This window comes from Pseudomonas sp. LABIM340 (assembly GCF_040017195.2).
GTDB lineage: Bacteria > Pseudomonadota > Gammaproteobacteria > Pseudomonadales > Pseudomonadaceae > Pseudomonas.
Window position 1 is genome coordinate 1561856 of sequence record NZ_CM200227.1, and the last position, 57671, is coordinate 1619526.

Here is a 57671-nt window from a genome sequence, read left to right on the forward strand (position 1 = left end):
GAGTACGCCGCCGCAGAAACCCGAGGCGAAACGCGCGCCCAGTAAGGTGTAGTAATCGGAGATGTGGGCGGAAAGACCATTGACCAGAGCCATCATCACGATGCAGCCCAGGGCGAGGTAGCGCCAGTTGGCTCGGTGAATGAAGAAGAATGAGGCAATGGTGCCGACGGTGTAGCCAAGCATGTCGAGTGTGACGACGTAGCCCGCATCCTGCTGATTTAGCCCCAGGTTTTCGATCAGTCCACCCACGAGCATCGGCAGAAAAATGATAACGAGTGCCGGCAGGGTGCAAAGGTAGACATTGGCAAAAATAGTTAGCTTCGCGTTTATATCGAAAGCGGATGCACGACTCATATTCAGAACTCTTGTGATTGTTATGTTTTGAAACTGCTCATCCAGCACAGGACTCGACGCTGCCTGTAGCCCACCCGCTTTTTCGCGGGCAAAAGTCGCCTACACCTGCAATAGGCAGCAGGAGTTTGCGATTTGACGAAGGTCAGGCTGAGGGAAAGCTGGCTACCCGTGGGACGGTTGTCATCAGGCGTAGCGATCCCGAAAGAAGCCAGTCATCGTGGGTGCCTACAGCGGATTTCCGAGTCTGTTTGTTGCTGGCCGCAGTGGTTCTAGGCGAGAAAAATAGTGCTTCACGGTCATGAATGTGGAAACGACTAAATTTCTAATCAGCTTCGAGCAAAATGCTGCAACCTCGATGAAACCTGGGCTGCAGAGGGGATCAGAGGGCGGTGGGTGACCAATTTTCAGATCAACGAGCCAGGACCGAGGCGCTGCAGGCGCGCAGAAGTCTCAGATAGATAAGCGTGATGTCAGCCGTGATCGAGTACTGATTGTTTGTACTGAAGAGGTGTCATTGCCACATGACGTCCGAAAATGCGGTAGAAGGCGGATACGGAGCCAAAACCCGATTCGAATGCGATCGCAGTCATCGAGAGCTTTTTGTCTCGCGATTGGGCGGCAATCATTCGTTTCGCGTGCTCGATTCTGAAGCCATTGATGAACTCCCAGAAGTTCATTCCGGCCTGGCTATTGACGATTTGCGACAGGTGGTTGGGATGGACACCCAGCCGCTGGGCCACCGTTGCCACGGTGATCTCACTGTCGAGAAAGATCTTCTGCTCAGACATCAACCGGGCGAGCAATTTCGCCTTTCTCTCCGCCTCATCGGCTGACAAACCCGATTTGCGATACTGACCTGTGCGGGGCGGCTCCACGCTGTTCAGAGCGAGGTACGGCCCCAGATCGAAATAGACGTGCGACGAAACAATCTTGCCTTGCTCGATGACCATGTAGTCCAGCCCGGCAATTGATTCGGTCAAACCTTGCGGCAGGAGCGGACAGATGCGATGAAGATCGCTGCCGCTGGCCTGCCAGCGAATCGCAGCACGCGAACCGCCCATGACACCTTCATCAAGCAGGTCATAACGAACGTTCGCGCCCAGGGTCATGACGTTCGAAATGTAGGGAACGATGTTCTTACCGGAAATCTGCACGCCACGACTGCTGTCCGCGTAAAGGGATCGGTCGCTCAAGCCGAAGAAAGCACTCACCTGCTTAGGATCATGCTCATTCCATGCATCCAGATACTGCTGCGCAAATGATGATTTCGACACCCCAGATAACCTCGCAACCGTAGTACGGCCCCTCTCTCCTTCCAAAGAACTGCTCGCGCAATCCAGATCAACTCGTGCCAGCAGTGCACCGCAAACGCCGCGATCAATGCACAGGATTCCCAACTTATAGGGTGGGAAGACCGTGCCGCCACTATCCCTCAAGCTGATCATGGAGTCGACCTTCGTTCGTCGCCCACACAACAAGAATCAGAGCTGTAATCGCGCCTTTGCAAGCGTGGTGCTCTTCAAGCTATCACCTGAAGAAAGCCATCCCATGAAAGCAACCAAATCATCGGTAACCCTGCTTCCCGAACGCTCGACATCGCGCCTGCACCGCAACCGCTCCAAAGCGCTCGCGTTGTTCGCGTCGCGCGGTTTTGCTCAAGTCAGCGTCCGCGAGCTCGCCCACCATCTGGATCTGACTGCCGGGTCCTATTACCACCATTACGAAAGCAAAGAAGATTTGTTGCTTGAGTTCATCTGCGAGCACTACGCAGCTCTTCTCTCGCTTTTCGACGAGCTTCCACGCCGCGCCTCACGGGAGGCGGTGCTGGGCAAACTCACACAGCGTCTGATCTCCCTACACGAATCATCCCCCTTCCACTTTCAACTGGCCGCGCGAGACTTGGACTGCCTCAAACCGAGCCAGCGCCTGCAGGTCGAGATGCTGCGCGACCAACTGCGCGAGCAAATTGACTCGGTCATTCACGCCTTTAGTCCTCCTGGCTCACGGCCCATCGCCACACCAGCCCTGGAGCTGTTCGAACACTTACCCATTTGGATGAAGCAGTACGCAGCCAGCGAAAAGATCCGCTGCGAGACTCTGTCGCGCCTGCTCTCGGTCGCTTGAGCTCCGCCGCAAATCAATTCTCAAACCGAGGCAGTCATGGCTTCCTTCACCTTGCGACAGATCCGTTACTTCATCGCTGCCGTCGATGCTGGCAGCGTGGCCGAAGCATCCCGCCAGCTACATATCGCCCAGCCATCTATTTCGGCAGCGATTAAATCCCTGGAAGAGAGCTTCAACGTGCAGTTGGTAATTCGCCACCACGCCCTGGGCGTCACCCTTACGCCTACCGGAAGTCGCTTCTACCGCAAGGCACTGAGCCTGCAGCTGATGGCACGCGAATTCGAGCGCAATGCGTTGGCCGACACTGACGTCATCTCTGGTCAAATCGATGTCGGCTGCTACGAAACCGCCGGCCCCATGTTTCTCCCTCGGCTGCTTGCCGGGTTCCAGGATCTCTACCCGGGCCTCAAGGTCCGCGTCCAGGACGGTGACCAAGAGGAGCTGGTTAACGGCCTGACCATGGGCTCTTTCGACATTGCCCTGCTCTACGACCACAACCTGAACTCTCGCATCGAGAGCGAACCGCTCATGCCGCCTCAAAAGCCATATGCGTTGCTGCCCGAAAAACACCGCTTCGCAAATCAGGCACAAGTTTCCCTTCAGGATCTATACCAAGATCCGATGATCCTGTTGGATGTGCAACCCAGCCGCGGGTACTTCGTGAGCCTTTTCGACAAGCTCAACCTCACTCCCAAGGTTGCCTTCGCTTCGCCTTCGATAGAGATGGTTCGCGGCATGGTGGGCCAGGGTTTTGGCTTCGCATTGCTGGTAACCCGCCCCCATTCCGACCTCACCTATGACGGTAAGAAAGTGGTTGCTGTCGACATCGCCGACGCGGTGGCGCCGTCTGGGCTAGTAGCTGCTTGGAACAAGCATAACCAGCCGACTCGGCCGGCACAGCTATTCATCGACTACTGCCGTGAGGCCCTCGCCAACCAGCAGTAAAAAGCCTCTGCCCATCGGCAGAGGCTCTGACCGATCAAGGCAGGCCGCAGCGCTTCCTGGGCGGCCTGGGACGGACCACTGTCAAACGCCTGCCGGCTTCCAGCCATCCGGAATCACAGCGATCACATCGATTTCCATCAGCCATTGCGGCTGACCCAAGGCGGAAATGACCAACCCCGTGGAGATGGGGAACACACCTTTCAGCCACTTACCAACCTCTTTGTACACAGGCTCGCGATAGCGCGGGTCGATGATGTAAGTGGTGGTCTTGACGATGTGCGACAGGTCGCTTCCAGCCTCTTCGAGCAATTGCTTGACGTTCTTCATCGCCTGCTCGGCTTGCGCACGTGGATCGCCCAGACCCACCAGGTTGCCCTCGAAATCGGTACCGATCTGACCGCGAACATACACGGTGTTGCCGGCACGCACGGCCTGACAGAGGTCATTGTCCAGGGTTTGATTCGGGTAGGTGTCCTTGGTATTGAACATACGGATGCGAGTGTGAGTGGGCATCAACAGGTTTCCAGTATTCAGGTTCGTCGGTTCATATGAGCGGGGATAGTCGCTGCGGCTCCCTCGTGGATCGCGCGCAGTCAGCGCTGGGACGCATCCCGGTAGGCCAGGTACTTAAGCTGAGTTCCGATGTGATCAGCGACGTGTTTCGCGTCGTGCCAAACCCCCCAGATGAAAGTCGAGCCACGGCGCGAGAGCCAAGGGAGGCCGACGAAGTACACGCCAGGCTCGCTCGAAACGCCGCGCTGATGCTTGGGTTTACCTTTCTCATCGAAGGCGTCGACTTGCAGCCAGCCGTAGTCCACCGCATAACCGGTCGCCCAGATGATCGAGGTGACGCCTGCCTCGGCGAGATTCAGTTCCTGAACCGGTTGAAGCATGCATTGGGGATCTTCAAGCTTGCGGCGCGCCTCAGGCTCCTCCGGAAGATCAAGGCGGTTACGCTCGATATAGGCATCGGCGGCGTTCAGTAGCGACAAGTAGTTCTCATCACCGCGATTGATATTCTCGACTAGATCCGATTGGAACGAGACTTTGCCGTTCTCAAAGGACTTGGTCAGCCCTACCAGCGTAATTCCCTGCTGGGCCAACTCGCGAAAGTCGACTGTATGGCCACCGCGAGCGCCGCTGACAGCGATAGTCATGTGCTCACGGCCAGGCTCCACAGCTTCAACATCCCACAGGCCGAGAACGCCCAGCCACCAGCAGAAATCACGATTACGATAGGCGCGCGGTGGGCGATCATGCGGGCCTACGGAGAGATAGACCTTTCTGCCGGCACGGTTCAGCTCATCCGCGATCTGAACCCCAGACGACCCAGCCCCCACCACCAGCACTGCGCCTTGCGGCAGCTGTTCGGGGTTGTAATAGGCAGCAGAGTGGATCTGGTGCAGGCTCGGATCTTTGGGTGCAATAGGTGGAACGACCGGACGCTGGAAAGGACCGGTGGCCGATACAACACGATTGGCTTGGATGACGCCGGCGGACGTCTCGATGGTGAAGCAAGCGCGATCGACGTTACGGGTGACTTTCTTCACCTCTACACCGGTGCGAACGGGGGCCTCGAACTTCTTGGCGTACGCCTCGAAGTACTCAGCGACACGCTCCTTCGGAGCAAAGGCGTCCGGATCGAGATCATCGAAAGCCAGGCCAGGGAATCGGTCATGCCAGGCCGGCCCGTTCGCTACCAAGGAGTCCCAGCGACCGGTACGCCAGGCTTCTGCGATTCGATTACGCTCCAGAACCAGATGCGGCACACCTTGTTTGGTGAGGTGTTCGCTTACCGCGACACCCGCCTGGCCTGCTCCAACGACCAGAGTGTCGATTTCCAGATTGTCGAAAGTCACTTCTTCGCTCTTTGCAAAGGCGGTTTGAGTCAGATCGTTCACGGCTTGCCTTACCTCCTCTTTGTGATTCTCCGCCCGAGCCATACCCCTCCGTCTCAATAAATGAGCATGGATAGGAAACCTCGAACGTGGGTTGTCAGTGGAGGAATTCTGATAATCACCGCTGAATAGCGAAATTATTATTTTTGTTCCGGCGAAAGAGGAAAAAGCTACAAGCAGACTCAGGGAGCTTCCGCTTTAAGCCGCTACGGATAGTCATAGGGATTTTATGCATTCATCTTCAAAAAATGCTTTAACCCTAGATATAGGTTTTTCAGATCCAACCACTATAAAATTAGTTGAACTTGAATCTGTATTCGACACCATCAATCATTACAAGAAGAGAAATCGATATGTGGTTGAACAAGACCGTTCTTGGGCTTGTTGATGAGCTCTGTTCGAGTATTGAAAACATATTTGAGCCTAATAGAAGAAATACAGGGGCCTCGCTTCTCCGTCGATTTCCACGGTTCGACACAGCCCTGAAGCGAATTCAATCCGAAAAAGATGAAGCGTCCAGTCTGCGTCAGCAACTCCATCAGGCTCATTGCCCCTGCACTGAGGAGGAATATGGAGCGGTAAAGGCCAGACTCGTAGAGCTGGAAGAACAATACTCTGAGCTTCTCCAGACTTCTGAGGACAGGTCTAGTCAACTGGGCCTTCTTGAATCCCAGCGCGATCAGTGGAATGAGGAGCGCCAGGTGTGGGGACTTACCCAACGGACGCTGACCGAAGGCTGCTGGACGCTCAGAGTGATCAATGGTGACCCGGACCATAAGCACAATGTAATTCGCTGGTCCGAGCAGTTTCGTCAACTGATCGGCTATAGCGAAAGTGAGTTCCCGGATGGCTGGAGTAGCTATTACAGCGTGGTGAACGAGCAGGACGTGAAACTGGTGGAGCAGGCATTCAGAGCCGCCCTGGCCGATAGCAGCAGCGATAACGCCTATGTGGTCGAGTACCGGATGCGGCACAAGAGCCGGGGAGAGATCTGGTTCCGCGAGCGAGGCCGTTGCCTTCGAGACAGCCGCGGAAAACTACTGCATGTGACGGGGGCAGCTAGAGAAATAACCGATGAAAAGGCAGCCGCTGAGCTTCACCAGCGCGAGCAGGCCCACATCCACTCCACTTACAGCAACATCGCCCAGATCGCCGGGGTCATCCGGGGAATCGCCGACCAGACAAACCTATTGGCCCTCAACGCGGCTATTGAGGCATCCCGCGCCGGCGACCACGGCCGAGGGTTCGCAGTGGTTGCGGACGAAGTTCGTCACTTGGCCAGCCGCACCCAGGAGTCGGTCCAGCAAATCCAAGCCATGCTGCAACACCGTTAATTTGAGCGCCGGATGGTTATGCAGCTGCCCCGCTTAGCAGGCGGGGCATTGGCTATGCCGGCCGGTGATCAGCCAACAGTAATGAATGGTTTAGCTGATTTGCAGATCTTCCAGCTCCAAATTCAGCCGCTGGAGCTGATCTCGGCACCAAGATGCCTCGGCTTCGGGCACTTCCCACAGCTTGATCACCAACTTGCCATTGGTGGTGTGACGACCTTGAACACCCACACCCGTTATGCGAGGTGCTAGTAGGTCACGGAGCAGGCCTTCCGTTACCTGCTCCCGAAGCGCCGGTTTGAACACCTTCCCTACCGCTGTTACAGGAAGAGCGTCCATCACAATCACGCGTTTCGGGCATGCAGGGCGCTCGGAGATATTGGCCATGGCGAACTCATGAAGCTCCTCACTGGTCGTTTGAGCTCCCTTGCGCAGTTGTACAAACACGACCGGCAGTTCACCTGCATACTCATCTGGCATACCAATCGCCGCCGCCATGCCTACCGCCGGATGCTGTTCCAGGCAGGCTTCGATCAACGCTGGATCGATGTTGTGTCCACTGCGAATGATCAGATCTTTAGCTCGCCCGGAGATGAAGAGATTTCCCTCGTCGTCCAGGTAACCAAGATCGCCGGTACGCAACCACCCATCTCTCGACACCGGTGAGTCGCCGCCAAGATAGCCAGGGAAGACCATCGGGCCGCGAACACAAATTTCCCCGTTATCAACACATGCTTCCAGCGGAGGGCAGATGCGTCCGGCGCTACCCCAGACTGCTGGCTGGGTGACATCCGGCATGGCGATTACTCCACTGGCTTCAGTCATGCCATAGCCTTGATAGAGTTGCCGTCCGACGTTTCTTACCGCCAGTTCATGGAGCTTCATTGGCACCGGGGCGCCACCGGTAACGAGGTATCGCAAACTGCTGATGTCCTCGCCCTTCAGCGGAATATCCAGCATTGATGCCATTGAGGTTGGAATTCCGCTGCTGATGGTTATGCCCAGGCTCTCGATGAGTTGCCAATGGCGCTGGATAACCTCGGGATTTCTGAATCCCGAAGCAGTTGGAAACACCAGCTCGGCGCCGGCGCCCAGCATGGACAGGCTGCCCACAATGGCCCCGGCGACATGGAAAATTGGTAGCCCATTGAGTGCAACGTCTATCTCTCTGAGCCTCAGGCTTTCAATTACGGCAAGCGCAGCGGTTGTCTGGTTGCGATGTGTGTGGCATGCCAGCTTTGGTGTTCCAGTCGTACCACCGGTATGGTAGAACGCAGCGACATCCTCAGCCCCCGGCAAGTTCTGGACGCCAGGCGGAGCGTCCGAATAGCTCGCGACGTCCTTATCGTAGAATGCCTGGCCAGCGGCGCTATGCACTGAGACACAGGTAGGCTTATTGGGCAACCGCTGGGCAACTCTGACTGCCTTTTCCCAAACGTCCGTTCCCTCCGGACCGACAGCAAAGATAAGGTCGGTCCCTGCCTTGTGCATTAGCTGGAAGAGTGCTTCCTCGTTCAGGAAAGGATTTAGCGGGTTCGCAATGCCTGCGGTTTCAGCCGACCATAACAGCACTTGTGACTGCGATATGTTCGGCAGCAGGAGAGAGACAACGGGACGCGGCTTTCCCGTAAGACTTCTCATAAAATGGATGGTCCGGTGTATATCGGACATCATTTCTGCGTAGCTGAGCCGCGGAGAGCTGTAGAGATCAGCCAGATCGGCCAAAAAGGTCAAAGCAGATGCACTTGGCGCACGGCGGCATGCAGCAGAAAGGAGTTCGTAAACCGTAGAGGGCAGATTATTGTTCATTGGAATAGATGCCAGAGGTGGGAACGATTAGCGCATACGGCAGCGCGGTCAATGACTTCAACTCAGAAAGCCTGAGAAGTGGCGGAGCTCGCAGCCTTTCGTTGTTTCTGCGCAGCCGGCCTCAATTCCCGCAAAAGCTCATCAAGAGCCGAAGTGAGTGAGGCATTTTTTAATTCATAAAAATATTTTTGTAAACAAAAGATTTTCGATTGGAAAAATTTGCACTACTATCAGCTTCTTACTGCAAGGGAGGAGCTGATGAGCGGGCTCAGAGAACAACAGAAGCAAGAGCGTCGACAGGTCATCGCCGAGGCGGCGCTCGAGGTGTTTATCCGTGAAGGTTACGAAGCCGCCACGATCGACCAGATCGCTGCAGCGGCGAGGGTTTCTCCTCCCACGGTTACTAACTACTACGCAGGCGGTAAGCCAGACATCCTTATCGCTCTTCTCCGCGCCCCCGACGAGAAAGTCCTCTCCGAACACCTGGAGCATGCCTTCAAGCTGGAAAATCCGATCGACGCCATGTGCTTTATGGAGGACCTGATAACGGAGAATCAGCTTCGCGCTATGCCGCGCCATCTGTGGCGGGAGATCGGCCCAATGCTCGTTGGTGGAGCCGGCGCAGCAATCTTCAAAGCCTGGAACGATTCAACCTTGAATGCCGCGCGAGAGTTTTTCCATCTCTATCAAAATCGCGGAATCTTCCGTAGCGACTTTGACGTCGATTTCGCTGCCGGGCTTTTCAGCGACCTGCTCAACGTTGAATTCATGCGTTTGGCAACCAGCGAAACAGCGGATAGAGATGCTCACCGCACCCATATCAGGAAAATGTACGAGTTTCTTGGGAAAGGGTTTCTAAGCGCATCGAGCTAACGCCAATTGGTTACGCACAGCCCCGGCACCCTCGGGGCCTTGGTGCTTCATCTGCGGAATCCAATAGCTATGTCGCATAGCTGCTTCATGCGTGACTGTGGATTGAGTCACTAAGACTGAATATAAAAAAAGCCACCTCCTGCGGTGAGAGCAAGAGCACCTCCGCCTAGACATAGGAGGTACTCCACAATTTTCAGGAGGTGGCTGTAAAATCGTGCTAATCACATGAAGCTTACTAAGCTGATATGTAGGTCTATTGGGAGCGGCAATAAAAATCCATCTCAGCCTAATCGTTTCCTAGCCAATCAAAACTTCTTGCTGACGGTAGCAAGGGCAGTTGCCGAGCAAAGATCATCGTACCCCATAAAGTACATACACTCATGCTTCGACAGATCAGTGTCGATATAGCTGAGCTCCCAGTTCAATCCAACAAACTCATGGGACACCTTGACTTCCCACTCCTTGTAAGAGTCCCGAGTCGACCAGTCCGTGCTATAGAAGACCGGATCTTTATAATCCATCTTCCCATAGCGAGTACTCAGCCTGAAACCATACGGAATATCAGTTTCATAACCGATCCACGTGTACATGGTGCTCTGATCTTTCCCAAACAGCTCATAGTCCGTCGAATATTGCGCCGCCACCTTAAATCCATAGGCGGTCAAAATTCCATACGTCTCGGAGAAATTCAGGGAACTTAGCTTAGGATAAGTGTATTCGATATAGCCGATGTCAAGGTTTACGTCTTCGGAAAACGGCACGAACCATCCAGCGTAATAATCCGCCTCGTAGCGATTCTTAGTGTCATGCCCGAAGTCGGTACTGGACACCCACGACCCGAGGTAAAGCCCGGTTTTCTTGCTGGTGATGTATCCGTTGAACTGAAGTGCAGGGTCTCCCTGGGACATTCCCAGCCCTCGACTACGGTATTGACTAGCGAATCCAACAAAACCATCGAGAGAAAAATCCTCGTTGATATCTGTTGTAGCATTCGCAGATGAAATAGAAGCCCCCAGGAGAAGTACAGCGCCAACAAATTTATTCATTTCCACATCCTTTACTTATTTTTGAGGCAGATGGATCCTGGCCGCATTAATTTATGCGGCACGACGATTTATGAATTGACTAACTAAATTTCTACCCAACGCTATACGAAAAACATCCCTGAAAGCATTGGGTCGTAATCAGACTTCTGGGTATTTGACTCCTGTGATCAGTTCTATTGATCCGCCGCCCTCAAATACCAGTCCCTGACTTTCCTAACCTGCTGCAACCTTGGGCGCAGTGATCCTTGAGCCCCGAAGAACATAGAGTTCGAACAACTCCTCAATGTCCTCTTGATCCAGATCCTCGCCAATGAGAACGATCCGGCTGCGCTGATCTGTATCGGGCCACTCATCCAGATAGGTTTCCGGAAAGAGGAAGTGCTCCACTCCGTGGACCACCACCGGACGCGCTGAATCCGCGACTGAAAGCAGACCCTTGAGTCGCAGCAGGCGCCCCCCATAGGTGCGTGCGAGGAACTGGAAGAAGCTCACCAGACCGGACCAGGGCAACGGGCCATCCGCGTAGAGGCAGAAAGAGCCGACGCGACTGTGCGAAACCTCGGAGGGTGTTCGACCCAGGACGCTGACTCGCTCTTGAGGACCGCGGTACAGGTTGCGAACCACCGGATAGCGATCTTCCTGGAGCAACGCTCTCATTACGGCATCTTCATCCCCTCCCACCACGTAATTCGCACGGCTGTTCAGGCCCTGCGCCGCAGCTTGCACGCTTTGCACCTGGTCTCGACTCGCCAAATCCGTTTTGGTAAGGACAATGTGGTCAGCCAGCGATATCTGCCGCTGCCGCTCAACACGAGCAGATTTCGGGTCAAGTGGTAACAAGGTGTCCAGCGTGGTCACCACCCCCCGTACGCTGTACCAGCTGTTGATCGGTTCGTGGGTCATCAGTAGGCGCAGCAACGGCACGGGATCAGCCATACCAGTGGTTTCGACGATGACCCGGTCGAACGAGGGATACTGCCCGGTTTGCCGACGGTGATAGAGAGACAGCAGCGAGTCTGTAAAGTCGGTTTTCAACCCGCAACACAGGCAGCCGCTCTTCAGCAACATGGTGTCATCGTCGAGCTTGCCGACCAGTAGGTGGTCGATACCGACTTCACCCATCTCGTTGATGATGACCGCAGTACGCGCCATGCGCGGATCGGCCAGCACCTTCTGCAACAACGTCGTCTTACCGCTGCCAAGAAAGCCGGTGAGCAACGTCACTGGCAGGCGTTCTTGTGCAGTCATGACAGTATCTCCCGCTTTCATTGCCTAAACGCTCTGCTCGTAAACCACCTGCCCCTGAAGGACGGTCAGGTGCACTTCGGTATCTGCGATCTGAGCAGGAGTGGACTCGAAGATGTTGCGATCAAGGATGATGAAGGTCGCTTCCTTGCCTACCTCCAGGCTTCCCCAACGGGACTCCTGGCCGAGTGCGATTGCACCGTTGAGCGTCATCATCTTCACGGCTACATCCAGCGCCACACTCTGATCGCGGTGCTCCAGCATTCCTGCCATCGCGGGGAAAAGGTTCGGAGTGGGCGGCAACAGCCAGTCCGTGCCAACTGTCATCAGCGCACCGTGCTCATGCATGGTCTTGAAGTCATAGGCATCCGCCAGTGCAGCCTGGTACTCGGGCATATGCCAGATGGCAGGGGACATCTCTGCCACCACGCCCAGTTCGGCGAAGCGCTTGCGGTCTCGCGGCGACACGTAGTGAGCATGGGCAATGTCGTGCATCTGCCCAGGCTTGCACGGCACATCCAGCGCACGCTCGTAGCAGTCCAGGCCGATACGCAGCGAGCCGTAGCCAGTGCAGTGAGCCTTCAGGATCATGCCGGCTGCCGTCCACTCGCGGATTTTTTCCACCAGTTCATCGGAATCGAGCAGCAGGTTGTAGGTGATGGGTTGGTCGGTAACCGGGTCCAGCGGCACATGGCTGAACGCCGGCGCCATCGAGGTCCCATCCAGGAAAACCTTGATCCCGTTAACGTGGACACGAGGGGCTGCATACTGCTGTCGCTCAGCGATGACTTGCTCCTGCCCCGCCCGATCACAGCCGGCGGCCATTTCGGAGCCCCACGGAATGTGGCAGAACACATTCAGATTGAGCCTGTTGTAGTCACTCAGGGTCTTGGCGGCGATGAGGAAATTGCGGTTGGCGCTGGCCTCCTGAGCGGAGGTAATGCCGTAGCGGTTGCACAGCTCTGCCGCATGGCTCAACGCGTAAGCCACACCTTCTGGCGGTGGCATCGGCGCCGAAGCATAGAGTTGAGCCATACCAGCTTCGCGAATGATTCCGATCAGTTCGCCAGTAACCGGATCTTTGTCGAAGTACCCGCCGGGAGGCGGCGGAGTATCCCGAGTGATGCCCGCCGCATTCAGTGCAGCAGTGTTGGCCATCACGTTGTGGAACGAGAAGTCGTGTAGGCAGATCGGAACACCCGGCAGAACATTGTCCAGCCATTCGCGGGTCAGCACTTCACGATTGAGCACCAGCGGGTTGTAGATGCCTCCGATCAGCCAGCCATAGGCCGAGTGGCCAGCCCAGTAAGCCTTTAATTGCTCGGCGAGCTCATCGAGCGTTTGCGGATCCTGGAGATTGCATTGGAAGCCCAGCACTCGGGCAGCGGCCCAAACCAGGTGCGTATGAGAATCGTGAATCCCCGGCATCATCATGTGGCCCTGGACATCCACTTGACGTACATCTGCGGGAGCCTTTGCCACAACGTCGGCCTGCTCACCGATAGCAGTGATGACCCCATCTTCAACCAGCATGGCTGAGGCCCAGGGTCGCTGCTCATCAACGGTGTAGATCCGTGCGTTTTGATAGATCGTTGCACTCATGGAAACTTTTCCTCGGAGTTAAGCGGATTGGGTTGCAAGGCTTCGTTTGGTGATGGCGAACGGCATGACGGCCGAAAGCGCGGCGCTGATGCAGGAGATGGCGAAGACCGGCTGGAGGTCGGAGCCCGAGGCAACCAGCGAGATAGCGAAAGGTGCGAGCGTGGAGCCAGCGATCTGCACCAGGCCGATCAGACTGGTGGCGCTCCCCGTACGGTCATGAGCAGAGATCAGCGCCATGTAATAGGACAGGGTCATTACCCAGCCGACGTTCATGAGGAAGGTATATGCGGTCAGTTCAGTGGTCGAAGACGGACCCACCGCAAGTAGGAGCACCGCAATCAGCACCATGCCCGAGCCAACCAGAATCAGCGGGGCGCGACCGAAGCGCGAGCCAAGAACCGCCGCCAGCGCGGCTCCCGGCAGCCCTCCGACAAGACCAATGCCGAAAGCCAGCCCAACATCTACTTCAGAGATTCCGTGAGCAGCGCCGATGTTTCCGATGTAGCCCCAGATTGCAAAAATGGAGAGCTGCAGAAACGCCATTCCGATCAGGCCGGTGAACGCTGCGCGATTCGAGACGCTCGCATTTCGAGCTTGATGCTCTGCTGCAACCACCTCGATTAGCTTCGATAGCTGAGTGGACAACGCCAGGCTTACCACCAGGATGGCGGCGAACCAAACCCCGATTGTGTTGATCGCCACGGCATCTCCGAAGCGCTCGACAATGAGAGGGAAGGCGATGGCGTATACCGAAAACAGCCCGGTCTGCAGCGCTAGAACGACACCGAATGTAATGTCCTGATTGGCCATCCGACCGAGGTAAAAGACGGCCAGGCTGTAGACCAGACCTGAGGCGGCCCCCGAAAGGAACCGCAGCCCCATCACGGTATTCAGGTCAAGACTCATCGACGTACCAGCGTTGGCAATGACTGATGCGAGAGCGGCGAGTGCTAGCACGTAGCGAACAGGCTGACGGCGAGCGATCCATGCGCACAATGCTGTGCCGGCAACTGTGCCTAAGGACTCCACGGTCATAACCCAGCCTTGCTGGGCCACATCGAGATGCAGACGCTGCGCGACCAGTGCCATGAAGAGTGGCCAGATACCGATCATGATCAGCGAGGCGCTGCCCACGAAGATCAGGATCGCTTTATCAAGCACGCGGATGTCGGTATTCGTTTTCATTATTTTTCTCGACGCAAAGGAATGCCCGCGCCCTGAAAAAGCACGGGAGGTAAATGACGTTTTTTCAGATTGGCCGAATGCCATTACTCACTGGGCAATGGCTGACCGGCGCGTCCGGAGTTTTAGGTCCTGATGCGGTGCCGGTGGGTGTGCTGGCCGGAGCTAAGGGAAGGCGCGATAACCGTGGCGTGGACAGAACTCGAGATGAGTCGCTGCGACGCCTTTTGATTGGGATGGTGCATAGACAGCTCCTGCAGTTTTTTTCTTGTTTAACAGGGCAGTTCGAATGGCCCAGAGGCCACCGTCAGTTGTGAGCCCTCCATCTGAGGTCTCAAGGAATGTCTTGGACTGCTCTGATCAGTCTCTGCATTTCTGCCCTGGATGTGCCAAGGCCTGACGGGTATTTTTTAAACCAAGAAAATCTTTTTGTAAATAAAATATTTTTACAATGAAAAGATAAAGGCCAGCCCTGGTGGGCTCGGATGGGTTGAGGTGCAGAGCGGATCGCTACTGATCAGGCAACCAGTTGCAGCAGTGGTTGCTGGCATGGGAGATGGGGGAAGAGGCCACCTATGGGGTCAACAGAGTAAGCGCCCTGCCATCGAGCCAAAAGCTTGTCGCAAAGGCGTTTCGAACGTCCGATAAGGGTCGGCAGCGGCCTCTCTCCGACGGCAGCAAACGACCCATAGCGGACGCTCCTCTTGCCGTTTCCACTCGGTGGATACAGGAATTTGGAGAGTTAATCGAGCGAAAAGGCGGATAGGCGCAGCTGTATGGAAGGCACAGCAGCGCGCAGGACTTTCTGATGCGCCCTGTAATTTGTCGAAATTCTCAGTTTGGCGCCAGATAGCCTCCGCCGAGAGCCCTGATTAGCTGGATCTCGGTTTCCAGCCGCTGCCCATTCAGCAAGGTGAGGCCGCTCTGCTCGGCCAGCACCGGCAGATTCCCCTCCAGCGCGCTGACTCTGTCGAGCAGTCCGCGCTGGTAATGGGCCTGGGCGCTGTCCCGGTTGAAGCGCATATTGCCGATCCGCTGTTGCTGCAGATGGGTCTCCGCATCCAGCCCTTGCAGCCGGGTTCCCGCCACCGCGACATCGCGCACGGCGTTGAGCACCGCCTGGTTGTACTGCTCCACCAGCCCATTGCTCAGGCTGCGGGCATTGGCCAGTTCCGCGTTCAGCCTGCCGCCATCGAAGATGGGCAAGGTCATGCCGGGGATCAGGTTGATCTGCCGGCTGCCATGGTCCCAGAGGTCGCCCATGTGCAGCGCATCGGCGCCGAAGAAGGCTTTGATGTCGAAGCTTGGATAGAAGGCTGCTTTGGCGGCATCGACGTTCGAGTAGGAGGCTTGCACCAGCCAGCGCATGGCCTGCAGGTCGGGCCGGCGTGCCAGCAATTCGTAGCCTAGGTTCTGCGGCACGCCGTAGTCGTGCAGGGGCAGAGGGCGCGGGGCCAGTTGCAGGTCCATTTCCGCGCCTCCACCAACCAGTGCACGCAAGGCCTCGCGCAATTGCTTCACCTGGCTGTCCAGCGCCACGGTCTGGCGCTGGATCAGGGCCAGGTTGCTCTGCGCCAGTTGCTTCGGCGGTTCGGCCTCGAGGCCGCGGGCGACGCGGGCCTGGTGCGCAGCGACGGACTCCTTGGCGATATCCGACATCTGCTGCAGTTCGGTGAGCAGCTGTTGCGCGGTCTGCATCTGGAAGTACAGCTGGGTGACGGCGCTGGCCACTTCCAGCTCTACCCAGGCCGCCTCGGCCTGGCGTGCATTGCTGACGCCCAGGGCCGCGTCGACCTGGGCCCGTTGGCGTCCCCAGATGTCCAACTGGTAGGCCGCCCCGAGGCCGACGATGCCTTCGGTGTACCAGGGGCCGGTCAGCCCCAGCTCCGGCGCGTTCTGCGAAAAGGGCCCGAGGAACCCATTGGAGGATACCCGCTGGCGGTTGACTTCCGCGGTGAGCTGGACCTGGAGGCCGGTCAGGGATTTCACGCTATTCGCTTGCGCGCGGGCCTGTTCGATGTGGCTGCGGGCGATGGCGATGTCGGGCGAGCTGGTCAGCGCAGTGTCGATCAACCGGTCCAGTTGCGGGTCCTGGTAGCGCTTCCACCAGCGGGACTCCGGCCAGCGGTCACGGGCCAGTCGCAGGTCGTCCGCGAGCCGGATCTCCGCAGGGTCCATGGACTTGCTTGCCGGGCCGTCCTCGCGCATCAGCGCGCAGCCGGCCAGCAACAGGCAGCAGGCGAGCAGGGGCGCGAGGCGATGCTTCATGCCCGGCCTTCCAGCAGTGCACCGCGGTCGAACCGCTGCCAGTCCGGCAAGGCGTTCAGTTGCCGGCGCAGTTCCTCGATACGTGCCAGCAGCGTGGGATCGAAAGCTGACTCCATACCAGGCAACAGCGGCGGGGCGGTTCGGTGGTCGAATGATTCTCCCATCAGGGTTGCGGCGTAGCCGTCGAGCCAGTCACCGGCTTCCCTGCGCCACTCATCCAGGTAGGCACGCTGGACGGAGGTCAACTCGGTGCCGATGGCGGCATAGCGTCGCCGCAGTTGCACCACCAGCAGGATCAGGCTGCGCGCGCGGTCGGCCAGTGTCTGCGAGAGCAGGGCCAGTTCTTCGTGTTCACCCTGGTACCAACCGGGCTCCAGGGTAACGCGGGCAAGCATGGCGTCTGTTTCGGCCAGTTGCCCCCAGCCGCGCAGGCTGGCCGTGTGCAGGCGGTCCGCTTGTTCCTCTGCTGTGGGTTGGCGTTCGCGCAGTAGCTCGGCAATACCGTGCAGCACACCGGCCAGGCGGCGACGCAGGCTGTCGCCTTCGCGCTCCGGCCAGAGCAGTCCGTGGATCAGGGTACTGACCATCACGCCCAGCAGGATGCCTACCAGGCGGTCGCGAATCTCGGTGAGCTCGGTGGTCGGGCCGAACTGTTCCAGCAGGGCCAGGGCGAAGCAGAACATGATCTGCAGGCCGGCATAGCTGATGCGCTCGGAGCCGGCGGCCACCCAGGCGCCCAGGCTGATCACCGGCAGGCTCATGGCGAGCAGTCCGACGATGTCGTCGATGCGTGGGATCACGAAGACAATGCAGAACAGCGCCAGCGCGCTGCCTACCAGGCAACCGCCAACACGCAGCAGGCCCTTCTGGGTCGAGGCGCCCAGGCTGGGCAGGGCGATGACCACGCAGGTCAGCATGACCGTGTGAATCCCCGGCCAATCGACGGCGCTGTAGAACACGTAGCAGAGCATCGTCGCCAGCCAGGTCTTGAAGGCGAATCGCAGGTAGTTAGGATTGCTGAAGGCGTCGGCCGAGAGCAGCGGCTCCTTGGCCGGCGCCTTCACCTCGGGGGCGTCCTGCGTGTAGCCAGCCAGTGCGAGCAGTGCGTCACGCATCTCGGCCAGCGGTGCGGGTGCCAAGGTAGGCAGCGATTCGCAGCGCAGTGCCGGAATCGGCGCATCCGGTGTAGCAAGCACGGCTTCTGCCAGAGCCTCGCAGTCGGCTTGTAGCGCAGCCAGCGCCAACTGATCCTGCACCGGTTCGGTCAGCGACGCGCCGGCCGCATGCAGGCGTGAAACGCAAGTGATCAATGCAAGCTGTTGCGCCTCATGGGTGCGGTAGTACTCATCGCGCATGCTGGCGAAACGCAGCAGCTTGTGCAGCGCCAGTACGCCTTGTTGCACCTGAGATGCGACGATCTCGTCCTCCCCTGGGCGACCGTCGCGCAACGCCTGCAGCCGGCGTTGCACCTGCATGAGCTGGCGGACCATCGCATCGCGCAGTTGCTGCTGTGGCTCCTGCGGCAGCAGCAGGGTGTTCACCAGCAGCGTCACCAGGATCGGATAGACCACCGCGACCCACACCCACAGGCAGGCGCGCAGCAGCATCTCCGGCTGCAGGTTCAGGTCCACCAGGCTCTGCACATAGATGGTGACGATGGCGACGAGGAAAAACAGCGGGCCCAGCCGAGTCGCCCGCATCGCGAACATGCTGGCGATGAACACCGCGCTGGCACCGAGGATGCGCAGCAACGGATAGCCGAAGGTGTATTTCAGCAGGAGGATGCTGATGGCGACCGCGACCGTAGCGCTTACCAGGAACAGGATGCCCGCCATGCGGGTCAGGACCACGTTGTTCTGGCTGACGAAGAACACCAGGATCAGCGACAGGGCCAGCAGCGGCACCTCCATGCTCATCGAGATGACGATCACCAGGGTGCAGGCCACCAGGTTGCGCAGCAGGGCATTGCCGCGCCCGGGAAAGGCCGCCAGCTCCGTCAGGAGGAAGGTCCACATCCGGTCCTGCCAGTTCGGCAGCGTGCTCATTGCGACTCGTCCCGGTCGGTTCCGCCGTGGATCACTGCCACGGCCGATGCGCCGATCCGGAACATATTCTGGTCCGGCTGGTCGACTCGGATGCGCACGGGGAAGCGCTGCGCCACGCGTACCCAGTTGATGGTGCGCGCGACCCTGGGCAGCCCGTCGACCTGTGCGCCGCCATCGTCGGGAAACACGCCGAAGCCGATGGAGTCCACATGTCCGCTGAAGGTCCGGCGACTATCGCCCATCAGGTACACCGTGGTGCGGTTGCCGGTGCGGATGTTGTTCAGCTCGGTCTCGCGGAAGTTCGCCACGACATACCAGTGGCGCGTGTCTATCAGGCTGAAGATCGGATGGCCGGCGGCGGCGAACTGGCCGTTGGAAGTGGTCAGGCCGACGATGCGGCCGGGGAAGGGGGCGCGCACCACGCAATGCTCGACATCGAGTTCGGCGCGGGCGATTTCCGCCAGGATCACTGCACGCTTGGCGACCAGGGCGTCCACTCCGCTGACGGCGGCGGCCGCCTGTTTGGCCTGCAGCAGTGTCGCGTTCAGCTCGGCCTGGGCGCTCTTGGCAGCGGTACGGGCCTGGTCCACCTGTTCTTCGGAGACATAGCCGCGTGGCAGCAACGGTTCCATGCGACGCAGCGTGTCGGCCGTCTGCGCCGCGCTGGCCTTGGCGCGCTCGACGCTGGCATGTACGGCGTCGGAGTTGAACTGCTGGGCGTCGACCTGGCGCTGGCTGAGGACGATCTCCTTGTCCAAGGCCTGCAGCGAGGCGTTGGCCTGTTCCAGCACGTGCTGGTAGGGGCGTACGTCGATGCGCATCAGCACATCGCCTTCGTTGACCAACTGGTTCTCGCGTACCAGCAACTCGGTGATGCTGCCGCTTACTTCGGGTGTGACGTTGATAGTGTCGGCGTAGGCGTAGGCATCGTCAGTGCGCGGCGCGGTATCCAGCAGCCAGATAACCCAGATCAGTAGTATCAGCGTGACGCCCAACAGCACGAGAACCAGCACTCGCCGGGGCAATTTGCTCGAGGTTTTGTCAGTCATGGTGGGCTCTGCTCAGGACCGGAAGAACAACAGCCAGGCGATCAGAGAAAACATCGCAGTGAACATGGGGTAGGTCAGCGCGGGTGGAGCCAGTTGGCTCGATGCGCCGCGACGCGACAGAAGAGAGTGCAGCAGCAGGCTCAGTAGCAGGCCGCCCGTGATGCAGAACAGCCAGTCGGGGAAATAGGCACCCAATACCGGCACGGACGGTGCGTTGGAGCAGCCTGACAAGGCCGAAGGCAAGCCGAGAGCAAAAAGTATCTGGACGTCCTTAACGCCTTTCTCCCTCATTGCAGCATCCTTCGATGGTGAACGAACGTTCTGCACAGGTGTTGCAGTAAGTGGATTTCGCCTATTTGGTTTTCCTTGTATAGCTCACGGGCAGACGAACATCGTCCAGGCATTACCTGATGAGCTTGTTCCTGCACAATCAACCAGTCTGGAGCGCCCATTTGAGCAATTGATGGAGGAGCTCCCATCCAAGAAAGAAACTTCAGGGATAAACGTTAGGTTGGACGCGCAGCTCAGGTGGATGAGGTTTTGAATCGGGGTTGAGCCTGAAACCGATGTTCAATCGGCGTCATGCCGAACCAGCGGTGATGAGCGCGGCAGAAGGAGGTAGTACGTCGATACCCCAGCTCCTGGGATATCTGCCCGACCGTCAATTGGGTGTTACGCAGCAGGAGTGCTGCTTGCTCCTGGCGTATTTGATCGACTCGCTCTTCGAAGTCTTTGCCGCTGCTGGCCAGGCGGCGCTGTAAGGTCCGCGTGTTAAAGCCCATCAATCGCGCGACCTCCTCCAGTGAGCAGCGACATTTGGGCAAGAGAGCCTGAATATGGCGCTGAAGCTGAAGATAGAGGTTCTCCTCCGGCGCACACTGGGCATCCAAGTAAAATCTCACGATTTCATGCAGCGTCGCATCTGCATTAGCGCAGGGCTGCTTCAGGGCTTGAGGGAGCAGCACCAACGCATTGTGATGCTGACCAAAAAGCACCTTGCATTCAAAGTACTTTTGGTAGCTGGCCATACTACTGAGCGGTTGGTGCCGGAAAAGCACGGCTTCGGGTGTGAACGGCGAACCAAGCAATTCCGAAATCATCAGAAGGCCATGCAGAATCGATTTCTCGACGATCTGCGGGATTGCCTTGCTGGAAGGTAATGCGTTGTCGAAGTACAGCGCCGCCCGCCCGGACCGCTGCTCCAGCCGATAGAGGATTGAGGGGCTGTAAAGGCTCATATAGCGCAAGACCGCGGCAAGCCCGTCACCGACCGTAGGCGCCGTCCTGGCAAGGTGTTGCAGCGGACCCAGTAGCGTGGAGCCCTGGAGGGTGGCCAGTTCCAGCCCAAGTGTCGGCAACTGCAAGGCGTTCGAGCTTCCTTCGAATATCTGCGCCAGGCTCTTGTAGGAGAGTGTTTTCTGGTAGTCACCCACCACATCCGGACTGACGTGATGAGGGGCAAGATGGTCGCGTAATGATGCTCCCCGTTGCGCTAGCAGCTCGCCGAAGTGGAGAAAGGCGGTTCCTCTGACGCTATCCAAGATGACCTCCTGAGGGACCGCGGGGAGTTAGTTTAGGGCGCCCGGTTGATCACTTGTGCTTGAGCTGCTCGAATGACTTGAGCATGTCCTGCGCCCAGCCATCGAGTACGGCCTTGGCATCGTTGGCGGTCATAACTTGGGAGGAGTTATCCAGTTCAGTTCCGGCGCCTTTGCGCACTACCTGGGCGACCACGGTGCCGTCATTGCCATTGAGGAAGGCAGCCTCAGTGGCAATGCTCGTGTCCTGGTCACGGATGCCGGTGGCAGTGCTGACTCCGGCCGCGATAAGAGCAATGGGGATCACTTCATAAGGCTGCAGGCCCTTGGTCGATGCGCTGACCGCAGTGATGGCCGGGCGCACGATCAGCACACCCGGTCCGGGGGCGCTGGCAAGGGGCAAAGCCTTGGAAAACTGGGTCTGCAACGCCTGGTCATAGTACTTGGTAATGCCGTCCAGCGTGCTTTGCGGAATCTTCTCGGTCGGCTGCGGCTGTGGAAACAGCTGGCTCGGCTCGACGTACACGCTCGTGAACTGGCTCACGTCGATACCGGGCTTGATCCAGCGCATCACCGGTGCGCCGGAGGGGGACTTGTCTTCCTTGAGCACGCTGTAGTCCTTGAGGAAGCCGGAGTATTGCTCCGGTGCCACGTACTTGCTTGCGCAGCCGGACAGCATCAGGGATGTGAGGCATAGCGAAACCGCTAACGACTTCAACTTCATGGAGTTGCTCCTGGCTTTGTAGAGTGATGGTAGGTAGGTCCGAAGATCTTTCGCGAACTGGCTAGAAGCGCCAGGTCAGGCCGCCCCCCAGAGCATGCAGATAGGCGTCCTTGTAGGTTCCTGACAGCGTCTGACCCGTGCGCGCCTTGGTCTGCTGGATGTCCATATCGCCCAGCCACATGAAGGTGTAGGCGGCGTGAACGTCCAGACCGTCGCCGAGGTCATAGTTGAAGCCAGTAGACAACCGATAGACCTCGCCGGCCGGGTTGTCGGCAGTGCGTTCCTCGTCGTCCATCATCGAGGAGTCGTAGCCCACGCCGAAACTCCAGCGCAGGCGCGGGGTGTACTGGTACTGGGCGCCTGCGGAGATGTTCCAGGAATCCTTGTAGCCGCGGTCGAGGGTGGTGCTGTCGCTGATGCGGTCGCCATCCACCGAGACGCCAACCTGGCCGAACTCGCTCCAGTCCTGCCAGCCCAGGCTGCCCAGCAGCGTCCACTGCCCGTCCAGTTCGTGAGCGACGCTAAGCAGCACGGTCTGCGGGATGCTCATGTCCAGCTCCAGCGAATCCAGGTTGCCGCGGTTCAATGCCAGATTAAGCAGCGGATTGTTGATGTGCTTGAGCTCGGGCTTATCCTCGAATTCGAAGGTCACCTTGCTGGTATAAGCCAGGCCCAGCTTGGTGCGAGGCCCCAGCTGGTAGAGCATGCCTAGGTTCACGCCGCCGGCCACGTCTGTGTCCTTGTAGCGCAACTGCCCATCGGGACGGTCCACCAGTCCAAGTACGCTGTTGTTGACCGCCACTTCGGTCCGGTAGTAGCCGTAGACTAGGCGCGGACCAATACCGATGGTCAGGTCGTCGGTGAATTTGTGCGCGATGGTCGGCTGGAAGGACACCCCGATCAGTGTCGCTTCCTGAGTGAAATAACGACCGGCCCAGTCATCGTCGTAGTCGGCCAGCAGGCCGAAGTTGCCATACATGCCGAAGCCGATGGCCGAGCGGTTGTCGATCTGGTGGCTGATGAACAGGCTTGAGCCAGGCAGGTACTTGAGCGCATTGCCGCCTTCGTTACCATCGAATTGATTGTTGCTGTCTCGGGCGAACTGGTAATGCCCCAGGATCAGCTGCGCGTTGACATTCAACTGCGTGCCTTTGAGTTCGGCTATTCCGGCCGGGTTGCTCATCAACACACTGGGATCGCGCGCGAGTGCGGCAGCGCCTGCGTTGGAAAGCCCTGCACCTTCTTGGCCAGCCTCGTAGATCAACAGATCGGCTGCCTGAGCCTGGGCTCCGGCCAACAGCAGAAGGGACAAAGTGACAGCAACCGCCAAAGAGTGGCGACGAGATGCAGACAAGCTGTGCATGGGCTTCCTCTGCCAAAGCGTATTGGCGTACGCACCAAGTGGAGTTACGCAATGGAGCTTTTCCCGGGCACCACAAAACTCCCCCGAGGCTTGCGCGCTGACGTAAGTCAGCCTAGATGCTGCCTTGCGTTGTGCAACCGTCGAGGTGGAGTTCTTCTGTGGCTGCCTTCTCATTTCATGACAAGTGCTGCCAAGTCAGAGGAAACCCTAAACGCTGGGATTAGGAATAACAGGCGGCCTCGTTAAGAAACAACGGGAACAGCACTGATGGCGGAGGAGAATGAAACTATCCTGCCGGGCGCTGGCCAAGTCACATTTGAGGACATGGAGGAGTTCTTAACGTCCGTTAATGGCCGATTGCTGCCTATGAGGAAAGGCAGCTACCGACCCATAGCGGACGTTCCAACGAAACCGAATTTGGACGATTGCTGCCTTCGGCCCAAACCACTACCGACCCAAAACAACGACGGCCGACGCGAAGGTTGCTCCACGCCGGCAGTCATTTTCTCAGTTGATGTGGTCGCCCAGTACTTCAACGATACGCCGAGCAATATGTTCTACGTGAGTCTCCAGCGCAAAGTGTCCGGTATCCAGCAACTCGACCACTGCATTCGAATTGTCCCGCTTGTAGGCTTCGGCGCCTGGCGGAATGAAGAACGGGTCGCCCTTGCCCCAGATCGCCAGCGTTGGCACTTGGGTGTCTCGGAAGAACTGCTGAAACGCCGGGTAGAGCTTCAGGTTGTTCTGATAGTCGTAGAACAGATCAAGCTGAATGTCCTTATTGCCTGGACGCTCCAGCAGTAGCGCATCCAGGTAGTACGCCTCGGGCGCTATGAGATCCGGATTGCTTACACCTTCCACGTACTGCCACCGAGTGCCTTCCAGATGCAGGATGGCATCGTTGATCACTTGACGATTGGCTGGCGACGGATCGGCCCAGTACTGACGAATTGGCGCCCAAGCGTCCCCCAGGCCTTCGAGGTAGGCATTGCCGTTCTGAGAAATGATCGCGCTCACGCGCTCCGGATATGCCAGCGCCAACCGCAGCCCGGTAGGCGCGCCGTAGTCGAAGAAGTACATCGCGTAACGCTTCAGATCCAGCGCATCGACAAACTGACGGATCGTCTCTCCGATTGCGTCGAAGGTGTAGCGGTAGTTGCGCTCGGACGGCACCTCGGTGAAGCCAAAGCCGGGCAGATCCGGCGCGATCAGGCGGTACTTGTCCGCCAGTAGCGGCATCAGGTCACGGAATTGGTGGGAGGAGCTGGGAAAACCGTGCAGAAGCAACAGTACCGGTGCGTCCGGAGCACCCGCCTCACGGTAGAACACCTTGATTCCATCAGCTTCGACGGACTTATAGGCAACTTGGATGTGCTGTGAAGTGATCATGGCTGAATCCCCTTGTAACTGGTTAATGTTGGTTTTACGGGTTACTTGAGATTCATTTTGCACAGATTTTGTAACTGGTCAAATGATTTTTATGGGTTACAATCTGGCGGCTGACTCGCTGGAGAAATGTCATGACCGCCGCGCTTACAGAACTGCCAATCCCTTTGGTGCTCGCCGATCACCCGGCATTGGACTTGCTGAATACTCAGATGATGGTCGACGGACAGCGTCGCGATCTTCTCAACAGTGACGCCGACGCGACGGAGTGGCTGGATCGAATCGGTATTGAGCTACAGGGGGAAGCCGCCATAGGCGACGGGCAATTGCTTGGCCAATTGCGAGCTCTGCGTGAATGCTTTGAAGTCTTACTGGTAGCCAGGCGTGAAAAACGTGTGGCGGATCCAGCGGCGCTCAACGCGTTTCTCCTGCGCGCTGTGCCACAGCTGGTTTGGGAGGAGGCGGGCGCACCGGTATTGGATCGCTTCCGTCAGTCTGATGCCGTAAGCCAGTGCTTGGCGCGACTGGCATTTGCTGCTGCCGAGTTGCTGGCTGACGGTGATTTCAATCTCGTGCGTAAATGCGAGAGCGCTGATTGTTCGCTGATGTTCTATGACCGCACCAAGTCTCATAAACGCCGTTGGTGCAGCATGGCGCTGTGCGGAAATCGGCATAAGGTCGCCGAGTTTCGCAAGCGGCGTCAGAGCGCGGGCGACTGACACTGCATCCGGCCGACGTGCGAGACGGCGCTAATCTTGAGTCGGCGTCCGCTTCTGGCCGATTTCTGCCTGTTGTGACTGGCAGAGGTCGCCCCGGGCCGGAAATAAACAGTGAGCCAGAGGAGCTTTCTCATCCACTGATTAGCTGCTTTCCGACTGGTTACGTGTCCACCTGCCAACGGGCTCCCTCAACTCCGACCTGAGCACCAGATCAGTGTTGAATGGAGTCCTTTTTCCCAAGAGGCCGTAATGCCCATAGAGCAACTCTGTTGCCAGCTCTTCGAGGTAGCGAATGGCAGCTTCCTGGGCGTAGCAGAGATAATAGTGGCGACGCGTCATTGGTAGCCGCCCGTGATTGGCCAGGCAGATCAGCACCATATCACTGAGTATGTAGCCGCGAATGTCATAACGGCGATCAACAGCTCTCAAAATGCTTCTGTAGCAAGATGTGTAGACAGACCGCACTTCAGCTTTGGAAACAGTCTCGATCCCGCTCATCACGGATTCCTTCCATTGCCCACTAACCGTCAGCATGGTCAGTCAAATTGGGCGGTACAGAACTGCTCGCTGACTGGCAGGACCGCCGCTCAGAGGCGTAGAAAATCCTCAGTCTGCCGTACAGAGCCCAGATTTTTCTCACTTCCTAAAGAAAATGCTCATTTCCCGCGATTTCTGGAGTTTTTTTCTCAGAGTCAGCCCCCGGGCTCTTGCATCCGAGTGAGGCTAGCGGGCGGTTACCGACCCAAAGCAGCCGGTCGCGACAGACAACAACCGGCCAGGAGCTGACTGTTTGCTAGTAAATAAATCTGTCCCCTTTCCAAGCGTTTGAGCCTTCGCCAGTTCCTTGCACCGCTCGCCTGGTGGATGTACTGGGACGTATGAGCGAAGCAGGGCTAGCAATGCTGCCGAGCGTGCTCGTTGAGCAGGAGCGAGAACACCGACAGTGCATGTTGAATTCAACCTCATAAATTACGGGGCGGAGGCCGGTTCAGGATGTCAGCATTGAGGTGGCTGTGGTTCGTTTTGCTCGCGTTTTTCTCCTGCCAGCCGCTTTGAATGGAAATGCACATGTAAGCTCTTGCTGCGCTTCTGTAGCTTCAGACAGATTCGAGAAAACGCTGAACTTTGGCGTCACGTTCGTATGACGCAACCGGGTTACGACTAGTCTTCGAAGATTTCGTCATCTTCTCCTCCTTTGCTGGCCTCCCCCTTACCTGCCATCTGTCTGAGCATCTCGCCCATGTCAGTGGCAATCATTTGATGACTCATGTTCGCGTTCAAGCGGACCATTTCGTTCACGCTGAGCATGTCAATCCGACCGTTCGGCAGGTGTCGCACGTCCAGCAAGCCGTCTAAGCCATTGGGGTGCAGCTTTCCTGTTTCGATCTGCTCAACGGTGAGATAGATGCGTTCTTCGAACTCACCCCGCGTCATCGGTTGCTGCATGGTCGTCAGTCTTGGAAACATGGTTAGTGCGCCTTATTCATCGTTGCTCGGATAATTCCATTGACTCTCAGTATCCATCGCACGCGCCAGCCTGGAGGTAGCCTCAGCGCTTCACGTTGGATGGCAAGCATCGAGACCTCGTGAGGGCGGCTCGACCCAGGCGTTCGGACGGTGCTCCCATCCCTCCAGTGATATCTGACTGTTGCAGAGACGGGGGCATGCAGGAGCTCGTGGAACTGCGGGTTGGTGATAGAAGGTGTGAGACATCCGAAGTGCGCCAGTCCCGACTTCACACGACTGCAAACCGCAACTTGATCGCGTGGGACCGGTCTCGGCAGCTCAGTCGGCCTGAAGGTGCCCAGTTCTACAGGATGAGGATCCTGCTGCCCGGGCGATAGCAGGTGCGACGTAAGGTCTACCTTGACTATCTGTCGTCGGTGTTCGAGGTAGCCTTGGACGTCCAAGAACACTAAGTCGGTAGCAGAAGGGAGGAAGCGGGAAAAATCTCCTGAGGCAATGGCTTCGATTAGGCTAGCGACGAGCTGCCGTCCATCTGGCGGTTCGATGAGGGATTCTGGGTTGTGGATGCGCAGCGCAGCTTCAATCTTGACTAACTGCTCGATCGACGCAGGTCCGAAGAGCGCGATGTTGAATGCAAACCGAAGCCTTGCAGCCCAACGATCCGGAATGACATTTTCATTCGCGTTGAATCTTGCTGCTGCCAACGACTCCAGTTGCTGAACGTCGTCGAACGGGTGTTGCCCACACAACTCTCTGAGAGCCGATGCGATCCTCATCCGAGCTGCCTCGTCCAAAATCCCAAAGCTCTGCAGTATCCTCCAGGCAGTAGCCAAGCTTGAATGGACATGGTCAGCGCGGAAGGTATCTTCCGGCTGGACGATTGGGCTCTCACTTCTCAGTGTCTTGGCTCGAAGAGTCTTGACTGCGTCCGCGGCCGAAGTAACGCCTTTGGAGCTGGCGCGGTCAGCTATTCGTAGAAGCGTTGCATATCTGCTTGCGTGTGCGCATCCCTGTACTACTTCGCTAATGTCGATGAAGCGAAGGATACGCTCCCAGAGGGCTGCTGCGTTCTCATGCGAAAGAACGTCCAGGGCTGCCGCTGCAATATCAGCGCGGTTGCCGCTCTCCATAGAAAAGGCGAGGGGGACTAACTTCTCCATCCATGCGTCATCACTTCGCAGGAGCCAGAGCACCATTGCCGCGGCTGAGTCTCGTTGCTCCCAGTTCGGATGATCGAGTGCCCAAAGGAGGAGTTCCAATAGGGCGTCTGACGCCGTCGCAGACGTTGTCGCACCGAGATAGGAGAATGTGTCCGACGGCGCAGCACCCACCATCTCGCGGATATGGTCGGTCGCCACTGAAAGCAGTTGTGTCCGCTGGGTGGCGTCGAGTTTCGGGCCGATAAGCTCCATGAGCTGGTAGGCGACTGACCAACTCTGGGCGTGCTGTTCACGTAGGGCTAACGGCCCGTAGAGGCGCGCCAGTTCATCTGCCGAGCGGACGTTATCTTGGATGAGGAGGTCCGCCATCTTGGCGGGATGGCCCTTTGACCAAATAGACCAGCCGCCGTCTTGCACTGCCCTCAGGGCTGACATTGCATGCTCGACTGCCGCCGACGTGTTCCGGCGCTTCAGGCGCTTGCGTGCCTCTTCCATAGATTGCTCAGCGGCTCGCACCGAAGCACTCGTGCCAAAGGTGCCTCGCATCACCGCTAGGTCCTCCGGGCTCTCCTCTTCTGCTGGGTTTGCGGTGGCTTCCGTCTTGGACTCAGCGGCCGCTTGGGTCTTGGTTGGACTTGGGCCCATGGGTATTCCGGACCTGCGGCTCAATTTTTCGAGGTCGTCCGGTTCGAAGGCATCGCGATAGCGCTCGAACAACGCCGAGAAGCTACCACGTGTGGTGTCTGGCAACGCCTCGTTCAAGCAGCTAAGAAGCATCCACGCTCGTTGGTCGTTCATCGCTTGCACGATGCTGCTGATTCGTTTTACGGCCCATTCCAAGTCGACGGAGCTAGGTGCAATTTCCTGAATAAGCTTTGCGTAGGCCCGACCCCAGTCCCTGAGATATCGTTCGTCTCCATGCTGGTAGACCTCCAAAAGCGCCCACCGGATCCGCCAATCTGCAGCGGTGCCCATATGCTCAAGCAGACTCAGTAGGGATGCCTGCTCCTCCAGGGCTCCACCCGGGAAACGCATGCCAACGAGTGGGGCGACGCGGTCTAGGCCACCGTGCGACGCCTGTGCGCGCATCTCGTCAATGCTGCCGCAGGCCTGATGCTTGAAGTAGCGCACGGCGTCCGAGTACATGCCGCGCCGGCTCAACTCGCCTATGAAGGTTGCTTTTTCCGATCGGACATACCGCTGGAACGTCATCTCTCCGCTAGCGTGCTCTAGGTATGCAGCAATTTTCGCAAGCGCCGCAGGGGCGACCTCCGCAGTGGCGGGAAGTACCTCAAGCGTCTTAGACATGACGGCGAACTGGTCCTCTTTGTACCAACCGGGGCCCATCGAGACTGCGAGGACAGTCTGGTACGTTTGAAGGGCCTCTTCTTCCGATTTCATCCGAGCAAGTAGTGGAACTATGGACAAGAGTTCGGGAACAAGCTCATGCCTGTTCTCCACGTTGTCCCGGATGTAGTTCCTCCAACGGATCAACAAGTCGAACACCCTATCGGCGACATCTTCGGATACTTCGGTGTTGACGAGCCTCGGCACAACAGCCTGCATCACGTGTCGGAAGCCTTCGTTGTAAAGGCCGAGTTGCCCGTCGAAGGAGTCCTCAAGGATGGCAAGAAGGTCTGTAAGCGCTTCTGGCATGCAGTCGAGGTAAAGATTCGCCAAGTAGCCGTAGAGAAGCGGCACGATGTTCTCGGGGATGAAGTACGCCCCCTGCCAAGAAATTCGTGAAGCGAGGTCAAGCTGCAGACAAGGGAGCAGGTCCTCTTTCAGATATGTGCGCGCATCTGCAAGTGCCGAGTCATCGCTGGATGCACTGGCATGACGTGCCTTTGCGTCCACCCAGGCAACCGATGCGGCGAGCGTTTCAAGGTTGTCCTCCCAGTCGTAGGCCAGCAGAGCTTCTGGGGCGGGTTGGTATTCGTCTCGCCCCAGAAAGTACGCCGCTCTCAGCCGGCCGTAAGCTTCAAAAAAAACCGCGTTGTCGGCGAGGGAGCGATGTTGTGTGAACAAGGGGAGGGCGCCTGCCCCCCACTCTAACCCGCTAGCGTAGGTCTCGACCAAGCTCGGGCTTGCGCCTGTCTCGATCAACAGGTCGACAAAGTCAAACTGCTTATCCTCCGCATCTAGGGATGCGTCGAGCTTGCTGCTAATGTCCTCAAGCAGCATGCCGACCTTGTCTCTTGGAAGTCGAATCTTGTAGCTCTGCGCATGGTTGTAGGCATGGCCGAGTATTGAAAGGAGCGAAAGTACCTGGGACTTGTTGGGTACGCCAGGAGGCAGGGGAATCTGAGCGAGAGGCTTGTAGGATTGGACTACGCACAAACTCGTGCCAAGCATGTTGCCGATCAGGTTTCCGAGGATGCGCTGACCATTCTGCGGCGAAATCTTGTTCCTCGGGGCGGTCACGAGACCCACCACATACTCAAGAAAGTCTGCAGTTGGAGGTTCGGCTCCAGCCAGATCGGCTAGAACCCAGGCCTGCAGTCTTATAACAGTTGCGTTCAGAAAATCGCCTATCTTTACACCATTGCGTGTGAGGGTTGGCTGCAGGAGGCTATCGACCTTCTGAAGAACCTCAATTGCTTCTTGTGTGTGGCCAGCTTCGATGAGCAGTCTGACGATGGAGAATGCCGAGCTGTGCTCCACGATGAGGTTCCCATAGCGGAGGATGTGGCGCAGTGCTTGGTGAGTCTTCCCGAGCGCGATGAGCGCCTCTGCAGCGAGGCTTGCCGACTGCGCAAAAAGCGTGTCGTATCGAAATTTGAGTCGCTGCGAAAGAAGCAGCAAACGAATAATCTCGGTCGCAGTTGCTAGGCGAGTAGCAGCCTCAAGCGAGTCCTCAATGTCGCCAAGCAGTACGTCTGGCTCAGCTCCAAGCAAAACGGATTGGTCTACCCATTGTTGCTGACAGCCCTCTATTGCGGCCAGCTGTCTTGTCCTGTCGGCAAGAAGGCCGTGGAAAACTCTGTTGAGCTCTCCGTAATTCCCGCTATCAGGAAGCTGGCAGTAGTCGGCGAGTCGACCTTGTACCCAAACGCTCTGGGCTGACGTCTTGTGAACTACGAAGTCAGAGAACGAAGAGTGGTAGACCTCGGTGGTGTCTGGTGCCGTCAGCAGATGCCGGATGCGTGAAATGGTCGGAACGAAGGCAGCCGATTCAGGGGGTGTCAGCATGACCGGCAGGTCAGAGGTCGGGATCCCCCAACGCAGCCGTGCAATGATCCCAAGCAGATTGACAGCATCTGCATCCGTCAGAAGCTGCGCCCAAATGGTCTCGTAGTAGTCCTCGATTGCTCCGCTGAACGGCGGCAGCGATTCAAGGTCGTCCTCACTGGCACCACCATTGACGATGTCGACGAGATAGCGGAGGTACAGCGGGTGGCCCTTCGCCCTCTCACAAAGGGCGGCGACCAGCGTCGGTGATACCTTGTCCTGGTCTAGCATCGAAGTGCAGAGGCTGTACTGGATGCTGTCATCTAAGGCAGGCAGGGTCAGGCGGTGCACGGGTTGGAAAATGGGAGCGAGCTTGCCTGCGATGGCATCCAGTCCAGCTCCCACAATCACGACTCGCAGTCCTTGCGGAATGGTTGTCGGTAAGAGCCCGATGAAGCGTTGCAGAGCGTCACCACCGATGGTTGCAGCCTCATTCACGCCATCTATGAACAACACTCCAACCTTGCCGTCGTTTGCGCAGTGTTGAGCCAACGATTGGAGTGTCTGGTGCGTAGTCTGGACGAGCTGAGCATAGGTCGCTTGCGACAGCCGAGCCGGTCGGCCAGTGGCCAGTACCGACAGCAGCGATGTCAACCAATCAACGAATACCTCCGGTTGCGCCTGGAGGGCTGCTGTCGAGCCTCGACTGCGCTCGGAGAAGGCGTAGACACCCAGGACTTCGATGTCATTGGAGTCCGGCCTGAAGCTCTTGCAGTAGGTCGACTTGCCGATGCCATGGGCACCGTCCAAAAACAGGTACCCGCCACCTGTCTTAGAGAGGCTTGATTCAAATGTCTCGTCGAATGTGGGGCGCTCGGCAAATGGGGACGTGTCGTCCTCGGATGCACCTTCATTTGGGATGAGGTTGTTGTCGGAAAGGAAGCCGCGCAGAGCCGCCATGCTCACGGCTCCAAGAGAGTTGTCGACGCTCACGCGTAGCAAGCCTTGGCAGCCATCTGCAGTCATGAGCGCGGCACCGGACATGCCGCGGTAGTCCGACAGTGCTGTCTCTGCGCTTACCGACAGGTCGAGATCGATGCCATTGGCTAGCTCGCTCAATGCCTGCTGTACCGTTCCATCAAGAACTTGGCCTATCTGCAGCTTGGCAACAGGGTATCCGAAGGCGTTCCATCGTGTGCCTGGTCGAGGTGCGGAGACCGCAAGTGGCAGAGGTGCGGCGTCAGTAGATGCTGGAAGCCGTAGCACGCAAACGTCGAGGTCCGCGTCAAAGACCTCCAGTTTTGCCTTGTGCTTGACGGCAGATGGGCCGGCGCCAAAGCTGACTTCAACGTCCGTTCCTACGGTGACCGCCTCACCGAGACAATGGTAGGCCGACAAGATCTGGTCGACCGAAATGAGCCAGCCTGTGCCTGCTTCGCTAGTGCCTAAGACTTGGCAGGTTGCCTGCTTCACTTCACCTTCTGTCATTGTTCGTCTCCCTAGACATGGATCCAGCCGTCTTGAACGACTTCCACGTTGAACTTGGCGCCAGACCTTGACGCGTGTGCCCGAAGGCGAGTCGATGCAGGGGTCTCGTAGTTGACGTAAATCGTTCGCTCAAACGTCGCAGGCCTGTCGACGATTTCGGCGAGCACTTCAAAGTCTGGGTGGTTGTGCGCCGACCCATTCGACGAGACCAGGAAAACAGGAGCGTCAATGAGCGACAGGAGATCCACGCTTGTGTTGTGAATGCTGCCGTGATGGGACACCTTGATGGCGTCGAACATCTGTAGAGCATCGCCCTTGTGTATACGTTTGAGCTCTGCAGCAACGTCCTGAGCCCAAGCATCGCCGAGGAAAAGCAGTCGCTTACCTTCCGCCACGATGACGGCGGCGATGGAGCTGCCATTGGTAGGTGATACGTCAGGGACGTACAGTTCAGCGAGCCTCTTGGACCCTCCGGCCGAGATGGTCTTGACCGTCGCCGGCATTGGTTCGCGAGTGGCCGCGCATAGCATCTCGTAGGCGTCTTCCACCAGGGCATCGACCGCTGCCCCGCCTCTGTAGGAGAGCTTTCGCATCTGTGCAAGCCACCAAGAGCGCAATTCCTGCAGTCTGGTAACCGGCGGCCCGATCAACTGGATCTGAACGCCTTTTGGCAAGGCATGCGTCGGCCGCCCGCTGGTCATGCACGTGGTGCCATCACCAGAGTTCCAGAGGTAGCCTTGTTCCTTGAGAAGCTTTGCTAGCGAGCTTCCTTGCTTAGCGCTGATGGGGTTGACCACCGGCCCTGGGGGCGATGGCAGGAGAAATCCTCGCCTCTGTACCGCCTCCAAAAGCTGGCGGTCTGACAAGGTGTCGGGAGCGCCGGGCGTTGATGGTAGCGATCTGAGGCTGTTGTGCCAGACCTCTTTGACCTCAATGATGCTTCGAGCTCCTTGAGGGCCGTTCGAAGAGAAGAACTCGAGAAGTCCGCCGATGTGGTCTTTGTCAATGTGTGTGCAGATGAGCAAATCTAGCGCGTCACCGGCGCGGGCCACCTGTCGAAGGTCGTCCAGAATGTAGTCGGTGAAGGTGCTCGCGTAGCCTGCGTCTATAAGGATGTGCGTGCTTGAGGCTTGGATGAGAAAGGCATCGCCGTTTTTTGCAGCGTACATCTTCAGTTTTGGCATGGCTGTTTTGGCCTTAGTGGAAGTCGCACGCTAGACCTGACCTGCTGTGCGTTCTCAGCCGAGCTAACCATAGCGCTAGAGGATTTGCATCAACACGGCATTCGTGCGCCTGAAATTCTCGCGCAGGTCTCGAAGCTAGTGGGCCCACTTTGCGCCATCGAGGAGATTGCTGCGCATGGCGCATGGCGCATGGGGCATGGGGCATGGGGCATGGGGAAAAGGGGGCAGATTTATTTATTAGCTGATTGTCCGTATATGGACTCCCCCTCATTGCAAGCTCCCGTCACTTTGGCGCCCGTGCCGACTGCACACGTATATCCGGCCTCTGATTTCGGCATCGTCTTCTGATGCTGGGCCATGATGGGCTATTCGCGCGCGGGCTCCCAATCGCTTCTACGTGCTTCTCGCACATGGACACTTGAGGGTTTTTCTCGCGCCGGTTCGACCGGTTTGCCATCGTTCAGGTTGCTTCGCAATCGTGGGTGACGGTCACTCTGTTATGCAGTGGTTGGTTCATGGGTCAGGCCGCAGCCCGTTCCGGCTGGTAGTCAGTCCCATTGCGCAGCATCGCCCAGGCCAGGCGCGCGGTTTTGTTAGCCAGCGCGATGGCTGCCACGTTGGTGTGCGATCGTTCAGCCAAACGGACGACCCATTGGCTCAGCCGGTCATCCTTGGATGGGGCTGACATCCTGTTCACCAGGGGGACATGGGTAACGAGCAAGAGTTCGGCTTATCGATGGCTGGCACCAAACGTTGGTACGGCGTAACGATGGATCACTTCATGGAGTGGGCAGAGCGAGCGGGCATACCGAAATCTCCGATCCTCTTTAACCTGCGCCATGCAATGAGCGCAGCGCGATCCTTATGGCCTCAGGCTTTAGAAGAGAGCCCTATGCCGGGCTCTCACAAGGAAGCCCTTCATGCTCACTGGTAAGCGCTGCAGTCTGATTTCAGAATCTAAGCGTACTCGACAGCCATCTCTGGCTGCCGAGCACTGGTGACGCCTGCGGTTACTGGCTCAGGCCGCCAAGGGCGACGTACTTGATCTCTAGGTAGTCTTCTACGCCGTACTTGGAGCCTTCGCGGCCGAGGCCGGAGGTTTTCACGCCGCCAAAGGGAGCAACCTCAGTAGAGATCATGCCTTCGTTCACACCCACCATACCGAACTCGAGGCTGTCGACGACGCGGAAGATCCTGCCCACATCGCGTGCGAAGACATACGCGGCCAGGCCGAACGGGGTGTCGTTTGCCATGGAGATCGCCTCTTCCTCGGACTCGAAGCGGAACAAGGGCGCTACTGGCCCGAAGGTTTCGTCGCTGAAGATAAGCGCTTCGTTCGGGACATTAGTGAGAACGGTCGGTTCGAAGTAGCTTCCGCCTAACGTGTGTCGTTTACCGCCGGTTGCTACCTGAGCGCCTTTCTCTACCGCGTCGGCAATGTGCTCTTCGACTTTCTTGACCGCCTCATCATTGATCAGCGGTCCAAGAACTACGCCTTCGTCCATGCCGTTGCCAACCTTCAGAGCCGCGGTGGCCTCTGCGAGCTTCTGCGCGAACGTGTCGTAGATACCCGACTGAACCAGCATCCGGTTGGCAGCGACGCAGGCCTGTCCGGTGTTGCGGTACTTGGCTGCAATGGCACCCTTTACAGCCGCGTCCACATCAGCATCATCGAAGACAATGAACGGGGCGTTGCCACCCAGTTCCATGCTGGTCTTCTTGATGGTCGGTGCACATTGGGCCAGAAGCTGAGCACCTACTTCGGTCGAGCCGGTGAACGAGAGCTTGCGTACGGTCGGGTTGGAAGTCAGCTCGCCGCCGATTGCTCGAGCGGAACCGGTCACGACGTTGCAGACGCCTGCAGGCAGCCCTGCTCGCTCCGCCAGTACCGCTAGTGCCAGTGCAGATAGAGGTGTTTGGCTTGCAGGCTTGATCACGCCGGCGCAACCCACAGCCCAACCCGGGCCGGCTTTTCGGGTGATCATTGCAGAGGGGAAGTTCCAAGGAGTGATAGCTGCGAACACTCCGATCGGCGCCTTCTGCACGAGGATCTGACGGCCTTCCACGTTATGCGGAATGATGTCGCCGTAAACGCGCTTTGCCTCCTCAGCGAACCACTCGATGAAGCCTGCGGCGTAGATGATCTCGCCGCGCGACTCAACTAAGGGCTTGCCCTGTTCGGCAGTCATGATCTTCGCCAGATCATCGATGTTTTCCAGCATCAGATCGAAAAGCTTGCGCAGAACTTTGGAACGCTCCTTAGGCAGCGTTTTGCGCCAGCCTTTCATTGCGCGCTCTGCGGCAGCTACCGCACGCTGCGTTTCGCGCATACCACCATTGGGAACACGAGCCACCAGTTCTCCGGTAGCGGGGTTGCGGACCTCGATGGTCTGACCATTGTCGGCTTGAACCCATTGGCCATCAATCAGCATGGCCTCACGGAGCAGATCCGGGTCTTTCAACTGCAGGGTATTTGTACTGGACATGGCTGGCCTCAAACAGGATTACGGCCGACGAAGAAGGCTTCGTCTGCGTCGCGGGTGGGGTTGAGGCCCGCGGCCTCGAGACCTTTGCGGAGAACCGCCATGTCTTTCTGGAATACACGCTGAGTCGGGTGAGGCATCGGGCCGCCGTTGTAGCCCTGGAGCCAACCCTGGTACTTCCACATCATGCGGTTCAACAGGCCGTTCGCTGCCATCGGGAGGCTACCGAAAGCTTTACGAGCAGGGTCCATCTTGTACCAAAGCTGGGTGGCTTCATCGTAGTTGCCAGCGCGGATCAGCTTGTGGATTTGGGGCAGGAGCGGGCCGTAGTAGGCGGAGTAGTTGGTCCCGCAGAACGGAATGTCCATGACCTGGGCCAGGGGCACGTACTCATATTCCAGAGGGGAAGAAATAACGACTTCCTCATGGAACTCACGATGCACCTCAATTGCGGACATGATGTAGGGCAGTCCGCCCTCTGCCTTAATAGCTACAACGTTCGGAATCTCGTCGACCATGCGACGCAAGACCGAGACTGGGATGTCGGCTGGATGGAGGCGGCTGAAGCCCCAAGCCGGCAGCGGGAAGATGATCACGCCAAGATTGGTCGCGTCACAGACTGCCTTGGTGTACTGGAAGACCTCCTCGTAATCCTTCGGGTAGAAGTAGGGCGGATAACCCAGGAGCACGAGGTCAGCACCGGCCGCTTCGGCACGCTTTACAGCTTCGATGTTGTCTTCGAGGGTGTTGAATACCGCTTGGTGAACAATGACCATGCGGCCTGCAGCTTGATCGGCCATGATCTGGCAGAACTCGAAGTACTGGTCTTGAGTAATCGCAACCTCAGAGCAGGACAGGGTACCCACGAAGCCGTGCTGGAGCGCAAGTTCGACGTCATGGCGCACAGCCTTTTCATTGATGCGCTTGAAGTCGGAGGTCATGGTCGGAATGGTGACGTTGGCCACGCCGAGTAGGTGTTCACGTGCCCACTCACGGGCGTCCTTTTTGTTGTAATTGGCCATGTTCAGTTTCCTCTGTGGATTGTTCTATCTGGACAAAAAGCTCGTTTAGCTTTTGGTTTCGAATTCGATGGGGAGCGGGGTCGCAAGGCCAGCTTCGATTGCCTTGGTGAGGATCAGCTCAGCGACGACTATGTCTTGCAGGCCGCCGCCGACGGACTTGAACATCGGGGCGCGAGCTTTCACCAGGGCATCTGCGCAGGCGCCGCTCATGAGATCGGCCAGGCTGAATGCCTTGTTGTGGAATTCAATACCCGCTGCCTTGGCAGCCAGCATGTCGCCAGTCTCCTCGAGTACTTCTTCCAGCGTGTCGCAGATGATGATGTCGCTGCGCTCAACAACCGAGACGTCAATTTCGCGCTGCTCAGGAATGGTTGAGCCAATCGAGACAACAGTTGCACCGGGCTTCAGCCATTCGGCAAAGAGAATCGGCTCCTCACCACGAGAGCGTGCAGCGGTCAGCACGATGTCTGCGCCTTCCACTGCCTCTTTGGCAGATGCGACACCTCTGGCGGGAACGCCGGTATCCGCAGTCACCGCTTCGGCGAAGGCCGCGCGACGATCAGGTGTCGGGCTGAACACGTTGACTTCGGTGAGCTCGCGAACACTTGCGAACGCGCGGGTGTGCATCGCTGCTTCCAGGCCGCTACCAAGTACTGCCAGGCGCGCAGGGTTCTTGGGGGCCAGCCGATCCAATGCTGCGGCCGATGTGGAGGCGGTGCGGTAGCCCGTCACCAGGTTACCGTCGACGAAGGCAGCAATCCGGTTGGTGGTCCGATCAAACAGGACAATGACGTATTCGATACCAGGAGGCGCGTCGCCACCCATGTTCGAACCCATCAGTTTGGCGCCGTAGTAACGGCTGCCAGGCGGAATTGCGGGCAAGTTGCGCAGCCAGGTTTTTTCAAGCACCGCTACCGTGCGAGGCGGAGTCGCCTTTGCGGGGATGGAGTGGGCGTACGCCTTTTGGAGAGCGGCAATTGCATCTTTCCAGCGAAAGACAGCCCGTGCAGTGTCACTGGAGATGAAGACGGGGTTCTGGAGATTGGCAGTCATATGGTTGATTCCAAAAAGCAGCGGTTATGGGTTGAGCGCGAGTAGGGCGCCCTGTTTCAGCGTCAGTGCTTTACAGGACGCCTCCGACAAACCAGCTCCCTAAGTCTGCAGCCAGACAGCTTGCCTTGTGTGGCTGTAGATGGCTCCAAGTCGGGTGATCTTCTCGACGTACATGACAGCTCAGCGAGCTCCATGCTTGTGGTTCAAAACAGGTGCTAGCGATGCCATAAACGACACGGAGCGTATCTAAAATATTTCTTTCAAGCAAGGCTCATTCAGCCAATCCATTGGTACTTATCAGTGAGGTGTCTGGTGGTGGTTGCACTTGTGAAACGATACGTATAGTTTGGTATCGGCAAAACAAGACACCCATCGGGAGAAAGACATGAAGCTAGGTCGGTTTGTGGTTGAAGGGCTGGACGGTCCGGTACAGCGTATTTGCATGGTTCTGCCGGAGCAGAATCGGGTTATCGACCTGCGTGCTGCTGAAGCTCTGCGTCTTCAAGCACGAGGCGCGACTCGCGAAGCAGCGCTTCGTTATGCATCCACTGTTTTCCCTGAGAGCATGTCCGCTGCGATCGCCCTGGGGCAGCAGTTCTTGGACACTGCTGTTGAGGCTGCTGAGAAGTTCGGTGCTGACGCGTCGCTAGCTATGGATGGCGTTAAGTGGGGCGCAGCCTGCGATCCCTCGGTTGTGCGCGATGGCCTTACCTTCACCAAGCACATACGCCAGTTCCACGAGCGGATGAATGTCACTCCGCAACCTGCTCTGCTCGAGATTCCCGGCTACTTCAAGGGTTCGCCTTGGACTGTGATTGGCCATGAGGCCGAAGTGCCATGGCCTGCTCGCGGGCAACGTATCGATTACGAGCTGGAGCTCGGTTGGGTTGTCGGCAATCGCGCCAACAACATCACTCCGGACCAGGCTCTCTCGCATCTCTTCGGTGTAACCATCTTCAACGACTTCAGCGCACGCGATCTGCAGGCCAACGAGTTCGCAATCGGCATGGGCCCAACCAAGAGCAAGGACTTCGCTTACGGTATCGGCCCGTGGATCACCACAATCGATGAATTCGCCGACCTGAATGCCATTAAGATGTCCGTTCGCGTAAATGGCGAGACTTGGGGTGAAGGCGATTCGTCAGAGATGCTGTGGACTGTTGAGGAACTGATCGCTTACGTCTCGATCGGCGATCACATTCAGCCTGGCGATGTCATCGGTTCTGGGACCATGGGCAATGGGTCCGCACTCGAAATTGGTCGTAGCCTGAACCCGGGCGACGTCGTCGAACTGGATGTGGCAGGTGTCGGGGTGCTTCGCAACCGCATTGGGCAGCGTCCGGAAGAGTCGTGGTGGCCTGAGCGTCGTAAGCCGTTCATGTGAGCACTTGGCCGGCTGTGATTAAATTCTGCCTTTGTACCCTTTGAACTGAAGATTTGAAGGGCTACACGATCAGTTCTGACTGGCTTTGTCTGCGGCTGACTGATGGGGCGGAAGCCGGTACCTGGCTGTAGATCAGTCTGCGGCAAAGTACCGGCACCAGTCGGCATGAAGCGCACAAGTGACTAGCTCCGAACGGCCCAGTGCCATGTCCGGATGACTACACCTGCTTTAGCAGTTACCACCCGCCACAGAAGCGGAGAGGAGACAAGAAATGAATGCAATTAAACGCGTCCTGATCGTGGGCAGCGGAATCGGTGGCGCTACAGCAGCTTTTGCGCTTCGTAAGGTAGGTGTCGATGTTCACTGTATCGACATCAAGCCCGAGACCCCGGTTGCCGGCTCAGGGATTTGTATGCTTCACAATGCCATGCGGGCCCTGACCGGTCTCGGCCTCGCAGAGCCCTGCCTAGATAACGGATATCGATTCGACAAATTTCGCCAGTTCAACTCTGCAGGGGAGCTTCTGGTCACCAATCCTGCTCCTCCAAGCTGCGGGATTCGTCGGCCGGAGCTGGCTCGCATTCTGGAGTCTGCGGCTGAAGGGGCGGGCGCAATCCTAGACCGAGGACTTACTGTTGAGAGCCTGGTAAATCGTGAGGAGGGCGTCGACGTTCGCTTCTCTGACGGCCGAGAGGCAACCTACGATTTGGTTATCGCAGCTGATGGGGTCTACTCAAAGCTTCGCGAACAGGTGTTTGGTACCGATTGCAGCCCCCGGTTTGCTGGCCAAAGCGTATGGCGCTTTAACGCGCCTCGTCCTGCCGAGATTGATGCCTTCTGTCTTTATCGGACACCTACTGGACACACGGTGGGGTCGTTCCCGACTTCCCAGGATAGCTGCTACATTTTCTATCTTGAGAACAGCAAAGAGCCCCTTCGGATTCCGGAAGGTGAGGCTCATTTCATGATTCGTGAGCGTCTGGAAGAATATACCGCCCCCGCAATTCGCGAATCCCTTGAGTTGGTCACTGATGCCAAGCAGGTCATTTTCCGTCCTCTGGATATCACATTGGTACCGGCACCATGGCACCGCCAGCGCGTTGTTTTACTCGGTGATGCTGCACACGCGCCCACACCCCACATGACGTCCGGTGGCGGTATGGCGATCGAAGATGCTGTAGTCCTTGCTGAATGCATCGCCGCAACCTCCACAGCAAAAGCTGCTCTTGAGTTGTACTCAAATCGTCGGTACGAACGGTGCAAGACGATTTGCGATGCATCGCTTCAGCTATGCAGGTTTGAGCAGGAAGGTGCGCTTGCTAACCGAGATAAGTCTGCAGCTCTGCTTCTTCAGACTTACCACTATCTCGGTAACCCTATCTAAAACTTGGCTATTCAGGAATAGACCCTTGATTCACTTCTAATGGTGAATCAAGGGTGGCTGCAGGGTCGAGGAATTACCTAAGTCGATGATTTCCAATTTCTTTGGGGATTGTCTGCTGTTGCACGTCCTAAAATAACAAATAGAGGAACTGCTATGAATCTTGCCTTGAAAGAATCTGTTGTGGCTGGTCTTATTGGTGGAGTGATCTCCGCAGTCGTGGCCTTTTTGGTTGCTTATTATCTTGCCCCGTTTCCGCTAAATCCGATTGATAACTCTATTGGTCATGGCATGAGTGGTTTTTTTAGTGGGCTGGCCAGTGGATTTATCGGTGTATTTCTTGTGATCAAGAAACTGGCTTCTTGATTCCTAAGCTGAGAGGTCAGATGTTCTTCTGTGGGTCGAGTGCTCCTTCTCGTTGAAGATGGCCTTTAATGCTTTTTTTGTAGTCCCTTGCTTTACTTGTGCGCCTGTACGGTATTCGTCAGGCGTTTTTTTTGCCTGCTACCTTTGGCTTTCCAGGGGGAGATATGTTACGAAGCATGAAGTTGGCGCCCCGCTCGGCTTTTAGTTTTGGAGTCATAGCGGTAATAGTATTTCTCTTGGGTGTGTTCTCTATTCAGAAAATGGAAAGCATGACCAGGCAGTCTGAAATCATCAATCAGAAGTGGCTGCCAAATATAGTTAACCTAAGCAATCTTGTTAAGGCGCAGTTAAGGAATCATGTTTTCTTGGCTCAGCTGGCGTCGCTGAGTGATCCTTCTGCTCGAGAAGGTGGGCTTCGTCAGTTGAAAGCTCTTGTGGCCGAAGCTAGGTCTTTGAAGGAGCATGTTGACGTAGGTCTAACAAGCTTGGAGGAGAGAGCTGTTTTCGATCAGTTCGACAAGGCAGATAAAATATATACTGCAGAACAGGAGAGAATCGTCGGTGTAATTACGTCCGGTGACTTGGATTCCGCCTCTTCAATGCTCCGAGGTAAAATAATCGATTATGGGACTCGGCTTGGTATGGCAACCGAGGAACTCATGAAGCTCAACATGGAGGGTTATGAAAAAGCTACAGCGGGCCTCCTTGAAGCGCGTGACAGCGCCCGTCGAGGAATCATAGCGGCCGTACTGCTTGCGCTACTGATGACTGTGGGGTTAGCAATTTTCTATACGCGAAGCGTTGTGCATCCACTCGGCCGAGCTGTGCAGGTGGTCGAGATGGTTGCCCGCGGTAGGCTCGATGCGAAGATCGACACAGCCGGTCGAGACGAACCCGCCCAGGTGCTTAGTTCGCTAAAGCTTATGCAGGACGGTTTAAGAGAAGTGATCGAGGCGATCACTAAATCATCTACACGAATCGCAGCTTCCGCTCGTGAGCTAAAAACAGTGACCGCTTCTTCGTCGCGTGCAATGAAAATGCAGGATGAGGAGGTTTTGTCTGCGGTTTCTATTGTCAACGTCGCGACGCTCGCGGTGGTGGAAGTTGCAAAGAACGCCGCCAGGACTGCAGAGGCCTCACAGATATCTGATCAAAGTGTTAAGTCGGGCTGTGAGCAGGTTGCACGAATGGTCAATTCGATCTCAGGGCTTTCTGAGGAAGTTTCGCTAACAAATGCTCAAATTGGCGAACTTGCAATGAGCGTTGCAAATGTCACGAGAATCATCGAGGTGATTCGCTCAATTGCTGAGCAAACTAACCTTCTTGCGTTGAATGCTGCCATTGAGGCTGCCCGAGCTGGTGACGCGGGCCGCGGATTCGCAGTTGTCGCAGAGGAGGTTCGGGCGCTGGCCCATAGGACTAAGAACTCGACGCATGAAATTGAAGTGCTCATTGGTGGGATTCAAGATGTAACTGAGCGGGCTGTCTCGTCTATGCAGCGGAGTTCAGCGAGTGCTGAGACAACTTTAAATTTGGCTGGGTCGGCAGATCAGGCGTTGAGAGATATACGAGCCTCAATCGAGACGATCACTGAGCGGAGTAAGGTAATTGCCGGAGCAGCGGATCGGCAGGAAGGGATGATGGAAAGCGTCAATCAGAGCTTGCTGAAGATTCAGGGGTTATTCAAAGAGGCATCTGAGGGAGTTGATCAAACAGACCAAGCAAGTGGCGACCTCTCCGAGCTTGCAAGCCTGCTGCAGGAATTAGTATCGAAGTTTGAGGCGTAGTATGTAACTAGTTGGTGGGTTTTTTCTTAAAAAGCTCTTCAATCTCGCATGTACGCTTGTAGCGTATGTGACGTTTTAGTTTGGGCTCAGGGATTTACTATCTTGGAGTTTAAATGAATATTGTCAGTGCGTTGATGTTTGTTTTGCTCTCTCTGTTTTCTGCTGGTTCAATAGCGGCTGAATTTCCTGCTGAGTACTCTCAAGGGAAACGGGATCTGGTCATGAATGGGGTTGCTAAGCGCTTATCTCGTGACAACAAACTTCAATATAACGTTGCGCTCTATTTGGTTGCTAAGTCTGGGGACGCCCAAGCGATACTAACAGGTAATGCTCCTGGGGCTATTTCAATAAGATTTGAAGATAAGCTCTCCCCTCGAAAAGCAAAGTCGCTTCTCTTAGAAGATCTTTTTGTCAATCTTGATGACGCTGCATTACAAAGACTAGCGCCGGTTTTAGATAAACTAATGACTCTTGGTCCGTCTAACGGATTTGTGAGTGGGGATAACGCTGTGTTCTCGTATTCCCCAGGTGAGGGTACTGAGGTTTTCCTTAATGGGCACTCAGCAGGTGTGATCCCTAGTAATGAATTTTTCTTTTGCTTCCTTAGCCAGTGGCTCGGGCCACACCCCATAAATAGAGTTGAAAAGATGGGGCTGCTCGGAATAAAAGCGGACGGCTCGGGAACATAAATTGGACGCAATCAGCTGTGAGCGCTTTTGGCGAGGCGATAAAGGATCAGAGCCCTGCTTTACGTGCCCCAGAGTTGGGCACGAGTGTGAAGCGCTTTCGGATTTTAGGATCTTGCTACTCGCACAGCGTGTGTGAAGCCAGAAACAACCTCATGGATGTAGGTTGGATTTGCTGCGTGTGACCCATGGGCAACACATAGTCATGCAATGGAGTGCATGCCGCCACAGACTGCTATACGTGGTCGTGGTGATCATCTCAGAGCTTGGGCATGCCTCACTAGCCAAAAGCTAGTGAGGCATTGTCTTCTGCGAGAAGATTGAAGCCAAAAGCGCGCACAACAAAGTGCTCTGGTCTTGAGCCACGGAGCAGGGGAGTGGCGAAGCGGCCCTGGCTTTAGTGGGAGGTAGTATCGGACCTATGCGGGCCGAAAAAAAGCAAGCATGGAATGCGGTCATCCTAAGCCTGAGGCCTGGTAGCGCGCAGTTTCAGCTCAGCATCGAACGGCTGAAGACTTGTCTTCTCTTCACCCCTTTCTTGTGGATGATTGAGCCATCTCCCCAAACGTATCTGCTACCGCCCTGGACCTGATACGTAAACGTAAGACCCCTCGCTGTCTCATAGCGATCTAGGGTATCCAGAGGCTCCATGAGCCATCTGCCGGACTGATTCATGTGATTGGGAGTGACAAGTAAAACCATTCCTACTCGAATCTGTTCCCCTTGTTCGGCAAGCAGTGTCTCAAGGAGATCCTCGTCGGTCAGCATCAGCATTGGCCGTCTCGTAAACCCATCCTTGTCCGACTCATCCACTTCCTCTGTCGCAACGTAAAACCATGGGCGATGGATGCTGTGCTCTACAAATCGCCAGCAAGGCGCATCACCGAACAGTCCAAAGTTCTCGATTTCAGCCTTGAGGGGGGTAAGGAACATAAAAAAACTCCAAATATACTATATATAGTATAGAGCAATTCGGTCCTAAGCGGCTTCATCGTTCCTTTTGCGAGCGTCAAAAATGCAATCGGAACTGAAGCAAGCTCTAGGGGCGGCTATTCGAGCCTACAGGCTCAATCGAGACATTCCCCAAGAAAGCCTTGGTCCCAGCCAGCCGTACATCAGCAACCTGGAGAGCGGTAGGTGGAGTGCAACTCTGGACAAAGTTGATCGCATGGCCGCCGCACTCGGAGTCCATCCAGTTAGCATCATCCTCGCGGGATATCTCGCCCTTGAAGAGAGCTCTGACACCGACGCCGTTCTGGCCCGAATACGGGAGGAGCTGCGGGAGATCGGACGTTAAGGGGCTTTTTGTCCACATCTGCCATTTTCTGTGGACAGCCTGATGGACGGTTAAGTACCTGTAATATTGGATTTTTCTCGTGTCCATACTCTCTATTACTTAGGGGTACCTACCGCTACAAGATCGAGCTGCTGAGCCCGCAGCGCAAGGACTGATCCTTCGGCTGTCGTCGAAGCGTCCTTCGAGAAACCCCGCCCACCCGGCGGGGTTTTTCTTTTCCAGCTGTCATCAGAAAGTCACCGCAGCGGTCATACTCAAGGGGCATCGACGTCGGACGCGTCGATTGCGGAAGCAGTTTCCGCCATTCGCTTGTCACAGTCAGAAGGAGCGCGCTGCGGGCCGGAGAATCCCCGCCGCGACGCCCCCGGCAATGACGGCCGAATGGACGGCCGCATCGATTTATCGGAAAGCCGCGCGCTCAGGCGCCCGGCTTCCATCGTCAAGGAATACAGCATGTCCCCAAGACCGGTAAACAATGCCTCGGTCAGCCCCAAGGGCAGCCTCGAAACCCTCTCCCAACGTGAAGTCCACCAGCTCAGCGAAGCGGGCTCGGGCAGTACCTACAAGCTCTTCCGCCAGTGTGCCCTGGCCATCCTCAACACCGGCACGCAGATCGACAACGCCAAGCACATCCTCGACGCCTACCGCGACTTCGAACTGGAAATCCACCAGCAGGACCGCGGCGTGCGCCTGGAGCTGTTCAACGCGCCGGCCGACGCCTTCGTCGACGGCGAGATGATCGCCAGCACCCGCGAGATGCTCTTCAGCGCCCTGCGCGACATCGTCTACACGCAGAACGCGCTGAACAGCCGGCGCTTCGGCCTGGACAGCTCGGCCGGCATCACTGACTACGTCTTCCACCTGCTGCGCAATGCCCGTGCCCTGCACGCCGGCGTGGAGCCGAAGATCGTCGTGTGCTGGGGTGGTCACTCCATCAGCACCAACGAGTACAAGTACACCAAGAAGGTCGGCCACGAGCTGGGCCTGCGCAGCCTCGACGTCTGCACTGGCTGCGGCCCGGGCGTGATGAAGGGCCCGATGAAGGGCGCCACCATCGGTCACGCCAAGCAGCGCATCACCGATGGCCGCTACCTGGGCCTGACCGAGCCGGGAATCATCGCTGCCGAGGCGCCGAACCCGATCGTCAACGAACTGGTGATCCTGCCGGACATCGAAAAGCGCCTCGAAGCCTTCGTCCGTGTCGGCCACGGCATCATCGTGTTCCCCGGCGGCGTCGGCACGGCGGAGGAGTTCCTCTACCTGCTGGGCATCCTCATGCACCCGGAAAACCAGGACATGCCGTTCCCCCTGGTGCTCACCGGCCCGCGCAGCGCGGCGGCCTACATCGAACAGCTGCATGCCTTCGTTGGTGCAACGCTGGGCGAGGCGGCGCAGAAGCGCTACCGCATCATCATCGACGACCCGGCGGAAGTGGCGCGGGAAATGAGCACCGGCCTGAAGCGGGTCAAGCAGTTCCGCCGCGAACGCAATGACGCCTACCACTTCAACTGGCTGCTGAAGATCGACGAGGGCTTCCAGCGCCCGTTCGAGCCGAGCCACGAGAACATGGCCAGCCTGGACCTGGGCCGCGACGTGCCGCCCCACGAACTGGCGGCGAACCTGCGCCGGGCGTTTTCCGGCATCGTCGCCGGCAACGTGAAGGACCGCGGCATCCGCATGATCGAGGAGTTCGGCCCGTACGAGATCCATGGTGACGCGGCCATCATGGAGCCGCTGGATGCACTGCTGCAGGCCTTCGTCGAGCAGCACCGCATGAAGCTGCCGGGCGGCGCGGCGTATGAGCCTTGCTACCGCGTAGTGCAGCGCGCCGGCGTCGCGGTGTGAGCCTGTAGGAGCGGGCCATGCCCGCGATCGCGCGCATGGCGCGCTCCCACAAGGAGCAGGAAACAAAAAGCCCCGCCAGAGTGCGGGGCTTTTTCATGCGGGTACTTCGCTTAGGAGACGGCTTACAGATCGAAATCGTAGTCGGACAGTTGGCGCTGCAGGCGACGCTCTTCCAGGTAGTTGTCGATGATGCGGCGCTTGGTCAGGTTGGTCTTGGCGACCTCTGCCGAGGATTCGGCGCCGTCATCGCTGTCGTCTGTGCTGACATCGTCCTCGAGTTCGAGGTCTTCTTTGTCGTTTGCCATTCGGTGCACTCCACAACACGGGGTGTGTTGGCGCCCCTTATATCGACAAAGGCGTAAGCGGTAAAAAAGATTTTTTCAATCAGCCTGAAGGAATTTTCCCATAACGCTCAATCGTCCGACGTCTTGTGTTTGAACTCGCACAGGTCCTCGATCCGGCAGCTGCCGCACTGTGGCTTGCGCGCCTTGCAGACGTAGCGCCCATGCAGGATCAGCCAGTGGTGCGCATCCAGCAGGTATTCCTTGGGCACGAACTTGAGCAACTTGCGCTCCACTTCCAGTACGTTGCGCCCCGGCGCGATGTTGGTGCGGTTGGAGACGCGGAAGATATGGGTGTCCACCGCCATCGCCGGCTGTCGGAAAGCCGTGTTGAGGACCACGTTGGCCGTCTTGCGGCCCACGCCCGGCAGGGCCTCGAGGTCTTCGCGGTTCTCCGGCACCTGGCCGCCGTGCTTCTCGATGAGGATGCGGCAGGTCTCGATGGTGTTCTTCGCCTTGCTGTTGTACAGGCCGATGGTCTTGATGTACTCCGACAGGCCTTCCACGCCCAGGGCGTAGATCGCCTCCGGGGTATTGGCCACCGGATAGAGCTTGGCGGTGGCCTTGTTCACCCCGACGTCGGTGGCCTGGGCGGAGAGCAGCACCGCGATCAGCAGCTCGAAGGGCGTGCTGTAGGCCAGCTCGGTTTCGGGGTTGGGATTGTCTTCTTTGAGTCGGCGGAAAATCTCCGCGCGCTTGGCGGCATTCATTCGATCACTCCGGTCACGCGGACGCGTTGGCGCTCGGTCGCGGGTGCGTCGCCCGCTGGCGCCTTGGCGCGTTCCGCCAGGCTTTCATCGATACGGTTTTTCAGTGCAATCAGCAGGCCCAGCACCAGGAAGGCGCCGGGCGGCAACACCGCCAGCAGCAGGCCCTGATAGCCGGGAATGTGCAGCTTCCAGCTGGCGGCGGCGTGGCCGAACAGCAGGTCCATGCCGGCCAGCAGCGTGCCATGGCCGAGCAGTTCGCGCAGGGTGCCGATGGCCAACAGGACCAGGGCGAAGCCCAGCCCCATCATCAGCCCGTCGAAGGCCGAGCGCGCCACGTTGTTGTTCGCGGCGAAGGATTGCGCGCGGCCGAGGATCACGCAGTTGGTGGTGATCAACGGCACGAAGATGCCCAGCACTTCGTACAGCTCGTACCGCCACGCCTGCATCAGCAGTTCGACGCAGGTGGTGAGGGTGGCGATGACCAGCAGGAAGGCCGGTAGGCGCACGGCCTCGCTCAGCGTGCCACGGATCAGCGAGACGGCGACGTTGGAACAGACCAGCACGAAGATCGTCGCCAGCCCCAGGCCGAGGGCGTTGACCATGGAGCTGCTGGTGCCCAGCAACGGGCACAGGCCGAGCAACTGCACCAGGCCGGGGTTGTTCTTCCACAGGCCCTGCAGGGCGATTTCGCGGTAGCCGGGATTACTCATGCTTGTCTCCCGAGGTCGCAGGGGCCAGCAGCTCGGACTTGTGCGCGTCAAAGTACTGCAGCGCCAGGTGCGTGGCCTTGACCACCGCGCGAGGGGTGACGGTGGCGCCGGCGAACTGGTCGAACTGGCCGCCATCCTTCTTCACCTTCCAGCCAGCCTCGGCCGGGTCGCTCAGGGAGCGGCCGTCGAAGCCATGCAGCCAGTCGCTCTTGCCCAGTTCGATACGGTCGCCCTGGCCGGGTGTCTCGTGGTGCGCCACGACCCGCACGCCGAGCAGTCGGCCTTGCGCGGTCACGGCCACCAGCAGCTGGATCGAGCCGCCATAGCCATCCCGCGCCACGGGCTGCAGCACGACCGCCGTGGTCTGCCCCCGGAGCCGGGCGAGGTAGGCGGGCGCCGGCTCGTCGCGGCCCAGCAGCTTGGGATCGAAGGCGCTGACTTCGGTCTCCAGCGGATGGTTGTCGTAGCTCCCCGCGGGCAGCAGCTCCAGCAGCGTGCGACCACGCGCCTCGCGCTGGGCGGTGTCGATGCGCTGGGCGGTGAACTGGTGGACGGTCGCCACCACGCCGGCGGCAACCACCGCGAGCAGGCCCAGTGCGAGGGCATTCTTCAGCAGGGCGCGGTTCATCAGTCCCCCGCCTTGAAGCCGCGCTCGGGCTTCTTGTGCCCGTAGGTGCGCGGACGAGTGAAGTAGTCGAGGGTCGGCGCGGCGAGGTTCATCAGCAGCACGGCGAAGGCCAGACCGTCGGGGTAGCCGCCCCAGGCGCGGATCACATAGGTGAGCACGCCGACACCGATGCCGAACAGCAGCCGGCCGCGGTTGCTGGTGGCGCCGGAGACCGGGTCGGTGACGATGAAGAAGGCGCCGAGCATGGTCGCGCCGCTGAACAGGTGCAGCAGCGGCGAGCCGTGGGAGTCGGAGCCGGTGCCGTTCCAGAACAGCAGGCTCATGACGAACAGGCCGCCGAGCATGCCCACCGGCGCGTGCCAGGTGAACAACTTGCGCCAGAGCAGGAACAGCCCGCCAGCGAGGAAGGCCAGGTTGACCAGTTCCACGCCGCGCCCGCCGACACTGCCGAAAGCGGGGGACTGCGCGAGCAGTTCCTCCATGGTCAGGCTGTGGTTGTTGCGCACCACGTCCAGCGCCGTGGCGCCGACCCAGGCGTCCGGCCCCTGGCTTGCGAAGCCGAAGATCTGCCGCAGGCCCTCGCCAAAGCCGAGCGCGGTGTCCGGCGCCGGCCACTGGCTCATCTGCTGCGGAAACGACACTAGCACCACCGCGTAGCCGACCATCGCCGGGTTGAAGGGGTTCTGCCCGAGGCCGCCATACAGGTGCTTGCCGAAGATCAGCGCGAACACCGTGGCGACCGCGCTCAGCCACCAGGGCGAGTAGGGCGGCAGGGCGAGGGCGAGCAGTACGGCGGTGACCAGAGCGCTGCCGTCCTTGAGGAAGAAGGTCACCGGGCGGTCGCGCAGCTTGAGCATGAGCGCCTCGGTGGAGAGGGCGAGCAGGCTGCACCAGAGCAGGTTGAACAGGGTACCGACGCCGTACAGACCGATCAGCACCAGCGCACCCGGCGCGCAGGCGGCCAGCAGGGTCAGCATGACGCGCTGCGTGCGGTTCGCGCCTGTGGCGTGGGGCGAGCTGATGCGTGGCAGCTTCATCAAGGCGCCTCACCGCTGGAATCGGTGACGGCGCGCTCCGCCGCTTGCAGGCGCTCACGGGCAGTGGCCAGTACCGGGTCGCCAGCACCTTCGCGTTCGAGCTTCTTCAGGTCGGCGCGGGCGTAGGCCAGTTCGGTCTTGGCGGCGCGCAGGGCATCGGTAATCGGGCGCTTGTCGGTACGCACCAGGTCCGGCGGCGCTTTGCCGCTGGCGTCTTCGGCGGCGTGCAGGGCGGCTTCCGCGGCGGCGAGGGTCTGGCGGATCGCGTCCAATTCCTCGGCGGAGGCGCCTTCGCGTTCGGCGGCGCGCAGGGCATCGCGCTGGGCGATATAGACCAGCTTGGCCTGGCGCAGGGCGAGCACGCCGTCGACGGGCTGCTCGGTTTTCGGTTCGGTCGGCATGGCGGTCCCCTGCAGTTCGTTGAGTTGGCGCTCGATGCGTTCGACGTCCGCGCGCAAGGAGGCGAGGGTGGTGCGCTGCTCGTCGCTGGGTAATTCACCAAAGGCCTTCTCGGACTTCTTCAGCTGGGCGCGGGCCATGGCGGCGTCGATCTTCGCTTTTTTCAGCGCCGCTTCGTCGGTGACGGTGGCGGCAGCGGGCGTCGGCTCCGCGCTGGCGCTTTGCGCTTCGGCAGCCGCCAGTGCTGCTTTCGCCTCGGCGGCAGCGACGCGCAGTTCGGCGACCTGAGTGCGTAACTGTTCGGTGTCGTGGCTGGCCAGTTGTTTCTCGGCTTTCTTCAGCGCGACCTGAGCCATGCTGGCGTCGATCTTCAGACGCTTGAGCTGGTCGGGCGCATTGCCCACGGACTTCTCGGCCTTCACCCGCTCGATCACCGATTGCGCGGCCGGCGCGGCAGGTATTTCGACCTCGGGTTGGTCCTCCTGCACACGTGCCGCACGCTCCTGGCGGGCCACGCGGTCGGCGGTGCGTTGTTCTTCCTCGCGGCGCAGCCGCTCCTGGCGCTGCTCGAAGCGCAGGCGCGACTGCTCGGCCTTCAGCTGGCGCAGTTCCAGTTCGCGGATCTCGCCCTTGGCGGCGCGGTAGTACTGCACCAGCGGAATGCTCGACGGGCAGACGTAGGCACAGGCACCGCACTCGATGCAGTCGAACAGGTTGTGCGCCATGAGCTGCTGATGGTCTTCGGCGAAGAAGTACAGCTGCTGCGGCAGCAGGCTGGCGGGGCAGACCTGCGCGCAGTCGCCACAGCGGATGCAGGGCAGCGCCTGTGCCGGTGCCGGCAGCTCTTCGCGCGTGGCGGCCAGCAGGCAGTTGGCGGTCTTGATCAGTGGCACGTCCAGCGACAGCAAGCTGTCGCCCATCAGCGGGCCGCCGAGCAGCAGGCGGTCCAGCTTGGCGTGGTCGAGGCCGGCGAACGCCAGCAGATCGCCCACGGGTGTGCCGAGCAGCGCTTCGACGTTGCACGGGCGCGCCAGCGCGGCGCCGGAGAGGGTGGTGATGCGCGAGACCAGCGGCCGCCCGCGCAGCACGGCGTCGGCCACGACAACGGCGGTGCCGACGTTCACGCAGAGCATGCCGATATCCGCCGGCAGCCCGCCGGAAGGCACTTCGCGGCCGGTCAGCAGCTGGATCAGCTGGCGCTCGCCGCCGGAGGGATAGCGGGTCGGGACTGGCTGCAGGCGGATCGGTCGCTCACCAATGGCAGTCTGCACGGCGGCGATGGCTTCGGGCTTGTCGTCCTCGATGCCGAGCAGCACCTGCTGCGGCTGGAGGATGTGCATCAGTACTTCGATACCTTCCACCAGTTCGGTGGCGCGCTCGCGCATCAGCAGGTCGTCGGCGCTGATGTAGGGCTCGCACTCGGCGCCGTTGATGATCAGCGTATGCAGGTCGTCCTGGGCGCGCGAGGCCAGCTTGGCGGCGGTGGGGAAGCCGGCGCCACCGAGGCCGGTGATGCCCGCCTGACGAATGCGTTGTAGAAGTTCGAGCCCGGAGAGGGACGCGTAATCGGAGATGGGATCCAGCGTGGTCCATTCATCCGCGCCGTCGCTGTCGATGACAATGGCGGGCACCGAAAGGCCGGAGCTGTGCGGGTAAGGTTGCTCGCTGATCTCGACCACTGTGCCGGAAGTCGGCGCATGCAACGCAGCACTGATGGCGCTGCCGGCCTCGGCGATAAGCTGGCCCTTGAGCACGCGCTGGCCGACTTCGACGCAGGGCACGGCCGGCTCGCCGATGTGCTGCTGCAGCGGCAGCACCAGACGGCGCGGCAGCGGTGGCTGCTGGATTGGCGTGACTGTGGACTGCTGCTTGTTGGTTGGCAGCGTCAGGCCGCCGGGGAAGTCCCAGACCTGTGCGTTCATGCCGCCTGCTCCCGGTCGCTCTGGATCAGCCGGCCCTGCGGCAGCGGCCACTTCCAGTCGACGACGCGCAGCGGCAGGTCGCGCATCTCGATGCAGTCCACCGGGCAAGGCTCCAGGCACAGATCGCAGCCGGTGCATTCGTCGACTATCACCGTGTGCATCAGCTTGGCCGCGCCGACGATGGCGTCTACCGGGCAGGCGCGGATGCATTTGGTGCAGCCGATGCACTCGGCCTCGCGGATATAGGCCACGCGCAGCGGCGTCTGTTCGGCGGCGTCCAGTGGCAGTGGCTCGACGTCCAGCAGCTCGGCGAGGGCCGCGATGGTCGCGGCGCCGCCGGGCGGGCACTTGTTGATGGCGTCACCCTCGGCAATGGCCTGGGCGTAAGGTTTGCAGCCGGCGTAGCCGCACTGGCCGCACTGGGTCTGCGGCAGCAGGTCGTTGATCTGCCCGGAAATGGGCTCACCCGCGGCCTTTGCCCGCGTCGAAGCCTGGCGCAGCGCCACAGCACCGCCGAGGCAGATCAGGATAATCAGCAGCGCCGCGATCATGGCTTGAGCAGCCCGCTGAAGCCCATGAACGCCAGGGACATCAGCCCGGCGGTGATCATGCCGATGGCCGCGCCCTTGAACGGTTTGGGCACGTCGGCGATGGCAATGCGTTCGCGCAGGGCGGCGAACAGCACCAGCACCAGGGTGAAGCCCAGCCCGGCGCCGAAGCCCTGGAAGGTCGATTGCAGGAAACCGAACTCGGCCTTGCGCGCATTGAGCAGCGCTACGCCCAGCACGATGCAGTTGGTGGTGATCAGCGGCAGGAAGATGCCCAGCGTGCGGGCCAGCAGCGGGTTGGTCCTGTTCACCAGTAGCTCGGTGAACTGCACCACCACGGCGATCACCAGGATGAAGCCGATGGTGCGCAGGAATTCCAGGTCCAGCGGTTGCAGCACGTAGCGCTGCAGGATGTAACTCAACGCCGAGGCAAGCGTGAGGACGAAGGTGGTCGCCAGGGCCAGCGCGAGCGCCGTCTCGATCTTGCGTGACACGCCCATGAACGGGCAGATGCCGAGGAACTGCACCAGCACGAAGTTGTTGACCAGGATGGCGCTGACCAGGATCAGGGCGAGTTCGGTCATGGCCGGGCACTCGCAGCCGGGCGCAAGGAAAGGCGGATCATGCTCGGAGACCGATGGTCAGCGGGTTGATGGCGGCGAGAGGACATGGCTCGAATACAAGGTGCGAAGTAGGCAATTGTACCTCCCCGAAATCAGTTGCGGTGCCAGGGGCGGCGGGAGGAATATCGGCGGCTGCCGAACCCGATCGGTTCCCCTCACGGAAGTCGCGATGCGCAAACCCCTGTCCGGACGCTTCACCGCCCTCTGCCTGCTGCTCTCCAGTGGCCTGGCTGCGGCCGCACCCTTCAGCACCGCTGACCTGGTCGGTTGGCCGCGCATGAATGTCGCCGACTTCGCCTGCCTGCTTGAGCAGCGCACCGGCCACGCCGACGCACAGTTCAGCTGCGCCGCCAGCAAGAAGCTGAGCAACTGGGGCGATGCCTGCCACGACACCGACCTCAGCTACGCCGGCCCACAGTTGCCCGAAGCACTGGTGCGCCAGCTTGACCCACGTATCGCCGCGGTGGACCTGGACTGGGAATACGGCCGTCTGCAATCGGTCAACGTCACCTTCGACAGGATCATGACCGCCGAAGAGGTCGCCGACATCTTCCCGCAGGTGAACCTGGAAGACCCCACTTCACGGGACAACCTGAGCAACGCCTCGCTGCAGGACTGTGCGTCGGATGCTTCGTGTCTCTACCTGGAAGGCTTCGAGCACCTGGGTGGCGGCGACGTGGACTGCGAAGACGCTCAGTAGAGCCCCTGGGCCAGCCGCCGCCGGGCAGGCTGGCCTGAGTCAGGCGGATCGCTTCGCGCTGCGGCGTGGTCCGAGCTTGCGCCACAGCCAGCGCAGGAGCAGGCCGGCGATCAGCAGCACGACCAGCATCGGCAGGCCGAACGCGGCCACCTGGATGGCGTTGACGGTGCCGTCGGTGAGTTCGTCGAGCGAGTTGCCGAAGGCCTTGCCGATGCGTGACCAGCGGCCGCTGGGCTGGTATTCGCTGGAGAAGTCCAGGGTCAGCAGGTTGGTGGAGATGCGCCGTTGCTGCTGCGCGGCGTCCTGGCTGGCGGCATGCAGTTGCTGCTCGACCTCGGCGGTGGCCTTGGCCAGGGCCAGCAGGTCGCTGACGCTCATGTCCTTGCGGCCCTGGAAGCCTTGCAGGGTCTGGTACTCGCGCTCCAGCCGGCCACGCAGTTGCTGGTTGTCGCTGACGGCCTGGGCGAGGTCTTCGGCGCGGGTGCTACGGCTCTGCAGTTGTCCGCCTTCGGCGGCCAGGGCAACGAGTTTTTCCACGCCGTCGGGGACGATGCGCACGACGAGGTGGGCGTTGCGCATCTGGCTGTCGCCGCTCTGCTCGATGGCGATCAGCTCGCACTGACCAAAGCGGTTCTGCGTGCAGGCATCGCGGGAGGCAGCCAGTTGCGCGTCGATGCGCTCGCTGGCCAGGCGGATGCCGACCTGGTGTTCATAGGCGAGGAAGGAACCGGCTTTCGCCGCTTCCCCCTGGAAAGCGGCGCCGGAACCGGCGGCGTGCTCCGAGGGAGCGCCGCAGCCGGCGAGGGCGGCGCTCAGGACGAGCGCCGCCCAGTGGTGCAGTTTCATCGATGGCCTCCTTGCCGTGGTGGAGCGTCTTGCTTGACCAGCCTTTTACTTGACGCGCTGGCCGGGCTTGGCGCCGCTGTCCGGGCTCAGCAGGTAGATCTCGTCACCGCCGGGGCCGGCAGCCAGGACCATGCCTTCGGAGATGCCGAACTTCATCTTGCGCGGGGCCAGGTTGGCCACGTACAGGGTCAGGCGGCCTTCGAGCTTGCTCGGGTCGGGGTAGGCGCTCTTGATGCCGGAGAACACGTTGCGCTTCTCGTCGCCGATGTCCAGGGACAGGCGCAGCAGCTTGTCGGCGCCCTCGACGAACTCGCACTTCTCGATCAGCGCGATGCGCAGGTCGACGGCGGCGAAGGCGTCGAAGTTGATCTCCGCAGCCAGCGGGTCCTTGGTCAGCTCGCCATTACCAGCGGGCTTGTTGGCGGCGGCGAGGTCTTCCTTGGAGGCTTCGATCATGGCTTCGATTTTCGCAGGCTCGATACGGGTCATCAGCGGGTTGAACGGGTTCAGCTGGTGGTTGGCCAGCAGTTGCTCGTGGTCGGCCCACTTCAGCGGGGCGACGTTGAGGAAGGCTTCGGCGGCTTCGGCCAGCTTCGGCAGCACTGGCTTCAAGAAGATCACCAGCTGACGGAACAGGTTCACGCCCAGGGCGCAGATGGCCTGGACTTCGTCCTGCTTGCCTTCCTGCTTGTTCAGCGACCATGGGGCCTTGTCGGCGATCCAGGCGTTGGCCTGGTCGGCCAGGGCCATGATCTCGCGCATGGCGCGGCCGAAGTCACGGGCTTCGTAGGCGGCAGCGATGCTCGGCGCAGCGTTGCGGAAGGCTTCGGCCAGTTCCGGCGCCGGATTGGCGTCCACCAGCAGGCCGTTGTTGCCCTTGTGGATGAAGCCGGCGCAACGGCTGGCGATGTTGACCACCTTGCCGACCAGGTCGGAGTTGACCTTCTGCACGAAGTCTTCGAGGTTCAGGTCGAGGTCGTCCACGCCGCGGCCCAGCTTGGAGGCGTAGTAGTAGCGCAGGTATTCCGGGTCCAGGTGGTCCAGGTAGGTGCGCGCCTTGACGAAGGTGCCACGCGACTTGGACATCTTCTGGCCGTTGACGGTCAGGTAGCCGTGGACGTTGACCGCGGTCGGCTTGCGGTAGCCGGCGCCCTGGAGCATGGCCGGCCAGAACAGCGCGTGGAAGTTGACGATGTCCTTGCCGATGAAGTGGTACAGCTCGGCCTCGGAGCCTTCTTTCCAGTAGGCGTCGAAGTCCAGTTCCGGGCGGCGTGCGCAGAGGTTCTTGAAGCTGGCCATGTAGCCGATAGGCGCGTCCAGCCAGACATAGAAGTACTTGCCCGGCGCGTCGGGAATCTCGAAGCCGAAGTAGGGCGCATCGCGGGAGATGTCCCACTCCTGCAGGCCGGAATCCAGCCACTCGGCGAGCTTGTTGGCCACCGAGTCCTGCAGGGTGCCGCTGCGGGTCCACTGCTGCAGCATGTCCTGGAAGTCAGGCAGCTTGAAGAAGTAGTGCAGCGATTCCTTGAGCACCGGGGTGGCGCCGGAGATCGCCGATTTCGGGTCCTTCAGCTCGGTCGGGGCGTAGGTCGCGCCGCAGGCTTCGCAGTTGTCGCCGTACTGGTCGGCGGTGCCGCACTTCGGGCAGGTGCCCTTGATGAAGCGGTCGGCCAGGAACATCTGCTTTTCCGGGTCGAAGTACTGGGTCACCGGACGGGTGGCGATGTGGCCGGCGTCGCGCAGCTTCAGGTAGATGGCCGAGGACAGCTCGCGGTTCTCTTCCGAGTGGGTCGAGTGGTAGTTGTCGAAGTTCACCTGGAAGTCGGCGAAGTCGGCCATGTGCTCGGCGCGCACGCCGTCGATCAGTTGCTCGGAGGTGATGCCTTCGCGCTCGGCGCGCAGCATGATGGCCGAGCCGTGGGCATCGTCCGC

General features: G+C 58.9%; 47 protein-coding genes and 3 pseudogenes (2 of these 50 running past the window's edge). 14 read left to right on the top strand and 36 right to left on the bottom strand.

Features of this window, described 5'->3' with window-relative positions; genetic code table 11:
- Together ABKS89_RS07380 and ABKS89_RS07385 are read right to left on the bottom strand one after the other, a co-directional pair.
- On the bottom strand, positions 1 to 354 hold the 5' portion of the coding sequence (locus ABKS89_RS07380) for an MFS transporter (protein ID WP_348587856.1). Its footprint begins 822 nt before the window's first position; 354 of the gene's 1176 nt are visible here — the first part of the coding sequence; it begins with the start codon at positions 352 to 354; its stop codon lies off the left edge, out of view.
- Between the two features lie 470 nt (positions 355 to 824).
- Complete coding sequence (locus tag ABKS89_RS07385; protein WP_348587855.1) at positions 825 to 1799, bottom strand: helix-turn-helix domain-containing protein; 975 nt, start codon at positions 1797 to 1799, stop codon at positions 825 to 827.
- Here ABKS89_RS07385 and ABKS89_RS07390 point away from each other — a divergent pair.
- Together ABKS89_RS07390 and ABKS89_RS07395 are read left to right on the top strand one after the other, a co-directional pair.
- Positions 1798 to 2478 carry a TetR/AcrR family transcriptional regulator gene (locus ABKS89_RS07390; protein WP_348587854.1) on the top strand — a complete coding sequence of 227 codons (681 nt, stop codon included), beginning with the start codon at positions 1798 to 1800 and terminating at the stop codon, positions 2476 to 2478. The two genes, ABKS89_RS07385 and ABKS89_RS07390, sit on opposite strands and share 2 nt — an antisense overlap.
- Before the next feature lie 36 nt (positions 2479 to 2514).
- Positions 2515 to 3423, top strand: a complete 909-nt coding sequence (locus ABKS89_RS07395) for a LysR family transcriptional regulator (RefSeq protein WP_348587853.1) — start codon at positions 2515 to 2517, stop codon at positions 3421 to 3423.
- Between the two features lie 81 nt (positions 3424 to 3504).
- On the opposite strand, the gene ABKS89_RS07400 is transcribed toward ABKS89_RS07395, so the two are convergent.
- On the bottom strand, positions 3505 to 3936 hold the full coding sequence (locus ABKS89_RS07400; protein WP_348587852.1) for a RidA family protein: 432 nt from the start codon (positions 3934 to 3936) through the stop codon (positions 3505 to 3507).
- Positions 3937 to 4016: 80 nt separating this feature from the next.
- A complete protein-coding gene (locus tag ABKS89_RS07405; RefSeq protein ID WP_518300995.1) occupies positions 4017 to 5324 on the bottom strand; it encodes an NAD(P)-binding domain-containing protein in 1308 nt (435 codons plus the stop codon).
- 350 nt (positions 5325 to 5674) lie between these two features.
- Between ABKS89_RS07405 and ABKS89_RS07410 the strand changes: the two are divergent.
- Together ABKS89_RS07410 and ABKS89_RS07415 are read left to right on the top strand one after the other, a co-directional pair.
- Positions 5675 to 6355: pseudogene (locus ABKS89_RS07410) on the top strand (PAS domain-containing protein); the annotation flags it as partial.
- Between the two features lie 120 nt (positions 6356 to 6475).
- Positions 6476 to 6643: pseudogene (locus ABKS89_RS07415) on the top strand (methyl-accepting chemotaxis protein); the annotation flags it as partial.
- A gap of 102 nt (positions 6644 to 6745) precedes the next feature.
- Here ABKS89_RS07415 and ABKS89_RS07420 read toward each other — a convergent pair.
- The gene (locus tag ABKS89_RS07420) at positions 6746 to 8461 is read right to left on the bottom strand and encodes an AMP-binding protein (protein ID WP_348587850.1); all 1716 of its coding nucleotides are present in this window, start codon (positions 8459 to 8461) and stop codon (positions 6746 to 6748) included.
- A 258-nt stretch (positions 8462 to 8719) separates the two neighbouring features.
- Here ABKS89_RS07420 and ABKS89_RS07425 point away from each other — a divergent pair, with 258 nt between their 5' ends.
- Positions 8720 to 9334, top strand: coding sequence for a TetR/AcrR family transcriptional regulator (locus ABKS89_RS07425; protein WP_348587849.1), 615 nt, complete (start codon positions 8720 to 8722; stop codon positions 9332 to 9334).
- A 305-nt stretch (positions 9335 to 9639) separates the two neighbouring features.
- Here ABKS89_RS07425 and ABKS89_RS07430 read toward each other — a convergent pair whose 3' ends face one another.
- From ABKS89_RS07430 to ABKS89_RS07485, 12 genes are all read right to left on the bottom strand, one after another.
- The gene (locus ABKS89_RS07430; RefSeq protein WP_348587848.1) at positions 9640 to 10380 is read right to left on the bottom strand and encodes a TorF family putative porin; all 741 of its coding nucleotides are present in this window, start codon (positions 10378 to 10380) and stop codon (positions 9640 to 9642) included.
- Positions 10381 to 10593: 213 nt separating this feature from the next.
- Complete coding sequence (locus ABKS89_RS07435) at positions 10594 to 11628, bottom strand: CobW family GTP-binding protein (RefSeq protein ID WP_348587847.1); 1035 nt, start codon at positions 11626 to 11628, stop codon at positions 10594 to 10596.
- A 24-nt stretch (positions 11629 to 11652) separates the two neighbouring features.
- Positions 11653 to 13227, bottom strand: a complete 1575-nt coding sequence (locus ABKS89_RS07440) for an amidohydrolase (protein WP_348587846.1) — start codon at positions 13225 to 13227, stop codon at positions 11653 to 11655.
- An 18-nt stretch (positions 13228 to 13245) separates the two neighbouring features.
- Positions 13246 to 14412 carry an MFS transporter gene (locus ABKS89_RS07445; RefSeq protein WP_348587845.1) on the bottom strand — a complete coding sequence of 389 codons (1167 nt, stop codon included), beginning with the start codon at positions 14410 to 14412 and terminating at the stop codon, positions 13246 to 13248.
- 831 nt (positions 14413 to 15243) lie between these two features.
- Complete coding sequence (locus ABKS89_RS07450; protein ID WP_348587844.1) at positions 15244 to 16677, bottom strand: MdtP family multidrug efflux transporter outer membrane subunit; 1434 nt, start codon at positions 16675 to 16677, stop codon at positions 15244 to 15246.
- Entirely contained in the window at positions 16674 to 18722 is a 2049-nt protein-coding gene (locus ABKS89_RS07455) for an FUSC family protein (protein ID WP_348587843.1), read from the bottom strand. Before ABKS89_RS07455 ends, ABKS89_RS07450 begins: the two co-directional genes overlap by 4 nt.
- Positions 18719 to 19771, bottom strand: coding sequence for a multidrug transporter subunit MdtN (gene mdtN, locus ABKS89_RS07460; RefSeq protein ID WP_348587842.1), 1053 nt, complete (start codon positions 19769 to 19771; stop codon positions 18719 to 18721). Before mdtN ends, ABKS89_RS07455 begins: the two co-directional genes overlap by 4 nt.
- A 12-nt stretch (positions 19772 to 19783) precedes the next feature.
- Positions 19784 to 20062 (bottom strand): YtcA family lipoprotein, encoded by a 279-nt coding sequence (locus ABKS89_RS07465; protein ID WP_348587841.1) that lies wholly within the window; start codon positions 20060 to 20062, stop codon positions 19784 to 19786.
- A gap of 233 nt (positions 20063 to 20295) precedes the next feature.
- Complete coding sequence (locus ABKS89_RS07470) at positions 20296 to 21312, bottom strand: AraC family transcriptional regulator ligand-binding domain-containing protein (protein ID WP_348587840.1); 1017 nt, start codon at positions 21310 to 21312, stop codon at positions 20296 to 20298.
- A 49-nt stretch (positions 21313 to 21361) separates the two neighbouring features.
- The gene (locus ABKS89_RS07475; protein WP_348587839.1) at positions 21362 to 22033 is read right to left on the bottom strand and encodes a DUF3313 domain-containing protein; all 672 of its coding nucleotides are present in this window, start codon (positions 22031 to 22033) and stop codon (positions 21362 to 21364) included.
- 61 nt (positions 22034 to 22094) lie between these two features.
- Entirely contained in the window at positions 22095 to 23396 is a 1302-nt protein-coding gene (locus ABKS89_RS07480; protein WP_348587838.1) for an OmpP1/FadL family transporter, read from the bottom strand.
- A gap of 507 nt (positions 23397 to 23903) precedes the next feature.
- Positions 23904 to 24785 (bottom strand): alpha/beta fold hydrolase, encoded by an 882-nt coding sequence (locus tag ABKS89_RS07485; protein ID WP_138216832.1) that lies wholly within the window; start codon positions 24783 to 24785, stop codon positions 23904 to 23906.
- 131 nt (positions 24786 to 24916) lie between these two features.
- Between ABKS89_RS07485 and ABKS89_RS07490 the strand changes: the two genes are divergently transcribed.
- Positions 24917 to 25501, top strand: coding sequence for a CGNR zinc finger domain-containing protein (locus tag ABKS89_RS07490; protein ID WP_348587837.1), 585 nt, complete (start codon positions 24917 to 24919; stop codon positions 25499 to 25501).
- A gap of 141 nt (positions 25502 to 25642) precedes the next feature.
- Here the strand turns inward: ABKS89_RS07490 and ABKS89_RS07495 are convergent, their stop codons facing one another.
- The 8 genes and pseudogenes from ABKS89_RS07495 to ABKS89_RS07530 form a co-directional block, all read right to left on the bottom strand.
- Positions 25643 to 25999 carry a hypothetical protein gene (locus tag ABKS89_RS07495; RefSeq protein WP_348587836.1) on the bottom strand — a complete coding sequence of 119 codons (357 nt, stop codon included), beginning with the start codon at positions 25997 to 25999 and terminating at the stop codon, positions 25643 to 25645.
- 663 nt (positions 26000 to 26662) lie between these two features.
- Positions 26663 to 26947 carry an AVAST type 1 anti-phage system protein Avs1c gene (gene avs1c, locus ABKS89_RS07500; RefSeq protein WP_348587835.1) on the bottom strand — a complete coding sequence of 95 codons (285 nt, stop codon included), beginning with the start codon at positions 26945 to 26947 and terminating at the stop codon, positions 26663 to 26665.
- Positions 26948 to 26970: 23 nt separating this feature from the next.
- Positions 26971 to 32787 (bottom strand): AVAST type 1 anti-phage system protease Avs1b, encoded by a 5817-nt coding sequence (gene avs1b / locus ABKS89_RS07505; RefSeq protein WP_348587834.1) that lies wholly within the window; start codon positions 32785 to 32787, stop codon positions 26971 to 26973.
- Between the two features lie 11 nt (positions 32788 to 32798).
- Positions 32799 to 33971 (bottom strand): AVAST type 1 anti-phage system MBL fold metallo-hydrolase Avs1a, encoded by a 1173-nt coding sequence (gene avs1a / locus ABKS89_RS07510; RefSeq protein WP_348587833.1) that lies wholly within the window; start codon positions 33969 to 33971, stop codon positions 32799 to 32801.
- Positions 33972 to 34491: 520 nt separating this feature from the next.
- Positions 34492 to 34656, bottom strand: a pseudogene (locus ABKS89_RS07515) (IS110 family transposase); the annotation flags it as partial.
- Positions 34657 to 34981: 325 nt separating this feature from the next.
- Positions 34982 to 36439 carry an NAD-dependent succinate-semialdehyde dehydrogenase gene (locus tag ABKS89_RS07520; protein ID WP_348588172.1) on the bottom strand — a complete coding sequence of 486 codons (1458 nt, stop codon included), beginning with the start codon at positions 36437 to 36439 and terminating at the stop codon, positions 34982 to 34984.
- Positions 36440 to 36465: 26 nt separating this feature from the next.
- Positions 36466 to 37476, bottom strand: a complete 1011-nt coding sequence (locus ABKS89_RS07525) for a dihydrodipicolinate synthase family protein (protein WP_348587832.1) — start codon at positions 37474 to 37476, stop codon at positions 36466 to 36468.
- A gap of 45 nt (positions 37477 to 37521) precedes the next feature.
- A complete protein-coding gene (locus ABKS89_RS07530; protein WP_348587831.1) occupies positions 37522 to 38529 on the bottom strand; it encodes an ornithine cyclodeaminase family protein in 1008 nt (335 codons plus the stop codon).
- Between the two features lie 385 nt (positions 38530 to 38914).
- Between ABKS89_RS07530 and ABKS89_RS07535 the strand changes: the two genes are divergently transcribed.
- The 5 genes from ABKS89_RS07535 to ABKS89_RS07555 all read left to right on the top strand — a co-directional run bounded on the left by ABKS89_RS07535 (position 38915) and on the right by ABKS89_RS07555 (position 44136).
- The gene (locus ABKS89_RS07535; RefSeq protein ID WP_348587830.1) at positions 38915 to 39913 is read left to right on the top strand and encodes a fumarylacetoacetate hydrolase family protein; all 999 of its coding nucleotides are present in this window, start codon (positions 38915 to 38917) and stop codon (positions 39911 to 39913) included.
- 271 nt (positions 39914 to 40184) lie between these two features.
- Positions 40185 to 41297, top strand: coding sequence for an FAD-dependent oxidoreductase (locus ABKS89_RS07540; RefSeq protein ID WP_348587829.1), 1113 nt, complete (start codon positions 40185 to 40187; stop codon positions 41295 to 41297).
- 153 nt (positions 41298 to 41450) lie between these two features.
- Positions 41451 to 41660 carry a hypothetical protein gene (locus ABKS89_RS07545; protein ID WP_348587828.1) on the top strand — a complete coding sequence of 70 codons (210 nt, stop codon included), beginning with the start codon at positions 41451 to 41453 and terminating at the stop codon, positions 41658 to 41660.
- A gap of 176 nt (positions 41661 to 41836) precedes the next feature.
- Positions 41837 to 43447, top strand: coding sequence for a methyl-accepting chemotaxis protein (locus tag ABKS89_RS07550; protein ID WP_348587827.1), 1611 nt, complete (start codon positions 41837 to 41839; stop codon positions 43445 to 43447).
- Between the two features lie 113 nt (positions 43448 to 43560).
- Complete coding sequence (locus tag ABKS89_RS07555) at positions 43561 to 44136, top strand: chalcone isomerase family protein (protein ID WP_348587826.1); 576 nt, start codon at positions 43561 to 43563, stop codon at positions 44134 to 44136.
- Positions 44137 to 44622: 486 nt separating this feature from the next.
- Here the strand turns inward: ABKS89_RS07555 and ABKS89_RS07560 are convergent, their stop codons facing one another.
- Positions 44623 to 45066, bottom strand: coding sequence for a hypothetical protein (locus ABKS89_RS07560; RefSeq protein ID WP_348587825.1), 444 nt, complete (start codon positions 45064 to 45066; stop codon positions 44623 to 44625).
- 82 nt (positions 45067 to 45148) lie between these two features.
- On the opposite strand from ABKS89_RS07560, the gene ABKS89_RS07565 reads away from it, so the two are divergent.
- Positions 45149 to 45430: a helix-turn-helix domain-containing protein gene (locus ABKS89_RS07565; protein ID WP_373874941.1), complete on the top strand. Its 282-nt coding sequence runs from the start codon at positions 45149 to 45151 to the stop codon at positions 45428 to 45430.
- Positions 45431 to 45883: 453 nt separating this feature from the next.
- Positions 45884 to 47275, top strand: a complete 1392-nt coding sequence (ppnN, locus tag ABKS89_RS07570; protein ID WP_138212520.1) for a nucleotide 5'-monophosphate nucleosidase PpnN — start codon at positions 45884 to 45886, stop codon at positions 47273 to 47275.
- A 122-nt stretch (positions 47276 to 47397) separates the two neighbouring features.
- Here the strand turns inward: ppnN and ABKS89_RS07575 are convergent, their stop codons facing one another.
- The 8 genes from ABKS89_RS07575 to rsxA all read right to left on the bottom strand — a co-directional run bounded on the left by ABKS89_RS07575 (position 47398) and on the right by rsxA (position 54154).
- The gene (locus ABKS89_RS07575) at positions 47398 to 47580 is read right to left on the bottom strand and encodes a PA3496 family putative envelope integrity protein (protein ID WP_138212521.1); all 183 of its coding nucleotides are present in this window, start codon (positions 47578 to 47580) and stop codon (positions 47398 to 47400) included.
- Positions 47581 to 47687: 107 nt separating this feature from the next.
- Positions 47688 to 48326 carry an endonuclease III gene (gene nth, locus ABKS89_RS07580; protein WP_081517715.1) on the bottom strand — a complete coding sequence of 213 codons (639 nt, stop codon included), beginning with the start codon at positions 48324 to 48326 and terminating at the stop codon, positions 47688 to 47690.
- Positions 48323 to 49036, bottom strand: a complete 714-nt coding sequence (locus ABKS89_RS07585) for an electron transport complex subunit E (RefSeq protein WP_348587824.1) — start codon at positions 49034 to 49036, stop codon at positions 48323 to 48325. The genes nth and ABKS89_RS07585 overlap by 4 nt, the downstream gene beginning before the upstream one ends.
- The gene (rsxG, locus tag ABKS89_RS07590; RefSeq protein WP_348587823.1) at positions 49029 to 49664 is read right to left on the bottom strand and encodes an electron transport complex subunit RsxG; all 636 of its coding nucleotides are present in this window, start codon (positions 49662 to 49664) and stop codon (positions 49029 to 49031) included. Before rsxG ends, ABKS89_RS07585 begins: the two co-directional genes overlap by 8 nt.
- Positions 49664 to 50701 carry an RnfABCDGE type electron transport complex subunit D gene (locus ABKS89_RS07595; RefSeq protein WP_348587822.1) on the bottom strand — a complete coding sequence of 346 codons (1038 nt, stop codon included), beginning with the start codon at positions 50699 to 50701 and terminating at the stop codon, positions 49664 to 49666. Before ABKS89_RS07595 ends, rsxG begins: the two co-directional genes overlap by 1 nt.
- On the bottom strand, positions 50701 to 53022 hold the full coding sequence (gene rsxC / locus ABKS89_RS07600) for an electron transport complex subunit RsxC (RefSeq protein WP_348587821.1): 2322 nt from the start codon (positions 53020 to 53022) through the stop codon (positions 50701 to 50703). Before rsxC ends, ABKS89_RS07595 begins: the two co-directional genes overlap by 1 nt.
- On the bottom strand, positions 53019 to 53573 hold the full coding sequence (rsxB, locus tag ABKS89_RS07605) for an electron transport complex subunit RsxB (protein ID WP_348587820.1): 555 nt from the start codon (positions 53571 to 53573) through the stop codon (positions 53019 to 53021). The genes rsxC and rsxB overlap by 4 nt, the downstream gene beginning before the upstream one ends.
- Positions 53570 to 54154 carry an electron transport complex subunit RsxA gene (rsxA, locus tag ABKS89_RS07610; RefSeq protein ID WP_348587819.1) on the bottom strand — a complete coding sequence of 195 codons (585 nt, stop codon included), beginning with the start codon at positions 54152 to 54154 and terminating at the stop codon, positions 53570 to 53572. Before rsxA ends, rsxB begins: the two co-directional genes overlap by 4 nt.
- Positions 54155 to 54362: 208 nt before the next feature.
- Between rsxA and ABKS89_RS07615 the strand changes: the two genes are divergently transcribed.
- Positions 54363 to 54893 (top strand): hypothetical protein, encoded by a 531-nt coding sequence (locus ABKS89_RS07615; protein WP_138212528.1) that lies wholly within the window; start codon positions 54363 to 54365, stop codon positions 54891 to 54893.
- A gap of 39 nt (positions 54894 to 54932) precedes the next feature.
- Here the strand turns inward: ABKS89_RS07615 and ABKS89_RS07620 are convergent, their stop codons facing one another.
- Both ABKS89_RS07620 and metG read right to left on the bottom strand, forming a co-directional pair.
- The gene (locus tag ABKS89_RS07620) at positions 54933 to 55733 is read right to left on the bottom strand and encodes a DUF4349 domain-containing protein (protein ID WP_518301032.1); all 801 of its coding nucleotides are present in this window, start codon (positions 55731 to 55733) and stop codon (positions 54933 to 54935) included.
- Between the two features lie 51 nt (positions 55734 to 55784).
- On the bottom strand, positions 55785 to 57671 hold the 3' portion of the coding sequence (gene metG, locus ABKS89_RS07625; RefSeq protein WP_348587817.1) for a methionine--tRNA ligase. The gene runs 147 nt beyond the window's last position; 1887 of the gene's 2034 nt are visible here — the last part of the coding sequence; the start codon falls outside the window, past its right edge — the gene reads right to left on this strand; the stop codon is at positions 55785 to 55787.

Coding starts and splice junctions, on each gene's coding strand:
- ABKS89_RS07440 (WP_348587846.1), bottom strand. CDS start 13,227: ATGAGTGCAACGATCTATCAAAACGCACGGATCTACACCGTTGATGAG.
- avs1b (WP_348587834.1), bottom strand. CDS start 32,787: ATGACAGAAGGTGAAGTGAAGCAGGCAACCTGCCAAGTCTTAGGCACT.
- rsxG (WP_348587823.1), bottom strand. CDS start 49,664: ATGAACCGCGCCCTGCTGAAGAATGCCCTCGCACTGGGCCTGCTCGCG.
- ABKS89_RS07535 (WP_348587830.1), top strand. CDS start 38,915: ATGAAGCTAGGTCGGTTTGTGGTTGAAGGGCTGGACGGTCCGGTACAG.
- ABKS89_RS07385 (WP_348587855.1), bottom strand. CDS start 1,799: ATGATCAGCTTGAGGGATAGTGGCGGCACGGTCTTCCCACCCTATAAG.
- ppnN (WP_138212520.1), top strand. CDS start 45,884: ATGTCCCCAAGACCGGTAAACAATGCCTCGGTCAGCCCCAAGGGCAGC.
- ABKS89_RS07445 (WP_348587845.1), bottom strand. CDS start 14,412: ATGAAAACGAATACCGACATCCGCGTGCTTGATAAAGCGATCCTGATC.
- ABKS89_RS07400 (WP_348587852.1), bottom strand. CDS start 3,936: ATGCCCACTCACACTCGCATCCGTATGTTCAATACCAAGGACACCTAC.
- mdtN (WP_348587842.1), bottom strand. CDS start 19,771: ATGACTGACAAAACCTCGAGCAAATTGCCCCGGCGAGTGCTGGTTCTC.
- ABKS89_RS07575 (WP_138212521.1), bottom strand. CDS start 47,580: ATGGCAAACGACAAAGAAGACCTCGAACTCGAGGACGATGTCAGCACA.
- ABKS89_RS07495 (WP_348587836.1), bottom strand. CDS start 25,999: ATGAGCGGGATCGAGACTGTTTCCAAAGCTGAAGTGCGGTCTGTCTAC.
- rsxB (WP_348587820.1), bottom strand. CDS start 53,573: ATGATCGCGGCGCTGCTGATTATCCTGATCTGCCTCGGCGGTGCTGTG.
- ABKS89_RS07615 (WP_138212528.1), top strand. CDS start 54,363: ATGCGCAAACCCCTGTCCGGACGCTTCACCGCCCTCTGCCTGCTGCTC.
- ABKS89_RS07435 (WP_348587847.1), bottom strand. CDS start 11,628: ATGACTGCACAAGAACGCCTGCCAGTGACGTTGCTCACCGGCTTTCTT.
- ABKS89_RS07525 (WP_348587832.1), bottom strand. CDS start 37,476: ATGGCCAATTACAACAAAAAGGACGCCCGTGAGTGGGCACGTGAACAC.
- nth (WP_081517715.1), bottom strand. CDS start 48,326: ATGAATGCCGCCAAGCGCGCGGAGATTTTCCGCCGACTCAAAGAAGAC.
- ABKS89_RS07585 (WP_348587824.1), bottom strand. CDS start 49,036: ATGAGTAATCCCGGCTACCGCGAAATCGCCCTGCAGGGCCTGTGGAAG.
- avs1a (WP_348587833.1), bottom strand. CDS start 33,971: ATGCCAAAACTGAAGATGTACGCTGCAAAAAACGGCGATGCCTTTCTC.
- ABKS89_RS07540 (WP_348587829.1), top strand. CDS start 40,185: ATGAATGCAATTAAACGCGTCCTGATCGTGGGCAGCGGAATCGGTGGC.
- rsxA (WP_348587819.1), bottom strand. CDS start 54,154: ATGACCGAACTCGCCCTGATCCTGGTCAGCGCCATCCTGGTCAACAAC.
- ABKS89_RS07455 (WP_348587843.1), bottom strand. CDS start 18,722: ATGAGCACGCTGCCGAACTGGCAGGACCGGATGTGGACCTTCCTCCTG.
- ABKS89_RS07390 (WP_348587854.1), top strand. CDS start 1,798: ATGGAGTCGACCTTCGTTCGTCGCCCACACAACAAGAATCAGAGCTGT.
- ABKS89_RS07545 (WP_348587828.1), top strand. CDS start 41,451: ATGAATCTTGCCTTGAAAGAATCTGTTGTGGCTGGTCTTATTGGTGGA.
- ABKS89_RS07555 (WP_348587826.1), top strand. CDS start 43,561: ATGAATATTGTCAGTGCGTTGATGTTTGTTTTGCTCTCTCTGTTTTCT.
- rsxC (WP_348587821.1), bottom strand. CDS start 53,022: ATGAACGCACAGGTCTGGGACTTCCCCGGCGGCCTGACGCTGCCAACC.
- ABKS89_RS07565 (WP_373874941.1), top strand. CDS start 45,149: ATGCAATCGGAACTGAAGCAAGCTCTAGGGGCGGCTATTCGAGCCTAC.
- avs1c (WP_348587835.1), bottom strand. CDS start 26,947: ATGCAGCAACCGATGACGCGGGGTGAGTTCGAAGAACGCATCTATCTC.
- ABKS89_RS07490 (WP_348587837.1), top strand. CDS start 24,917: ATGACCGCCGCGCTTACAGAACTGCCAATCCCTTTGGTGCTCGCCGAT.
- ABKS89_RS07430 (WP_348587848.1), bottom strand. CDS start 10,380: ATGAATAAATTTGTTGGCGCTGTACTTCTCCTGGGGGCTTCTATTTCA.
- ABKS89_RS07475 (WP_348587839.1), bottom strand. CDS start 22,033: ATGAAGTTGAAGTCGTTAGCGGTTTCGCTATGCCTCACATCCCTGATG.
- ABKS89_RS07560 (WP_348587825.1), bottom strand. CDS start 45,066: ATGTTCCTTACCCCCCTCAAGGCTGAAATCGAGAACTTTGGACTGTTC.
- ABKS89_RS07480 (WP_348587838.1), bottom strand. CDS start 23,396: ATGCACAGCTTGTCTGCATCTCGTCGCCACTCTTTGGCGGTTGCTGTC.
- ABKS89_RS07420 (WP_348587850.1), bottom strand. CDS start 8,461: ATGAACAATAATCTGCCCTCTACGGTTTACGAACTCCTTTCTGCTGCA.
- ABKS89_RS07530 (WP_348587831.1), bottom strand. CDS start 38,529: ATGACTGCCAATCTCCAGAACCCCGTCTTCATCTCCAGTGACACTGCA.
- ABKS89_RS07550 (WP_348587827.1), top strand. CDS start 41,837: ATGAAGTTGGCGCCCCGCTCGGCTTTTAGTTTTGGAGTCATAGCGGTA.
- ABKS89_RS07595 (WP_348587822.1), bottom strand. CDS start 50,701: ATGAAGCTGCCACGCATCAGCTCGCCCCACGCCACAGGCGCGAACCGC.
- ABKS89_RS07465 (WP_348587841.1), bottom strand. CDS start 20,062: ATGAGGGAGAAAGGCGTTAAGGACGTCCAGATACTTTTTGCTCTCGGC.
- ABKS89_RS07425 (WP_348587849.1), top strand. CDS start 8,720: ATGAGCGGGCTCAGAGAACAACAGAAGCAAGAGCGTCGACAGGTCATC.
- ABKS89_RS07485 (WP_138216832.1), bottom strand. CDS start 24,785: ATGATCACTTCACAGCACATCCAAGTTGCCTATAAGTCCGTCGAAGCT.
- ABKS89_RS07395 (WP_348587853.1), top strand. CDS start 2,515: ATGGCTTCCTTCACCTTGCGACAGATCCGTTACTTCATCGCTGCCGTC.
- ABKS89_RS07450 (WP_348587844.1), bottom strand. CDS start 16,677: ATGAAGCATCGCCTCGCGCCCCTGCTCGCCTGCTGCCTGTTGCTGGCC.